Source organism: Paraburkholderia sp. Ac-20336, from assembly GCF_017105025.1.
Classification (GTDB): domain Bacteria; phylum Pseudomonadota; class Gammaproteobacteria; order Burkholderiales; family Burkholderiaceae; genus Paraburkholderia.
This window is the reverse complement of the sequence record NZ_JAAGPS010000034.1, coordinates 1-55,230: the sequence shown is the minus strand read 5'-3', so window position 1 is coordinate 55,230 and position 55,230 is coordinate 1. Positions and strand designations below refer to the sequence as shown.

The following is a 55,230-nucleotide window of genomic DNA, read 5'->3' as shown; positions in this document are numbered from 1 at the left end:
TGCGGCGCGCGGCGTTTGCCGCGACGCTCGCCTGCGCGGCGCTGACCACGCTGGTCGCCGCGCCCGCGCAGGCCGCACCGATCGACTCGCTCATCAAGGCGGTCAAGTTCGACGACATCGACGGTGTCAACAAGCTGATCGCGAAGGGCATGGACCCGAACAGCGTCGACAACCAGGGCATCCCGCTGCTCGTGATCGCCGCGCGCGAAAAGTCGGACAAGGTGGGCGCGGCGCTCGTCGCGAATCCCAAAACCAATATCGAGATCGAGGACAAGTCGGGCGAAAACGCGCTGATGATGGCCTCGCTTGTCGGCGACATCAACTTCGTGAACCTGCTGCTCGCGAAAGACGCCGAGGTCAACAAGAAGGGCTGGGCGCCGCTGCACTACGCGGCCGCGAACGGTCATGACGACATCGTCAAACTGCTGCTCGATCACTCGGCCTACGTCGACGCGGGTTCGCCGAACGGCACCACGCCGCTGATGATGGCCGCGCGCGGCGGCCACATGTCGACGCTCAAGCTGCTGCTCGACAACGGCGCGGATATCGGCGTGAAGAACCAGATCGGCATGACCGCGCTCGATTTCGCGAAGCAGTACAAGGAGCCGGACGCCGTCGAAGGGCTGACGGCGCGCATGCAGCAGGCGCAGCAGCAGAAGTAACCGGCGGCAAGCCGGCACGGGCAGTGTGCGGCGCAAACTCGCCGTGGGTGAATCAGTCGATGAGTTCGCCAGTGAATTAGCCAGTGCGCCCGGTCGGTCGCCGCCATTTGCCGGTGCGTGATGGCGGCCTGCCTGCTGCCGTCGCGTAAAACAGTGCAGAATGACGATCTCGGCGCGCCACGCGGTGTGCCGTCTGGACGCGGCGAAAGACCGCGTGATAAACAAACCTGGAAAGGAACACCATGCTGCGGGCTTTGATTTTCGCCGGCGCGCTTGCTTTGCCGCTATCGGCAGCCGCGTTTACGGGAGGCGACCTCAACAAGCTGTGCACCAAGACCGACGTGGCTTCGCGCAGCGCATGCGCGGCCTATATCGAAGGCGCGGCTGACGGCATCTTCAACACGATTGATGCGATCGGCGGCACCACCGGTCCGCGCGTCGGCCAGTATTTCTGCCTGCCGGCGGACGCACGCTCGGCGCAATTGACCGACGCGGTGCGCCGGTACATCGCCGACAATCCGAACGCCGCCGGCTACAACGCGAGCACGGCGATTTCGCTCGGACTCGGCAAGGCGTTTCCCTGCCGAAGCGGCGGCTGATCCGCCGCGCCGGGCCTTCCGCCCGGCATCCCGGTAGCCCGGCAAACGCGCGCCGGGTGCCGCGGCGGCCGTTCTCCCTCAGGCGGGAGTGGCCGCCCGGGAAGTGAGTAGTCCCGCAGGCGTGCCGCCGTCGCTCGAGCCCGGAGGAAGATGCCCGTTATGCCTACTTTCGACGACTTCAGCCGCGTGGCCGCCGCGCCGCTGCACTCATGGCTCGGCGCGCTGGTCGTCACGGCCATCGTGACGGTGGTGGCGATCGGCTTTCATCGCTTCGGCTCGCGCATCGTCATGCGCATCGCCGAGCCGCATACGCTCACGAGCGTGGTGCTGCGCTACATCGACAAGCCCACGCTGTTCGTCCTCGTGATCTTCGTCTTCGCGTGGGTCTGGTCCGAGGCGCCCGATTCCCTCCATTTCATCGAACCCGTACGCGACGTCACCTCGATCGCGCTGATCGCCGCGCTCACGTGGCTGTCGGTGCGATCGGCGGCGGCGATCGGCGAGGCAATCATTCGCGCCCATCCGCTCGATACCGCCGATAACCTGCAGGCGCGCCGCATTCATACACAGGCGCGCGTGCTCGCGCGCTCGGTAATGATCGTGATCGTTATCGTCGGCATGGGCGGCGCGCTGATGACCTTGCCGGGTGTCCGGCAGATCGGTGCGAGTCTGCTCGCATCGGCCGGGGTGGCCGGTCTCGTCGCCGGTATCGCGGCGCGGCCGGTGCTCGGCAATCTGATCGCGGGCTTGCAGATCGCGCTCTCGCAACCAATCCGCCTCGACGACGTCGTCGTGATCCAGGGCGAGTGGGGGCGTATCGAGGAAATCACCGGCACGTACGTGGCGGTGCGTCTGTGGGACCAGCGCCGTCTGATCGTGCCGCTGCAATGGTTCATCGAAAATCCGTTTGCCAACTGGACGCGCAGCAGCTCGCAGATCATCGGCACGGTGTTTCTGTTCGTCGATTACCGGATGCCGCTCGCGCCGCTGCGCGAAGAGCTGGCGCGCATCGTCGAGCACGCGCCCGAGTGGGATCGCCGCGTGCAGGTGCTGCAGGTCACCGAGGGCACCGAGCGCGCGATGCAGTTGCGCGCGCTCGTCAGCGCGTCCGATTCCGGCCTCGCGTGGGATCTGCGCTGCCGCGTGCGCGAAGGGCTGCTCGATTTCATTCAGCGGCACTATCCCGAGTACCTGCCGCGCGCGCGGGCCGAGGTGTCGGCGGAACCGGAAAGCGGCGACGGCGCCCGTCTCGACCGGCTGCCGCGCGGCAGGCAGGCGCCGGCCGGCAGCACGGCCGCGCATACCGAAGCCGATCCGGTGGCGAGCCGCGTCGGCCGGCCGGAGGGCACAGCCGATGCCGCTGCTCTCGCTGCAGCGAGGAAGGCGCAGGAGCGGGCTTAGCCACGCGCTGGTTCGTGCTATGGGTACATTTGGGTAGGGTTTCGGCTGAGGGGCGCCCGGCAATGCAAGCCGTAGCCGTAATCGTTCGCACGGACCGACCAGCGCAATTCGACCAGGCACACGGTTTGCTGTCCATGCGTGCGCCGCGTCCACAGCCGCGAACGAGCCGGACCGGCGCGCATCCCGGCAACCCAAGGAGGATACGCAAGATGGGCCGACTGATCGTCGTGTCGAATCGCGTCGCGACGCCGACGGAGACCAAAGGATCGGCGGGCGGGCTCGCCGTCGGCGTATTCGGCGCGCTGAAGGACGCGGGCGGCGTCTGGTTCGGCTGGAGCGGCGACGTAGTCAGCGAAACCGTCGCCAATGCCGGGCCGACGCTCGACCAGGACGGCGCCGTGACCTTCGCGACCGTCGGCCTCACGCGCAAGGACTACGACCAGTACTACCGCGGCTTTTCCAACGCGACGCTGTGGCCCGTGTTCCACTACCGCAACGACCTCGCGCGCTACGAGCGCGAGGAGTATGCGGGCTACCGGCGCGTGAACGCATGGCTCGCGCACAAGCTCGTCAAGCTGCTCGAACCCGACGACATCATCTGGATTCACGACTACCATCTGATCCCGTTTGCCGAGGCGCTGCGCAACGAGGGCGTCGCGAACCGCATCGGCTTCTTCCTGCATATTCCGTTTCCCGCGCCGCAGATCCTGCTCAACATTCCGCCGCACGAGGAGCTCGTGAAGTCGATGTCGTGCTACGACCTGCTCGGCTTCCAGACCGCCACCGACCAGCAGGCGTTCCACGACTACGTGGCGCGCCATGCGCGCGGCACCGTGAGCGCCGATGGCGTTGTCGAGGCGTTCGGGCGCAAGCTGCGCACCGGCGTCTACCGGATCGGCGTGTTCCCCGACGAAATCGCCGCGCAGGCGAAGCGCTACGAGAGCCGCCAGCATGTGCTCGACCTCAAGCAGAGCCTCGAAGGGCGCAAGCTCATCATGAGCGTCGACCGGCTCGATTATTCGAAGGGGCTCGTCGAGCGTTTCCGCTCGTTCGAGCTACTGCTCGAACGCTCGCCCGAATGGCGCGGCAACGTCACGCTCGTGCAGATCGCGCCGCCGACACGCTCGGACGTCGCGACCTATCAGAAGATTCGCCAGGACCTCGAATACGAAGCAGGGCGCATCAACGGCCGCTACTCGGGCCTCGACTACACGCCGATCCGCTACCTGAATCAGCAGTACGACCGCTGGAAGCTGATGTCGCTGTTCCGCGAATCGCAGATCGGCTTCGTCACGCCGCTGCACGACGGCATGAATCTCGTCGCGAAGGAGTACGTCGCCGCGCAGAATCCCGACGACCCCGGCGTGCTCGTGCTGTCGATTTTCGCGGGCGCGGCTGCGGAGCTCTCCGGTGCGCTGCTCGTCAATCCGCACGACTCCGTCGGCATGTGCGAGGCTCTGCAACGCGCCTTGCAGATGCCGCTCGACGCACGCCAGCGGCGCCACGAGATCAACATGGCGGCGCTGCGCAAGAACGACCTCGGCGTGTGGCGCGACACCTTTCTCGACGATTTGCGCCGCGTGCCGCTGCGCAAGCCGGGCGAGGGCGGCGGACATGGCTAGGCGCGGGCCGCCTAGCTCGCCCGACCTGTCGTCTTCGGCCGCCCGCTTGCGCGCCGAGTGCCGGGCGGGTTGCGGCTCCGCTTTGCCCCCTCGCTACACTTCGCCGCGCCCGTCACCGGATGTAAGCCGGGTGTAACAGCACCGAGCAAATGCAAGACCGGCGGCTTTTCAGTGGCCGCCAGGAAATAATGAGCCTTGTCCGACGATGTGCGAACGATGGACGCCTGCCTGGGCGAAGCGCGCATTGATCGCGGGTAACGGCGCTGTCATACTCGGCGTCGCCGGTGCGTACCGCCACGAGGCGCAAGCCGCCGGCTCATGGAGACAGACTATGAAGATTGCGCAGATCGCCCCGTTGACCGAATCCGTGCCGCCGAAACTCTATGGCGGCACCGAGCGCGTCGTGTCGTACATCACCGAGGCGCTGGTCGAACAGGGCCACGACGTGACGCTGTTCGCGAGCGGCGACTCCGTCACGAGCGCGAAGCTCGAAGCGGTTTGGCCGCGCGCGCTGCGTCTCGACCCCGGCATTCGCGACCGCATCGCGCCGCATATGCTGCTGATGGAACTCGTGCGCCGCCAGGCCGAAGAGTTCGACGTGCTGCACTTCCACCTCGACTATTACTCGTTCTCGGTCTTCAAGCGGCAGGACACGCCGTTCGTCACGACGATGCACGGCCGGCTCGATCTGCCCGAACAGCAGCCCGTGTTCGACACCTTCAACACCGCGCCGGTGATTTCGATCTCGAATGCGCAGCGTCATCCGCTGCCCCAGGCGCGGTGGCTCACCACCGTCTATCACGGCTTGCCGGAGCAGTTGTACACGCCGCAGCCGGTCGAGCAGAAGTACCTTGCGTTTCTCGGCCGGATTTCGCCGGAAAAGCGCGTCGATACCGCGATTCGTATCGCGGGGCGCTGCGGCATGCCGATCCGCATCGCCGCGAAAGTCGATGCGGCCGACCGCGAATACTTCGAGCGCGAGATCCGGCCGTTGCTCGATCTGCCGTATGTCGAATACATCGGCGAGATTGCCGACGGCCAGAAGGCCGAGTTTCTGTCCGGGGCGCACGCGCTGCTGTTTCCGATCGACTGGCCGGAGCCGTTCGGCCTCGTGATGATCGAGGCGATGGCGTGCGGCACGCCGGTCATTGCATTCAATCGCGGCTCGGTGCCCGAAGTGCTCGAAGACGGCGTGACGGGCTTTATCGTCGAGGACGAGATCGGCGCGGTCGCAGCGGTGGCCCGGCTGCACAAGATGCCGCGCGCGGGTGTGCGGCGCCGCTTCGAGGAGCGCTTCACTTCGCACCGGATGGCGCGGCAATACGTGGAGGCGTATCAGTCGGTGATTCGCGCGCAGAAGCGCTCGCGCTTCAAGGTGATCGATACGTCGGGAAGCTGATCTTCGCCGGCGGCGAGGCTGACTGCGGAGCGGTGAAGGGGGAAAAGAAAAAGCGGCGGTGCATCGACAGACGCACCGCCGTTTTTATGGCCGCACTAGCGCATTCGGACCCGCGCTCAGATCTTCAGGCGCGTGACCTTCGTACCTTGCAGCGACACGTCGCCCATCAGGCCCGCGTTGGTCATGACGAAGACCTCCACCGGGGCCGTGGCCGTGTTCGTGTCGATCGCGCCATTCGCACCGACCTTCACGAGCGCGACCGATGCATCGGCGCCGGCCGACCAGCCGTCCGCGTTGCGGAATTTGTCGAGCGAGTCCTGCGTCATGAACATGAAGATGAGCGCCTTCGACTGCGCGCCGGCCTGCAGGCCGAACGAGCCCGACACCGTGCTGTAGTAGCCGACCGTGGCACCGCCCACGCGCAACGCGCCTTCGCCATACTGGCCGCCGACGATGAAGCCCGCCTGCAGCACCGAAGGGAACACGAGTACGCCGCGCGCCTTCGAGACCAGCTCACGCGAGCCCGGTACGGTGGTGAACAGCTTGGACATCGTGCCGTCGACGCTGGCGTCGATCGATTGACGCTTCGAGGCGTTCGTGGCGGCGGTGGGATTGCTGTTGCCCGTCGTCGTGCAGCCAGCGAGTGCAAGGCCTCCGACAGCGAGTGCGGCGGTCGTCTTCAACATGAAGTGTCGTCTTTGCATCGTTTTTCTCCATTTTCTTCATCATGGATCCGTGGCGCAACCGCGAATGGCTTCGCCCGGTCGCTTTTAAGTTATAACACAGGCGACGCATAAAGGCGTGTGGCATGCGCATGCGAAAGCCTTATGGGATGGGGCTTTGAGGCCGATGGAGACCGACCGGCGAGTAATTTTGACTGGCTTCGAAGGGCGCCTTGGAGGGCATGGAAAAACCTCCAAAGGTGCTGCGCGAGCGGGGCGTAGACGTATTGACGGCGAGATGCGCGCTGCGTACCGCGATCCTGGCGATGCGCCGGCGAGGCATGGACGAAGCGACACGAAGGCCCGTTTTTACCGATTTTCTGTGCAAGGCACTACGCGATTGGCATCGCATTGAAATGGCCGCGCTCGTGCCGCCATTTCGCGAGGCAAGCCGCCCATGCCGCCCATGCCGCGCATGGCAAAGCGTGCCGCGCATGGCAAAGCGTGCCGCTTACCCGTGATTCGCCGGACTCTTGACCGGCGGCGGACGCCGCAGCGCGCGGCGCACCATGCCGATAATCACGCCGATCAGGAACAGGATCGCCGCCGGCACGACCCAGTAGCCGACGAACGCGTGCCACAGATAAGCCATCAGCGTCGAGCGGCGCACGCTGTATTCGTTGATCGCGTCCTGCTGGCGCGCCGCGTTGGCAGCCAGCACGTCGGCCGGGCAGCCGGCGGCTTTCGCCTCGTCGGGCTTGCCGTGGCAATGCGCGAGCGCGCCGGCCGCGCGTTGCGCGTCGGTGAAATTCCAGGTGGTCAGCGCGCGGTCGAGATCGACGGCGTTATACGACATTTCCTCGCGGATCTCGTTGACCGCAACGATCGCCACGGGCACGGCCCAGAATACGATGACCAGCAACCACCGCCTCAGCCAGCGGTTTTTATACTTCGATACCATCCTTGCCTCCGGTCGATGCTCAGCAGCACGAACGACAAGATGGCGGCCCGCTTGATCCGGTTGTGTCGGGTAGGTGAGGGTGGGCCGTCTCCGCAGCCATCATAGAAGAAAAACGGCGGGTTCGTGCGGGCGGACAGCGAAGGAAGGCAAAGCGCGAGCCGTGCCGGCAAGCGCGCGGCCGGGCCGCGATGGGCGAGGCAGGCCCGATGCGCCGGCGCCCGCGTGCTCGACACAGGCGCCGGCGGGCGCCGGCAGATGCCGACGCCGTGGGAGACGGCGATTTCGTGCGGGCGTTCTAGTTGGCAGCCGCCGGCGCCGATGACGACAGGCAGGTCTTCATAAACGCCTTGCGGTCGTCGCCTTTTTTGCCGGTGGCCTGGGCGTTGCACGCCTTCATCTTGTCCTGCTGGCTCATCGGCGCGGCGGCGGCCGGCTTCGCGGACAGGCAGGTCTTCATGAATGCCTTGCGGTCGTCGCCCTTCTTGTCGCCGGCCTGCTTGTTGCAATCGGCCATTTTGGTCTGCTGGCTGTTCTGCGCGAACGCCGGTGACACGAGTACCGCGCCGAGCACCAGCGCAGCGATAGCGGATTGAATCTTCATGGGACACTCCATCGGTGGTGAAAACGTTTTTGGTCGTTCATGCGCGCGGGCGTCGATAACGGAGAGGCCCCGGCGCATCCATTATGGCGAATGCCGTCTGCGAGAACGTAGAAAAATGCCATCCGGTTGACAAGGGGTGCCGCTCGTTTTCCCTTAGGGGCCCGGTTCACGCGGCATGGTCATGTGCTGTCCATGCACTCTGCGGTGCTGTACGGCCCCGTACCCGAGTGCAAAAAGAGCGGCATGAGAAAGCCGTGAGTCCGCTCTTCCTAGGCTGTTATCGAAGCTCGAACCCGCGCTTTGACGATCAGCAGGCTTCATCCCGCCACAGGCCCAGGAGAAAACCATCGGGCATGAATAACGGCAGTTCTTTCCCGAACTTGAGCCCATATCGGCCTCTGAAAATTTTTTTTCGGCAAATCCTTAAATCGCACTCTTTCACGGGGATTTCGTCATGTCCTCGTCACACGCCCGCGACGATAATCCCCGCGCCCGCAAGTACAAAATCACACGGGCGACCCGCAAAAAGCGGGGGATTTTGCATTTCCAGATCTCGGGGATCTTCAGATGACCATCCGTCACCGCATCACGCTTCTCGTCGTTCTGATGCTCGTCGCGCTATCCGCCATTGGCGGCTACGCCGTGCTTCAGACCCGCAGCAGTGCCGTCAATGTGCGGCAGGTTACTCAAGGTGTCGTGCCGAGCGCGCTCGCGTCGGCGGACCTCGTCTCGCAGGTCAAGGACGTGCAGCTCGCGATGATGACGCTCGTCTATGCGCCCGACGCGAATATGGTTGCGCAGGCCCAGGCGCTTCTGAAGAGCAAGGAAGCCTCGTTGCAGGCCGCACTCGACGTGCAGGCCAGGGCCGCGCAAGGTCAGGCGCAAACGGGGCTCGTGAGCCAGGCGCGCGAGAGCCTCGCGAATTATTTCAACGCGGTCAACGACACCGCGAAGATGAAGGCCGAAGGCAAGAACGAACTTGCGCAGGCCTATCTGTTCGCGAACGTCGCGGAGTATCGCGACGAACTCGAAGGTATTGTCGAGACGCTGCGCATCGAGAAGAATCGCCAGAAGGACGCCGCGATCGGGACGCTGAACGACGCGCTCGCCACCACCACGACCGCGATCGCCGCCGCGACCGGCGCGGCCATCGCCGTGCTGGTGCTGATCAGCGCGCTGCTGTATCGCCAGATCACGCGTCCGCTGAGCCGCATGCAGGTCGAGATGAGCGAGATCGCGGCGAGCCAGGACTTCACGCGGCGCGTGCCGGTCGGCCGCATGGACGAGATCGGTCATTCGATCGTCGCGTTCAACGGCATGATCGAAAAGATCCAGCAAAGCTCGCTGCAACTGAAGCAGAAGACCGCCGACATCCAGGCGATGCTGCAGAACATGCAGCAGGGCATTCTGACCGTGGTCGAAGGCGTGGTCGTGCATCCGGAGTACTCGGCCTATCTCGAAGCGATCTTCGAAACGCGCGAGATCGCGGGGCGTCCGCTGCTCGATCTCGTGTTCGGCGGCACCGGCATCGGCAGCGACAGGCTCGCGCAAATCGAGGCCGCGCTCGCAGCATGCATTGGCGAAGACAGCATGAACTTCGAGTTCAACCAGCATCTGCTCGTCAACGAAATCACCAAGCCGATGGCCGATGGTCGCGTGAAGACGCTCGATCTGAGCTGGTCGGCCATCACAGACGAAAACGATGTCGTATTGCGCCTGATGCTGTGCGTGCGCGACGTGACCGAGTTGCGCGCGCTCGCTGCCGAAGCCGGCGAACAGAAACGCCGCCTCGAAATGATCGGCGAAATTCTCGCGGTGAGTCAGGAGAAATTCCATCACTTCGTCGAAAGCGCAACGGGCTTTATCCACGAGAACGAGCGCATCATTCGTCAGCATCACGAACCGAGCCACGAGGCGGTGGCCGAACTGTTCCGCAACATGCATACGGTCAAGGGCAATGCGCGCACCTACAGCTTTGCGCATCTGACAGGCGTCGTGCATGAAACCGAGCAGCGCTATGACGCGTTGCGCCGCGAGAACAGCAGCGAAACGTGGGACCAGCAGTTGCTGATCGAAGACCTGCAACGCGTGAAGGCGGCGCTCGAAACCTATGCGACGATCAACGAGGTGAGCCTCGGCCGCAAGGGGCCGGGCCAGCGCGGCGCGATGGAGCGCTATCTGATGGTCGATCGCGAATTGATCCAGAAGCAGTTGAACGTGCTCGACATGCTCGGCAGCGCCGACCCCGCCGATCAGCGCGAACTCGCGGCGTTGCGCGAATCGTTGCAGCGCGAGTTGCGTCTGCTCGGCACCGAATCGATCTACGAGGCACTCGCGGGCGTGATCGAATCGCTGCCGTCGCTGGCAGCCGAACTCGGTAAAGAAGCGCCCACGGTGCGTATCGACAGTAACGGCTATCGTGTGCGCAGCGAGGCGAGCAACACGCTGCGCAACGTGTTTACGCATCTGCTGCGCAATTCGGTCGATCACGGGATCGAGGCCGCCGTCGAGCGTCTTGCGAACGGCAAGCCGGCGGCCGGCGTTATCGATCTGGAAGTCGGTGTCGATCATCACGCGCTGCAGATCACGATTAGCGACGACGGGCGCGGCCTCGCGCTCGCGAAGATTCGCGCGGCCGCCGTCGCACGCGGCTGGATCGAGGCCGATGCCGCGCTCAGCGACGAAGCGATTGCGGAGATGATTTTCCGTCCCGGCTTCTCGACCGCGCAAAGCGTGAGCGAGATTTCGGGGCGCGGGGTCGGCATGGATGCGGTGCGCGATTTCGTGCGGCGCGAGCAGGGCCGCATCGAATTGCGTTTTACCGACGAGCGGCGCGGCGCGGACTATCGCCGCTTCCAGACCGTCGTGTATTTCCCCGAAAACTGGGCCGTGGACAGTCTCGACAAATCCGCCGATGCAGCGCAATCGCACGAGCGTGACGCGGATGCTGCCGCGGGCCGGGTCGTGTGTTGAGCGTATGTTGAATGTAGCGAGGTGAACCGGTCGTGCTTGAACATTATCTTCTGACGGTATGCGTGGGCGGCATCGTCGCCGCATTGGTCACGGGAATTTTTTATCGCCGCAAGCTCAAGGCGGGCGAACAGGTGCAGCGCCTCGCGCGCGAGCGCGTCGCGGCGCTCGAAGCGCAACTGGAAGCCGCGCACGGCCTCGCTGAAGAGGCCAGCCGCGAGCATGCCGCGCTCGAAGCGAGGCTTGCCGATCTGCGCGCCGAGGCACAGCAGGGCGCGCACGAGCGCGATGCCTTGCAGACCTCGCTCGACGCCGCGCGTGCCCACGGTGACGAATGGTTGCAGCATGCCACGCGGATCGCGCAGGAAGCGGCCCGTCTGAAGACGCTGTGCATCACCTTCGAGCGCTGGCACGAGCAGATGATTTCGCTGATGTCGCAGAACCGCGACATGCACAAGAAGAACCAGGAGCTGTCCTCGATCGTGCAGCACGTGCTGATCGTCTCGCTCAATGCGTCGATCGAAGCGGCGCGCGCCGGCACGGCCGGCCGCGGCTTCTCGATCGTCGCGGGCGAAGTGCGGTCGCTCGCGTCGCGTTCGCAGGACCTGTCGAAAAGCTATCGCGAGAGCCTGCATCGCAACGATCTGACGACGGCCGCGACGTTTCAGGACATTCAGGCGGGCGGCAAGATGATCACGGCCTCGCTCGGCGGCGTCGAGACGCTGGCGACGCAGTTTCAATCCCGCCTCGAACAGGTCGCGGCGTGATTACCGATCAGGCGAAGCAAAGCATCGCGGACATCTTCTGCCACGCCGCGCGCGCGCGTTTGCCCGCGACGCCGGGCGATGCGTGCGAGATCGCCGCCGTGCCGAGGTGGAATCGCGATCGTCCGGCCGCGCCGTGCGCGACGGTCCTGACGATCTCGTCGATCGGCTTCCGGCTGCTGTTCGTGCTGCATTTCAGCAATGACGAAGCGACGCGCGCGTATTACGTCGGCGACGACACGACGCGCTCGCTGCCGGAAACGCTGATGGAACTCGGCAACCTCTGTTGCGGCTATATGAACCAGCAACTGGTGAACGTCTTCCCCGATCTCGGCATGTCGACGCCGTATGAACTGCATAGAGCATGCGTCGAGTATCTCGACGAATTGCGGCCCGATCAGGTGTGGACGTATGAGTTGACGATCGGCGGGGCGGTCCGGCTCGGCGTCACCTTATGTCTGTGCGCCCAGGCGCCGCTCGATTTCAGGGCCGAACTCGCCACGGCGGACGAGAGCGAAGGCGCACTCGAACTTTTCTAGCGACACTGCATTCGCACACTGAATACGATGAATCTCAGCAAGCCCGTCAGTAAGGTGCTCGTGCTCGACGACAGTCCTGCACACGCGGAAGCCCTGAAGCTCTTTTTCGATGAGCACAATCTCATTGCGCTGAAGGTGCGCGACAGCCGCCGCCTGAGCGCGGTATTGAGCACCAGCATCGACCTCGGCGGCGTGCTGCTCGCGGACGATTACGGCGGCTCGCTCGACGAGGCCGCTGCGGCTGCGGCGCGTATCAATACTTTGCGTCCCGAACTGCCGGTTATTCTGCGCTTGAGCGGCAACACGCCGCCCGAACAGTTGCCGCACGCATTGAAGAACGCGGCCTGCGCGAGCTTCGATGCCGCGAACATGAGCGCATTGTGCGCGGCTGTCGATCAATACATCTTCAGCCTTGACTTTCCGAATGCGCTCGTGCGCGGTATCGCGGAGATCACGGAAGCGCGGCTCGCGACGCTATTCGACGGCGTCACGGTGCGCCGCGACGCGCCCAGCGTCGTGCGCGATCGCATTATCTTCGGCGAGGTGTTCAGCCTGATTCCGCTCGAAGGCACATGGTGCCGCGGCTACATGCTGATGCAGGCGCAGGAGGACCCGCTGCTCGCGATGATCGAACGCGACCGCGCGGCGCGCCGGAGCGGTGCAAATGGTGCAAATGGTGTGAGCGGCCCGGGCGCGGCGGAAGCGGGCTTTCGCGATCTGAACAACCTGCTCGGCGAGTTGACCAATCTGATCTGGGGCGCCTTCAAGGACCGCTTCCTCGGTCCGCAGAGTGCGCGCGAAGCGAGTCAGGTGCAGGTGCCGCTGCTGGTCAATCACAAGCATCGCTACATCTCGTTCGGCTCGGACAATCCGCAACTGCGTTTCCAGTATCTGTTGCACGACGAGACGAGCGGCCAATCGGTCGCGATCGACCAGCGCTTCGTGTTCAACCTGAGCTGGTCACCCGAAGATTTCTCTGAAAACACGCTGGATATCGACGATCTCGTCGAATCGGGCGAGCTCGATCTGTTTTGATACAACGCGTCGGCGACGCAAGGACATTGGCATGGCAAAGATTCTGGTGGTAGACGATTCGAGCACGGTTCGCGATGAAGTCGCGGGCTTTCTGACCAAAAACGGTCTGGACGTCGCGACGGCCATCGACGGCAAGGATGGTCTCGCGAAACTCAGGACGGATTCGAATATCCGGCTGATCGTGAGCGACGTGAACATGCCGAATATGGACGGCCTGACGATGGTCGAGAAAATTCGCGGCGAACTCGCGAACAAGACCGTCAACGTCATCATGCTCACGACCGAAAGCAGCCCGGCGATGAAGGAGCGCGGCAAGGCGGCCGGTGTGAAGGGCTGGATCGTCAAGCCGTTCAAGGGCGATGCGGTGCTCGAAACGTTCAGGAAGCTGGCGGGCTGAGCGGCGGCGGACCGCCGATCGCCGGCCTGTGGGACGTCAGGGCGGTGCGCGGCGGCCGCTCACCGATGCGACATCGGAACGTCTCGTGGTGCTCGTTGCGCACGAGGTTCGCCTGCCTCATCTCTTGCGGTCATTGATCGCGCTCATTGAGTCAGTCAGGCATGACGCGAAGGCTGATCGCCTGCGATCGTCGGCAACGGCAAGGCCGACCTGAACGCGTTGTCCGGATCGAACCGGCGCTTCAGCTCGACGATACGCGCGGCATTCGCGCCGAAGCTTGCCGCCGCACGTGCCGGCTCCCCATTCGCCAGCAGATTGGCATAACACCCCGGCAACGCATGCGTGGCTAGTGCGCTCGACAGACGGGCAACCCAGTCGGCATGGCGTGCCTCATCGTCGTCACTGCCGGCGTTCCAGCCGGCGACGATCTCGATCAACAGGTGGGGCTCGCGCATCGCGAACGCGGTCGCGTCGGTGGCGATGCGCGTGGCTTCACCGCGGAACTCGTGCGTAACGATCGCGCAGCCGCTGGATGGACGTCGCGCGAACGCATCGAGCAGGATCTCGATCACGGCAGGAGACAGGGCAGGCAGCGAACGGGTGTCCATCAGCACGCGCTGGCCGTTCACGATGTGTGCGTCGAAGAGGGTATTCGATGCACCGTAAGGCTGATGCGCGATCATCGACATGAGTGGATCGCTGGCCGCGAGGAGTGGCGCGACCTGCGCCTCGGCGTCGCCGGGCTTACCACTCCACGTCGGCGCGACGAGCAGCACCGGCGAACCGTCGGGCCCACTGAGCAGACCGAACTGGACTGTCAGCGCATCCGGCCGGTCCGAGGCGATGCTCGCGTAATTCGCCAGCACGGCAGGTGCGGCTTGAATCGGGTAGAAGAGCGGACCGCCGTAGACCGTTTCGAGTCGATGCAGCCGGTGCTCCATCGAAACGACGACACCAAAATTGCCGCCCCCGCCGCGCAACGCCCAGAATAGATCCGCGTGTTGCGTGTCGCTTGTGTGGGCGATGGAACCATCGGCCAGCACAACCTCGGCAGACACCAGATTGTCGAGTGCGAGCCCGAAACGGCCAACCAGCGACCCGTAGCCGCCGCCGAGCGTCAGTCCGGCCATCCCGACGGCGCCCGACGCGCCGGTTACGACAGCCATCCCTCGCGGATCAGTCGCCGCGAACACGTCGGACGCCAGCGCACCGCCACCGATCTGGATCGTTCGACCATGGTCGTGGGGCTGCACGTTGCGCATCGAGGTCAGATCGATTACCAGCCCGTCGCACAGCGCGCGACGCGCCCAGTCGTGGCCTCCGCCTCGCACCGACACGGCAAGCCCGCAGTCGCGCGCGATACGCAATGCGGTCTGGACGTCGGCGGCCTGACGGCATACATAGACGCCGGCAGGCCGGCGGTCGCGGCCGCCCGCCCAGATATCGACGGCGTTCTCATAGGACGGATCGCCGGGTATGGCGATCGGCGCATCGGGAAAGGTTTGCCGAAACATACGACTCGGGAACGGAGAAGCAGGGGGCATGGCTTGATCTCGCAAGGACAACGAACACGGGGAATATGCGCAAGCGGCGCGGGCCGCTGGCCGCGCCGCTTTGCGTGGGATACGTCAACGGAAACGGGCCGCTGGCCGGGGCGTGCCGATCGCGACAGGACGCACGATCGAACCCGAGGCGCCGCGCAACGCGAGCGGGACGACGATGGCCGCGAAGAGCCAGACGCGATCCCGCGCGAGATCGTCGAGCTTCAGGTTCTGGATTTGCAGTACCCCGGCTTCGACGAGATTGAAGTGATGCGTACCGAACGGCGCATCGGTCCGCATGCCCGCAGGCGGCGCGCTCGCACCCTGGAGCTGCCCGTCGTTCACCGGGTCGGTGAACGGGTTGTCGAGCCCGACCACCACGGGTTCGGACGCAGCGAGGAATGCCGCGCCCGCGGCAGACAACCCCGGGCCGCTGGTGTAGTAGGCGCCGTATCGGGCGTCGCTCCAGCGTCGACCCCAGCCGGTGTGGATGAACACGACATCGCCGGGAAGAATGCCGCGTTCGAGCAGGTCCTGACGCGCCAGCATCGCGGTGAGATCCTTCTCGGTGATTTCGAAACCAGGCGGCAGTTCGTCGACGCCATGGTAGCCCGCTGCATCGAGCAGAATTCCCGTGCTCAGGAGCGGTGGCACCTCATCGATTCCCAATCTCGCGAGATGTCCGTGCGGATCGGGTTTGACGACCCGTTGCGGCAGGCCGCCGAAATAGGTTACGTCGTCGGCAGGGAGCGGGCCATGCCCGTCCCAAACGTTTTTCAACACGCCGAAATGACCGAGCGCGTCGATATGCGTGCCCTGCTGGCCGAGCGAGCCGGTGACTGTTTCGAGATTCCCCGCGTGAAGGGTTCCGGGTATCCCCTGTGTCGCGCCGAATTCGAACGACAGCGGTTGCGCGAACGGCGACGACGGTGCGGTGTCGTCGATCGGGTGCGCGAGGTCGTAGCAGCGGGCGCCGCCGGAAAGGAACGGCGCGCAACGTGTCCATGTATCGGGGCCGATGTAGCGCCAGTTGCCGCGGATATCGTCAGGATAAGAAGGGGGCATGTCATCTCCATAGAGACGACCGATATTGGATGTAACGCCAGATTCTGTATTGGACGGATGTGCTCAGGCCGCGACGGGGGCCTGCTTTTCAGTTCCCGCTTTTTCAATTCCCCCTTCTCAGTTCCCCCGGCGCCATGCCGTGGACCTGGCGCATCCATCGCGACAGATGGCTCTGATCGGTAAAGCCGGTCGCGGCGGCAACCTCGGAGAGAGGCTGCGCGCTGCCGCGCAGCAAGTCCACGGCATGCGTTACGCGCAGGCGCATCACGTAGCGATGCGGTGTCATGCCGGTCGCGTGCCGGAACAGCCGGGAAAAATGGAAGCGACTACAGCCCGCCACCGCGGCGAGTTCGGCCACTCCGATCGGTTCGCCGATATGCGCATGAACATAGTCGGACAACATGTTCAATGCCCGCCGACTCAACGCGCCGTGCACGGGGACGAGCGGCGCGGCGACGTGATGCGTGGCGACATGTCGGAAGATCTGGTCTGACACGCTGCTCCAGAACAGTGGGCCGTTCGGAAGCCCCGCTGCGGTTTCCGCGAGCAGCAGGCGCGCGAGGCGCAACAGAGGGTCGTCACGGCCGTGCAGGCGCTCGACCAGGCGCGGTTCGGCGATGTCCGCCCGCAGTGCCTCCATCGCGAAGCACTCGGACGACAGGACCAGCGATACGGCATCGATATCGTCCGGTGCTTCGACGCCACAATCCGCATTGGCGGGGCAGATGGACAGCGAACCCGCTACCGCCCGATGTTCAAGGCGGCGCCCAGCGATCGCACACCGCAGCATCGACGGTGCCGACATATGGAAGCTGATCAGATGTTCGCCGCAGTGGCCGGCAAGATGCGCGCCGCCGGAAAAACGCAGTGCCGCGACTGCCACCCCGAGGTCGCCCGGCGAGCGCCCGTCGACGAGTACCGCAGGTGCCGCGCCGTCCGCCTGGATAGCGTGCAGGCCTTGTCCGTTCAGCGTTCGTTGTGCATCCAATCACCGCCTCCTGAATGAGCGAATCCGCCCGTGTCGATACACGAGCGCCGTGCATTCACATCCAAGAGCAGATTCGCAAACGCGTCGAATGTAACCTGGAAATGAAAAACGGGCGCTGCATCATGCAGCGCCCGTCGACGTTTCAGCCATGCTTCTACCGGAACCTCGTCCCGGCAGAAACGGCATCAGCCCTGTTGCTTCACCTCGAGCCGGAACTTGTGCAGCAGCGGCTCCGTGTAGCCGCTCGGCTGCTGGCGTCCCTCGAACACGAGCGCCTGCGCGGCCTTGAACGCGATCGTGTCGTAGCCCGGCGCCATCGGCTGGTAAAGCGGGTCGCCCGCGTTCTGGCCGTCGACGACCTTCGCCATGCGCCGGAACGTCTCCTCGACGAGCTCGCGCTGGATCACGCCGTGATGCAGCCAGTTGGCGATGTGCTGGCTCGAAATACGCAGCGTCGCGCGGTCTTCCATCAGGCCGACATCGTGAATGTCCGGCACCTTCGAGCAGCCGACGCCCTGGTCGATCCAGCGCACCACGTAGCCGAGAATGCCCTGGGCATTGTTGTCGACCTCGGCGCGGATTTCCGCGTCGCTCCACTGCGCCTTTTCGACGACCGGAATCGTCAGCAGGCCGTCGAGCAGTTCGTCGCGCACGCTCGCATAGTCGGTGCGTTCGAGTTCCTGCTGAACCGCCTGCACGTCGACCTGGTGATAGTGCAGCGCATGCAGCGCGGCGGCGGTCGGCGAGGGCACCCATGCGGTGTTCGCGCCGGCCTTCGGATGCGCGATCTTCTGTTCGAGCATCGCGTGCATGAGGTCCGGCATCGCCCACATGCCCTTGCCGATCTGCGAGCGGCCGCGCAGGCCCGCGCTCAAACCGACCAGCACGTTGCTGCGCTCGTACGCGGCGATCCACTGGCTCGACTTCATGTCGCCCTTGCGCATCATCGGGCCCGCTTCCATCGCCGTGTGCATCTCGTCGCCGGTGCGATCGAGGAAGCCCGTATTGATGAACGCGACGCGCTCCGACGCTTCGGCGATACAGGCGAGCAGGTTCACGCTGGTGCGGCGCTCCTCGTCCATGATGCCCATCTTGATCGTGTTGCGCGGCAGCTTCAGCAGGTCTTCGACACGCGCGAACAGCTCGCTCGCGAACGCGACTTCGGCCGGGCCGTGCATCTTCGGCTTGACGATATAGATCGAGCCGGTGCGCGAATTGAGCTTGTTGTTACGGTCGTGCAGCGCGCACAGCGTCGTGATGACCGCGTCGAGAATGCCTTCCGGAATTTCGTGGCCGTCTTTCGTGAGCACGGCCGGGTTGGTCATCAAATGGCCGACGTTGCGAATGAACAGCAGCGAGCGGCCATGCAGCACGACCGGCGCGGCGCCGTTCGCGGCGACGTACACGCGGTCTTCGTTCAGGCGGCGCGTGAAGGTCTTGCCGTTCTTCGTGACCTCTTCGGTCAGGTCGCCGTTCATGAGGCCGAGCCAGTTGCGATAGAGCTGCACCTTGTCGTCGGCATCGACGGCCGCCACAGAGTCTTCGCAATCGATGATCGTGCTGACCGCCGCTTCGACCACGACGTCCTTCACGTGCGCGGCATCGGTCTTGCCGATCGCGTCGTTGGCGTCGATCTGGATGTCGAAGTGCAGGCCGTTGTGCTTGAGCAGCACCGACGACGGCGCGCTTGCCTCGCCCTGATAGCCGATGAACTGCCCGGGCGTCTTCAGCGCGCTCGTGCCGTTCTTCAGCGTGACGACGAGCTGGCCGCTCTCGACGCCATAACGCGTTGCATCGGCGTGCGAGCCGTTCGCGAGCGGTGCGGCTTCGTCGAGGAACTTGCGCGCATAGGCGATCACGGCCGCGCCGCGCACCGGGTTGAAGTCCTTGCGTTTTTCGGCGCCGTTCGTCTCGGGAATCGCGTCGGTGCCGTACAGCGCGTCGTAGAGGCTGCCCCAGCGCGCGTTCGCCGCGTTCAGCGCATAGCGCTGGTTCGACAGCGGCACGACGAGCTGCGGGCCGGCCTGTTCGGCGATTTCGCTATCGACGTGGTCGGTCGTCGCTTTGACCTGGGCGGGCACCGGCACGATATAGCCGATGCTTTCGAGAAACGCGCGATACGCGCGCAGATCGCGCACCGGGCCGGGATTGGCGCGATGCCAGTTGTCGAGTTCGGTTTGCAGGCGGTCGCGCTCGGCCAGCAGAGCGCGGTTTTTGGGCGCCAGCTCGTGCACGAGGGCGTCGAAACCCGACCAGAAAGCGGCGCTGTCGAGTCCGGTGCCGGGCAGGGCTTCGGTTTCGACGAACTGGTCGAGATTGGCGGCGACCTGCATTGCGCCGCGCGGGTTCATCTGGGTCATCGACTGCTCCATCAGTTTGAATGGGACCGGCGAGGGGGCACCGGTCCGGGCTTGACAAAATTGCACTACGGGATTGCTCTACGCACTCGCGTCAGACCGCGAGCGCCTGAATGCCGGCCTTCGCGATCTGCACGTCCTGCTCCGACTTGACGCCCGACACGCCGACCGAGCCGATCACCTGGCCGTCGACGATGACCGGCACGCCGCCTTCGAGCGTGCCGAGCAGCGGTGCGCTCAGAAACGCGGTGCGGCCGTTGTTGATCATGTCCTCATACACCTTGGTCTCGCGACGGCCGAGCGCCGCGGTGCGCGCTTTCTCGGTCGCGATGTAGGAGCTCGCCGGCGCGCAGCCGTCGAGACGCAGCAGCGCGAGCGGATGGCCGCCGTCGTCGGCGACCACGATGGCGACGGCCCAGCTGTTTTTCTCGGCTTCCGCGCGGGCGGCGTCGAGAATGCGGGTCGTGTCGGCCACGCTCAATACGGCTTTGCTCAGCATGATGATTGTCCTGTCTCGGTGAGGGTAGGGAAGCGTCTAACGGTTTCTTGTCCGGTGAGCGGCGCGGCGGCGTTGCCGAGGCGCGCGATGAGGGCCGGGCGTGGGCCCTCGGGGGCCTCTCGGCGGCGTCGGGTCTCGATCCGGGCGCCTTCCGGCGGCCTTCCCGCGCGCGTGATGCCCGGGGATTTTACGTCCAAGCGCGCCGGGGCGATACGGCGGCTTCCCTGGGCGCGAGGCAAGCCGCCGGCGCCGCGCCCGACAACCCCGGCCTCCCGCACACGACGCACACCGGCTTCGGCGCTACTGGAAGCCCGCATGCGCGGCGTCTTACAATCGCCTCTCGACCTTAAAAACGCGCTTTTCACGCGCCGTACCGATCATGCCGACCATCCGCGAACTGTTTGTTTATCCGATCAAATCCTGCGCGGGCATTGCGCTCGACGCGGCGCGGCTGTTCGCGACGGGCCTCGAATACGACCGCGGCTGGATGGTCACCGACCCGCACGGCGCGATGCTCACGCAGCGCGCGTATCCGCGCATGGCGCTGATTCGCGTCGAGATCGGCGCGCAGGAACTGATTATTCGCGCGCCCGGCATGAGCGAGTTGCGCACGCCGCTCGATGCCGCGCGGCTTGGCGCCGCGCCGAAGGTCGAGACCGTGGTGTGGCGCGATGCGGTCTACGGCCTCGACACCGGCGCGCAAACCGCCGCGTGGTTTACGGACTTTCTGGGGCAGCCCGCGCGGCTCCTGCGCTTCGATCCGGCGCGCGAGCGCAGCGTCGATGGCGATTACACCGCGAGCGTCGGCGGCGCCACGACCTTGTTCGCCGATGGCTTTCCGCTGCTGGTGGTCGGCCAGGCCTCGCTCGACGACCTCAATGCGCGCCTGAACGGCAAGGGCGCGCCGTCGATCGGGATCGACCGTTTTCGGCCCAACATCGTGCTCGACGGACTCGACGCCTACGAGGAGGACTATGTGGAGACGCTAAGCGCCGAGGCGCAGGCGCACGGCGAAGCGGGCGTCGAGTTGCGGCTCGTCAAGCTATGCACGCGCTGCCCGATGCCGACCATCGATCAGGCGCGCGGCGCGCCCGATCCCGACTGGCCGAACGAGCCGACCGATACGATGCTCGGCTATCGCGGCAGCACGCGCTTCGACGGCGCGGTCACGTTCGGCAACAACGCGCTCGTCGCGAGCGGCAGCGGCGCATGGCTGCGGGTCGGGCAGCGGATCGAGGCGGAGTTGGGGTTTGGCGATTGAGCGGTGCGATCAGCGTTGCCCGGTTGAACCCGTGCGGGATGGCTGGGTGTTTCTAACTGCATGTGCATGTGCATGTGCATGTGCGGTCGCTGCCGCTGCTGTTGACTGCATGAGCGTGGCGTCAATGCATGCCCCATCGAGCAGCCGGTAGGTCGCCCGCTACTTTTCCCCACTGCGTCACCGATCCGCATCACAACGAGATTGCCGGGCTGCCGAAGCCCGTGCTCGCTCCCGGAACTCGCCCTGACTCCCCCCGCATGCAGGCTCGTATCGCGCACGCGCACAGTGCTGCGTCGCACCATCGCTGTGCCTGGCCGCCTCGGAACGCATCGCCTCAGCCCATTCTTCCGGACACGCCCGATCCGGCGCAAAGTCCCACCGCACGGTGCTCAAACGCACCTTGAGCGCAGGTTTCGCGCGATTGGCACAGCCTTTGCGTTAAGCATCGCCAGCTACTCAAGGACATCGCGCTCATGAAAATCATCGTTATCGGTCACGGGATGGTCGGCCACAAGCTGGTCGAATGCCTCGCGCAGGACGGCGCGCACAGCCTCGATATCACGGTGCTCGGCGAGGAATCGCGGGCGGCCTACGATCGCGTGCATCTGTCCGAATTTTTCGCGGGCAAGACCGCCGACGATCTCTCGCTCGTCGAGCCCGGTTTCTTCGAGCGCCACGGCATCCGCCTGAAGCTCGACGCGCAAGTCGTCGCGGTCGATCGCACCGCGCGCACGGTGACGATCGCCGGCGGCGAAACGCTGCCCTACGACCGGCTCGTGTTCGCCACGGGCTCGTATCCGTTCGTGCCGCCGGTGCCGGGCCGCGAGCGCGCCGATTGCTTCGTCTACCGAACCATCGACGATCTCGAAGCGATGCGCGAATGCGGGGCGCGCGCGAAGACGGGCACCGTGGTCGGCGGCGGCCTGCTCGGTCTCGAATGCGCGAAGGCGCTGCGCGACATGGGCCTGCAAACGCACGTGGTCGAATTCGCGCCGCGTCTGATGGCGGTGCAGGTGGACGAGGGCGGCGGGCGCGTACTGCGCAGCCGGATCGAAGACCTCGGCGTGACCGTGCACACGCAGAAGAACACCACGGCGATCGTCGACGGTGAAGCGGCCACGCATCGCATGCAGTTCGCGGACGGCAGCCATCTCGACACCGACATGATCGTGTTTTCCGCGGGCATCCGTCCGCGCGACGATCTCGCGCGTGCCTGCGGGCTCGAACTCGGTGCGCGCGGCGGCATCGCGATCGACGATACCTGCCGCACGAGCGATCCGCACGTCTATGCGATCGGCGAATGCGCGCTGTGGAACGGCCAGGTGTTCGGGCTCGTCGCGCCCGGCTACGAGATGGCGCGCGTGGTCGCGAAGCAATTGCTCGGCACGGCCGCCGCTTTCGCGGGCGCCGATATGAGCACCAAACTGAAGCTGATGGGCGTCGACGTCGCGAGCATCGGCGACGCGCACGGCAATACGCCGGACAGCCGCACCTGGCAGTTCAGCGACGAACGCAAACAGATCTACAAGAAGCTCGTCGTGTCCGGTTGCGGCAAGCATCTGCTCGGCGCGGTGATGGTCGGCGACGCGAGCGAATACGGCACGCTCCTGCAGATGATGCTGAACCGTATCGAACTACCCGAAGCCCCCGAATTCCTGATCCTGCCGCAAGCGGACGGCAACGCGAAACCGGCGCTCGGTGTCGAGGCCTTGCCGGCTGCCGCGCAAATCTGCTCGTGCAACAACGTCTCGAAGGGCGCGTTGTGCGCGGCCGTTTGCGCGGGCGCGGCCGATATCGGCGCGTTGAAAAGCGCGACCGGCGCTGGCACGTCGTGCGGCGGCTGCGTGCCGCTCGTCACGCAGGTGATGAAAGCCGAGATGAAGAAGCAGGGGCTCGCGGTCAACAACCACCTCTGCGAACACTTTCCGTATTCGCGCCAGGAGCTCTATCACCTCGTGCGCGTCGAGGGTCTGCGCAGTTTCGGCGCGCTGCTTGCGAAGCACGGTCACGGGCTCGGCTGCGATATCTGCAAGCCGGTCGTCGCGAGCATTCTCGCCTCGTGCTGGAACGAATTCGTGCTGAAGAAAGAGCACGCGTCGCTACAGGACACCAACGACTACTACCTCGCCAACATCCAGCGCGACGGCACCTACTCCGTCGTGCCGCGCATGGCGGGCGGCGAAGTGACGCCCGATGGCCTGATCGCGGTCGCCCAGGTCGCGAAGAAATACGGCCTCTATACGAAGATCACCGGCGGCCAGCGCGTCGATCTGTTCGGCGCGCGCGTCGAGCAGTTGCCGTCGATCTGGGAAGAGCTGATCGCAGCCGGCTTCGAATCGGGCCATGCGTACGGCAAGTCGCTGCGCACCGTGAAGTCGTGCGTCGGTTCGACGTGGTGCCGCTATGGCGTCGGCGATTCGGTCGGCCTCGCGGTCGAACTCGAGAATCGCTACAAGGGACTGCGCGCGCCGCACAAGATCAAGTTCGGCGTCTCGGGCTGCACGCGCGAATGCGCGGAAGCGCAGGGCAAGGACGTCGGCGTGATCGCGACCGAGAAGGGCTGGAATCTCTACGTGTGCGGCAACGGCGGCATGAAACCGCGCCACGCGGAACTGCTCGCGGCGGACCTCGATCACGCGACGCTCGTGCGCTATATCGACCGCTTCCTGATGTTTTACGTGCGCACCGCCGACCGTCTGCAACGCACGAGCGTGTGGCGCGACAACCTCGAAGGCGGGCTCGACTATCTGATCGACGTGATCGTCAACGATCGCCTCGGTGTCGCCGCCGAACTCGAAGCGGAGATGCAGCACGTGATCGACACCTACGAGTGCGAATGGAAGAAGGCTGTCACCGATCCCGAGACGCGCAAGCGCTTTCGCCATTTCGTCAACAGCAGCGAAGCCGACGGCCATGTCGCGTTCGTCGAGCAACGCGGCCAGATCCGGCCGGCGACGCAAGCCGAGCGGCAGACGCGGCTCGGCGAGAGGCCGGTTATTCCGGTGGTTGCCGAGACGGTTTGACGGCGCCGCTGCTGCTGTTCCGTTGTTATTCCGCTGTTTGTCTACTGTTCGCCCGCTGTTCGCCCGTAGCTTTCCCGCTTGTTCGACGATCTTTCAACGAGGACCCGAGCCATGAAAAACGACTGCCTGCCGCGCCCCTGGACCGCGATCTGCCCACTCGACGACATCGTGCCGAACACCGGCGTCTGCGCCCTAGTGAACGGCGCCCAGGTCGCGGTTTTTCACGTGGACGACGGCGCGGACGACAGCACCGTCTACGCGATCGATAACTTCGATCCGGGTTCGCATGCGGCGGTGCTGTCGCGCGGGCTGGTCGGCAGTGTCGGCGAGCGCATCGTCGTGGCGTCGCCGATCTACAAGCACCACTTCGATCTGCGCACGGGCGAGTGCATCGAGACGCCGTTGTATTCGGTCAGCGCCTTCGCCGCGCGCGTCGAAAACGGCCAGGTGTGGGTCGCGGTTTGACGCGGAATTCGCGCATGTCCGCCACGAACGTAAAAACCGTGTGTCCGTATTGCGGCGTCGGCTGCGGCATGGTGCTGCACGTCGAGGACGGCCAGGTCGTGAAGATCTCCGGCGACCGCGAGCATCCGGCCAACTTCGGCCGGCTCTGCACGAAAGGGCAGTCGGCGCACATCGCGCTGCGTCAATCGGGCCGCCTCGAAGGCGCGTTCGTGCGCCGCGCGCGCGGCGAAGACCCGGTGCCGCTGCCGATGGCGCAGGCGCTCAGCAGCACCGCGGCGCGCTTGCGTCGCCTGCTCGACGAACACGGTCCCGATGCGTTGTCGTTTTACGTGTCGGGACAGATGTCGCTCGAAGCGCAGTACCTCGTCAACAAGCTCGCGAAGGGCTTTATCGGTACCAACAACATCGAGTCGAACTCGCGTTTGTGCATGGCGAGCGCGAGCAGCGGCTACAAGCTGTCGCTCGGCGCGGACGGGCCGCCCGGTTCGTACGACGACATCGATCACGCGGACCTGTTCTTCGTGAGCGGCGCGAATATGGCCGACTGTCACCCGATTCTGTTTCTGCGCATGATGGATCGCGTGAAGGCGGGCGCGAAGCTGATCGTCGTCGATCCGCGCCGCAACGCGACCGCCGAGAAAGCCGATCTGTTTCTGCGGATCAAGCCCGGCACCGATCTCGCGCTGCTCAACGGCCTGCTGCATCTGCTGCACGAAAACGGCGCGACCGATGCCGCGTTTATCGACGCCTTCACCGAAGGCTGGGACGCGATGCCCGCGTTTCTCGCCGACTACACGCCGGAGAACGTCGCGCGCATCACGGGCCTCGCGGCCGACGACATCCGCCGTGCGGCGCAGATGATCGGCGCGGCGCAAGAGTGGATGAGCTGCTGGACCATGGGCCTCAATCAGAGCACGCACGGCACCTGGCACACGAACGCGATCTGCAATCTGCATCTGGCGACCGGGCGCATCTGCCGGCGCGGCAGCGGACCGTTCTCGCTGACGGGGCAGCCGAATGCGATGGGCGGCCGCGAAATGGGCTACATGGGGCCCGGCTTGCCGGGGCAGCGCTCGGCGCTCGTCGCGCAGGACCGCGCGTTTGTCGAAGACCTCTGGGACATTGCGCCGGGCACGCTGAAACCCGACGCGGGCACGGGCACGATCGACCTGTTCGCGCGGATGGCGGCGGGAGAGATCAAGGCGTGCTGGATCATCTGCACGAATCCGGTGGCGAGTCTCGCGAACCGGCAGAACGCAATCGCCGGTCTGCGTGCGGCCGAACTCGTGATCGCGCAGGACGCGTTCCTCGACACCGAGACCAACCGTTACGCGGACGTGCTGCTGCCCGGCGCGCTGTGGGCCGAGGCCGAAGGCGTGATGATCAATTCCGAGCGCAATCTGACGCTGATGCAGAAGGCGCTCGAACCGCCGGGCGCGGCCTTGCCCGACTGGCAGATCATCGCGCGCGTCGCCTGCGAAATGGGCTTTGCCGATGCGTTCACCTATGCGAGCGCCGACGCAGTATTCGACGAGATCGCGCGCGCGTCGAATCCGGCAACCGGCTACGACCTGCGCGGCGCGAGCCATCGCCGCCTGAAGGACACGCCGCTGCAATGGCCGCTGGCTTCCGCAGATTCGGACTCGCGCAATCCGGTTCGTTATCTGAACGACGGTGTGAGCCAAACGTTGCGGCTCGCCGCCGATGGCTCCCGTCCACGTCTCGCGTTTCCGACCGCGAGCGGCAAGGCGAAGTTTTTCGCGCGGACCTATGCGCCCCCGGCCGAATTGCCGGACCACGCATTCCCGATCGTCCTGAACACGGGCCGCGTGCAGCATCAATGGCACACGCTGACGAAGACCGGCAAGGTGGCGATGCTCAACAAGCTGAACCCGGGTCCGTTCGTCGAGATTCATCCCGACGACGCGGCCGCGCTCGGCATTCGCGCGAAAGACCCGGTCGAGATCCGTTCGCGCCGGGGCCGCGCGGTCCTGCCGGCCGTCGTGACCGAGCGCGTCAGCGCGGGCCAGTGCTTTGCGCCGATGCACTGGAACGACGTATTCGGCGACGACCTCTGCATCAACGCGGTCACGAACGATGCGACCGACCCGATTTCTCAGCAACCCGAACTGAAATGCTGCGCGGTGGCGTTGAGTCCGGTGACGGTTCCGGTCAGCGCCGATGACGTTGCGGACGCATTCGAGCGCCGCGCCGAGGCCGTTACTAAGACTTCTGCCGATGCCTCTGCCGAAGCCTGTGCGGATGCACACACAGCAACGCCGACCGCCAGCGCCAAGGACCTACCCATGCCCCGTATCGAAGCCCTCACGAGCCTGCTGCAACTGCGGCCCGAGCCGGCGCCGTCGCTCAGCGAGGCCGAGCATGCGTATCTGGCCGGCTTCGTGAGCGGCTTGCGTTCGGCCGAAGCGCAGGGCATCGAGAGCGTGCCGGTGCTGCCGGGCAGCGCGCCGTTCGACAGCGCGAAGCGATGTTACGTCGACGGTTTGCTCGCCGGTCTTTATAGCCGCAGCATGACGAACACCGCTTCGTCCGCGGCATTGACCGGCAGCGCACTGGCGACGCGGGGCGCGGAACCGCGCGAAGCCGGCGCGCCCAATATACGGATCGTCCGCGCGCGTCCGAAGGTCACCTTGCTGTGGGCCTCGCAAACCGGCAACACCGAATCGCTGACCGAGCGCTACGCGACGCATCTGATGGAATCAGGCTTTGAAATCCGCACCGCGTGCATGGCGGACTATCCGTTCGCGACGCTCGCGAAGGCGCAATACGTGCTGCTGATGACAAGCACATTCGGCGACGGCGACGCGCCCGACAACGCCCAGGACTTCTGGACGCAGTTGCAGGCCGACACGGCTCCCAGGCTCGACGGCGTGCGCTTCGCGGTGCTCGCGCTTGGAGACCGCAACTACGACCCGTTCTGCGGCCACGGCCGCCGGCTCGACGAAAGGCTCGCCGCGCAGGGCGCGCTGCGTCTCGCCGCGCGCGTCGATTGCGATACCGACTACCAGGAGGTGGCCGATGCGTGGCTCGAACGCGTGATCGCGCGCATCAAGGAAGAAGACGCGGCGCTGCATGCGGTGCCGCCGGGCGGCATGATCAACGCGGTGGTGCCGGGCATCGTGCCGACGAAAGCGCGGCCGGCCGCCTCGCGCCTCGTCGGCAATCTGCGCCTGAACCGGCAGGGCGCCGCGAAGGACACGCGCTACGTGTCGTTGCATACCGCCGAGGCGAACCTCGAATACGAAGCCGGCGATGCGCTCGGCGTGTGGCCGAGCAACTGCCCCGAGCTCGTCGACGAACTGCTGACGCTGAGCGGCCTGCCGCGGGAAGCGCCGGTACAGGTCGCGGGGCTCGGCGAGATGCGGCTCGCCGATGCGCTCGCGAGGCACTACGAGATCGCGCGGCCGAGCCCGGAAGCGCTTGCGTTTGTCGCCGCACGCAGCCGCGACGGCGCGCTGCGCGATCTGCTCACGCCCGCGCGCAAGGCCGATCTCAAGCAATGGCTATGGGGACAGCAGCTTGCCGACGTGCTGCACGAGTTTCCGGTGAGCCTCACGGCAACCGAACTCACGAGCGTGCTCAAACGCCTGCAGCCGCGGCTCTATTCGATCGCGTCGAGTCCGAAAGCGCATCCGGGCGAAGTGCATCTGACCGTTTCGGCGGTGCGCTACAGCAATGGGCGGCGGCATCGCAAAGGCGTGTCGTCGACGTTTCTCGCGGACCGCGCCGACGAGACCGACGTGCCTGTTTTCGTGCAGACATCCGCGCATTTCCGGCCGCCTCGCGAGGCCGGCACGCCGGCGATCATGGTCGGCCCCGGCACCGGCATCGCACCGTTTCGCGGCTTTCTGCACGAGCGGCGCGCACGCGGCGACCGGGGTCGCAACTGGCTGTTTTTCGGCGAGCAGCATGCCGCAAGCGATTTCTACTATCGCGACGAACTCGAAGCGATGCGCGCGAGCGGCCTGCTGACGCAACTCGACGTCGCCTTCTCGCGCGATCAGGCCGACAAGGTCTATGTGCAGGACCGCATGCGCGAGCACGGTGCGCAACTGTGGGCATGGCTCGAAGACGGTGCGCATTTCTACGTGTGCGGCGACGCGAACCGGATGGCGCGCGACGTCGACGCGGCGCTCAAGGACGTGATCGCGACGCACGGCGGCATGAGCGAGGAGAGGGCGCTCGAATACGTGAGCCGCCTCACGCGTGAAAAGCGTTACGCCCGCGACGTGTATTGATCGCGCTGCGCCATGAAGCGTGACGCAAGCGCGCCGGCACACATGGCATGAGGCTTGCATATTCATGCGCGACGGCGGAATGAGCAGCTCGCGCATATCGACGCGCGCTGCAACGAATCCGATCGTTCGACGACAGGCAATCAGTTTGATAAGGATCTCTGATGAACAACGTGATGAACTCTCTTAAAAGCGGAGACTGGCGCGCACTCGTTGCCTGCTTTCTGTATTTCGACACCGGCTTTACCGTCTGGGTACTCTATGGACCGCTCGCACCGTTCATCAGCAAAAGCATCGCGATGACGCCCGCGCAACAGGGCCTGCTCGTCGCGGTGCCGGTGCTCTCGGCGGCGATTCTGCGCGTGACGCTCGGCAATCTCTATCAGTCCGCGCATGGCAAGCGCATTGCGCTGATGGGCGTGCTGCTCTCGGCCGTGCCGACGCTCGTGCTGCCGTCGTTGCAAACGGTGCCGTCGTACGAGATGCTGCTCGTGCTCGGCGTGTTCCTCGGCGTCGGCGGGGCCAGCTTCGCGGTGGCGTTGCCGATGGCCGGCAGCAACTATCCGCCGAAAGTGCAGGGGCTCGTCCTGGGACTCGCGGCGGCCGGCAATATCGGCGCGGTGCTCGACGGCTTCCTGTTTCCGCAACTCGCGACACGCTATGGCTGGCAGATGGCCGCCGGCGGTGCCTTGCCGCTGCTCGCGATCGCCGCGATCACGCTGTATTTCTGGGCCAACGACGCGGGCGTCAAGAGCGGCAGCGTGCTGCGCGCGTTCGGCAGCTTCGCGGCAACGCTCGTCGGCCTGATCGTGCTCGTGCTGTTCGTCGAAGCGGGGCTGTTCGGCGCCGGCAAGAGCGGCGTGCTGCTGTTGCCGGTGATCGGCGCCTTGCTCGCGATCGCGGTGCTGCCGAAGCGCTATCGCTCGGTGCTCGGCGAGCGCGATACGTGGGTCATCATGCTTGTCTACAGCATCACGTTCGGCGGCTTCGTCGGCATGTCTTCGTATGTGTCGCTGCTGCTGACGAGCCTCTATCAGCTGAGCAAGATCGACGCGGGTCTGTTCATGGCGCTGCTCGCCGCGACCGGCGCGATGGTGCGTCCGCTTGGCGGACTGATCGCCGATCGCGTGTCCGGCGTGCGCGCGCTGACCGTGCTGCTCGCGATCATCGCCGTGTGCGACTTCGTGTTCGCCGCCGCGATGCCGTCGCTCGCGGGTGGCATCGCGCTGCTGCTGTGCCTGTACGTCGCTTTCGGGCTCGGCAACGGCGCGACGTTCCAGCTCGTGCCGCATCGCTGGGCGGGCCGCACGGGCCTGATGTCGGGCATCGTCGGCGCGGCGGGCGGTATCGGCGGCTTCTATCTGCCGGTCGTGATGGGTATCGCCAAGGAAAGCACGGGCAGCTATCAGATGGGCTTCGCGACGTTCGGCGCGCTGGCCGCCTGCGCGTTCCTCGCGATCGTCGCGCTGCGCCGGCCGTGGATGGCCTGGTCGATGCACACGGGCGTCATGCACACGCACGTCGCCGAATAACGCGCCGAGAAATGTGCCGAGAAACGTGCGCCGGGAGAGGGCCTGCTCCGATGCAGGCTCTCATGGCGATGCCTCAAAAAAAGCGCAGCCAAACACTTGCATATCGCGGGTCGTGTTTCTAATATGCAGTCAGGAGGCTGCATATGAACTCATCGACCGATCGCATCGAAAAACAGATTCTGCTGAATGCGCCGCGCTCGCGCGTTTGGCGCGCGCTCTCGAACGCCGAGGAATTCGGCCAATGGTTCGGCGTGAATCTGACCGGCAAGCAGTTCGTCGCCGGACAATCCGTGCAAGGGCACATCACCTATCCGGGCTACGAGTATCTCGTCATGGACGTGTTCGTCGAACGCGTCGAGCCCGAGCATCATCTGTCGTGGCGCTGGCATCCGGCCGCGGTCGATATGGCCGTCGACTATACCCCCGAGCCGACCACGCTGGTCGAATTCGATCTGAGCGAGGTCGGCTCCGGCACGCTGCTGCGCGTCGTCGAATCGGGCTTCGATCGATTGCCGCTCGCGCGTCGCGAGGCAGCGTTCCGTCTGAACGACGGCGGTTGGACGCAGCAGATGGGCAATATCGAACGACATGTCGCCCAAGGCTAAGGCCACGCCGGCGCGATCGGGCCTCAAGGCCGCGACGCTGCGCAACTGCGCGCCGGTGTTCGCGGCGCTCGGCGACGAAACGCGTCTGCGTTTGCTCGCCGCCCTGTGCGCGGGCAGCGCGATGTCGATCGCGCAACTGACGGCCGGCACCGAGATCACACGGCAGTCGGTCACGCAGCATCTGCAGGTGCTGGCCGACGCGGGCCTCGTGCGCGACGTGAAGGTAGGGCGCGAGCGCCTGTGGGCGTTCGAGTCCGCGCATCTCGATGCGGCGCGGCGCGCGCTCGACGCGATTTCGCAGCAATGGGATCAGGCGCTGCTGAAGCTGAAGGCCGCCGTGGAACCGTGAATGGCGCGGCGGATTAAAGGGCGACGAATGTTGAATTCGCCTTTTAGATCCGGGTTCTAAAACGGGATTTTCAATCGAAATACAACAGCCCGTGAACGACGCCACATGCGCCCCGGATTTTTTAAGGGGTCAAGACGCAACGACAACCCGGACACGGCCCGCTCACGCCCCAACCACCGAGCCCCGCCGGATCGGCCGCGCCAGCGGTTTTCAAACAGTCCCACCGAACGCCACCGGCTCCGAGGCATCGAGCTAGCAGATTGGCGAGCCAAAAAAAAGAGACAAATTTGCAACGGTGAAATATTTTACGAATAATCCGTTACGCATCCTGCGATCTTGTAAGTGGATGCTATAAACCGGAAGCCAAAATATTCAACTTCAGGGACAAGAAGAATGAAACGCAACGTGTGGAGTGCGGGACTGTGGGGTGGCGCGTTCCTGGCCGGCGGCATGCCGGTCTACGCGTGGGCGGCGTGCTCGCCGCCCAACACGTCGCCGTCGAGCAATGCGACCATCGCCTGTAGCGGCGCGAGCGTGCCGTCCGTCGTGGCGATGACGGGCAGCACCAATGTCACGATCAATCTCGATAGCACCGCGAGCGGCAGCTATGTGCTCTCCAGCACGGCCACGCCGTTTTCCGTCGATACATCGAGTTCGATTACCAATAACGGCAATCTTTCGCTGTCGGGTAACGGCACGGGCGTCGCGAATCGCGGCGCGATGCTGATCGGCATGAGCAGCGGCAATACCATTACCAACGGCGCGAGCGGCGTCATTTCGACCACGGGCGCCTACAACGACGGCATCGCCGCGAACGGCGACAACAACACGCTCGTCAACAACGGCACGATTACCACGAGCGGCGCGAACTCGTACGGCATGACGGCCGCGTGGGGGCAAAGCAATACCGGCGCGTCGGGCAATACGCTCATCAATACCGGCTCGGTGACGACCTCGGGCAGCAACGCGCGCGCGGCGTCATTGCTCGGCGGCAGCGGCACCATCAACAACAGCGGCACGCTGACGGCCTCGGGCAGGGACAGCACTTCGGTCTACATGCAGGGCAACAACGATACGCTCGTCAACAGCGGCACGATTCGGACCACCGGCACGGCATCGAGCAGCGGCAACGTCGACGCGGTGGTGTCGAACACGATCGGCAGCTCGTTTACGGCCACCATCACGAACGAGGCGGGCGGCCAGATCATCAGCGACAACGGTATCGGCGTGCGCTCGACCAACGGCAATACGACGATCACCAACGCGGGCCTGATTCAGGGCGGCGGCGGCACGGCCATCAAGAACGGCAACGGCAACGACTCGCTGATCCTGCAAACGGGCTCGCAGATCATCGGCACGGCCGACGGCGGCGGCGGCGCCAATACCGTGCAGCTGCAAGGCAGCGGTACCGCGTCGAACGCGTTCGTGAACTACCAGAGCCTGACGATGGCGGGCACCGACTGGACGTGGGCCGGCACCGGCACGTTCGCGACCGCGCTCGTGCAGAGCGGCACGCTGAACCTGACCGGCACGCTCGGCACGACGACCGCCACGGTCGTCGCGACCGTCGATAGCGGCGCGACCTTGCAGGCGAATGCGGCGAACCTGCCGCTCTCGGTGACCGACAACGGGCTCGTGCGCTTCCAGCAGGACAGCGGCGGCACCTACACCGGGCTCATCTCCGGGACGGGGGCGGTCGAGAAAACCGGCGCGGGCACGCTGACGCTCGCACCCGCGGCGGCGGGCGGCAACACCTACTCGGGCGGCACGACGATCACTCAGGGCACGCTCTCCGTCGCGGCCGACAATGCACTGGGCGCAGCGACGGGCGCGCTGACGCTCAACGGCGGCACGCTGCAACTCGGCGCCAGCTTCGATCCGGCGGCCAGCCGCGTGCTGTCCATCACCGCGAACAACGGCACGATCGACACCCAGGGGTTCCAGTCCACGATCGCGCAGAACATCACGGGCGCGGGTTCGCTCACGAAGCTCGGCACCGGTACGCTCACGCTCAATGGCACCGCCAACAGCTACGCAGGCGGCACCCAGGTCGACGCGGGCACGCTGGTCGTGGGAGACGCGGGCAATGCAGCCGCGCTGCTGTCGGGCGGCGGGCCGGTCGGAGTCGCAACGGGCGCGACGCTCGGCGGCTATGGCGGCGTGAACGGCAACGTCACGAACAACGGCACGATCGCGGTGGCGAATGCAATCACCAGTCTCGCGAGCGGCCCCATCGGCAATTTCCAGATCAACGGCAATCTCACCAATGCGGGGCTCGTGCGGCTCGGCGGCAGCGGCGTGGGCAATACGCTGACCGTGGCGGGCAACTATGTCGGCCAGAACGGGGCGATCGCACTGAACACCTATCTGGCGGGCGACGGCGCGCCCTCGGACCGGCTCGTCATCAGCGGCGGCACGGCAAGCGGCGCGAGCACGCTGAACGTGACGAACGTCGGCGGCCCGGGTGGCGAGACGCTCGCCAACGGCATCGAGGTCGTGCAGGCCGCGAACGGCGCGACCACCGGCGCGAACGTGTTCTCGCTCGCGGGCGGGACCGTCAAGGCGGGGGCCTACGAGTACTACCTCGCGAGAGGCGGTGTCAGTGCCGGCACGGGCGACAACTGGTATCTGCGCAATACGATTCCGGAAGCCACCCAGCCGCCGATCACCACGGCGCCGGGCACGCCGGAGTCGATCGTCGACGAGGTCGACAAGGCCGAAGAGGGCACGCCGGTCTACCGCACCGAGGTGCCGCTTTATACGGAAGCGCCGAGCGTGGCGCGTCAATTGGGTCTCCTGCAGATCGACACCTTCCACGACCGCCAGGGCGAGCAGGGCCTGCTGACCGAAAACGGCCGCGTTCCCGCTGCATGGGCGCGCGCGTGGGGGGCGTACAGCAATATCGCGCAGGGCGGCACTGTGAAGCCCTCGTTCGACGGCTCGGTGTGGGGCATGCAGGTCGGCCAGGACCTCTACGCGGACACCCGCGCGGACGGCTCGCGCAATCACTATGGCTTCTTCCTCGGCTTCGCGCGCGCGGTGGGCAGCGTGAACGGCCTCGCGCTGGAGCAGTACGACTACGATGCCGGCTCGCTGCAGGTCAATTCGTACAACCTCGGCGCCTACTGGACGCACATCGGCGCGGGCGGCTGGTACACCGATGCGGTCGCGATGGGCAGCGCGCTCACGGTACGCACCCATTCGACCGACGGCATCGGCGGCTCGACCGACGGCAACGCGTTTACGGGTTCGCTCGAAGCGGGCTTGCCGATCGCGCTGGCGCAAGGCGTGACGCTGGAGCCGCAGGCGCAGCTGGTGTGGCAATGGCTCGGGCTGAGCCGGTTCAACGACGGCGTCTCGGACGTGAACTGGAATAACGGCAACACCTTCCTCGGCCGCCTCGGCGCGCGCCTGCAATGGGCATTCGACGCGAACGGCGTCAACTGGAAGCCGTATCTGCGCATGAACGTGCTGCGCTCGTTCGGCGCCGACGACAAGACCACCTTCGGCGGCGTGACGACGCTAGGCACGCCGGTGGGGCAGACCATGGGGCAGGTCGGCGTGGGCGTCGTCGCGCAACTGACGAAGCGCGGCAGCGTATTCGTGACCGCGAGCTATCTGACCAACCTCGGTGGCGAGCATCAGCGCGTGATCGGCGGCGACGCCGGCGTGCGCTGGGCGTGGTGAGCGTGCGTGAACATGCGTGAGCGTGCATGAAGGGGCCTCTTGAGGGAACTTCGACCCGAGGGGCTCTGATAAGCGGGGATTGAGGCCAGGGACTGGATTGCGGGGCTGAAACCGCAGGACTGAAACCCGTGACCGGGAAGAGGGAGCGGGACGCGGGACCGATGCCGGGAGCCCTGCCGGGAGGGCTCCGCTTCCAGGGGAGGCTAGTCTGCGAGCCGCTTGTCCGCGAGCGCGTTCTGGCAGTCGGCCAGCACCTGTTTGAGCAGCCGGGCTTGCGGGTCGATTTCGTCGGTATCGAGAATTTCTTCGACCGCATCGCGCGCCCAGTCGGCCTCGACGAAGCGCGCGTGGCGCCGCGCGATTTCGACCGCGGTGGCCGACAGCTTCGCGATAGAAAGCCAGTCGGCTTCGCGTGCGCGGCGATCGAGCCACTTGTGCGCGGACTGCACGTGAAACGCCGCGTCGGGCCAGTCTTCGTTCAGATAATAAGCGCCGAGGCTTCCGCACGTGAGCCAGCACAACAGCTCGAGGCGGTCACGGGGACTCAGATGTTGGCGTACATCACTCATGGCGACGCTCGCTGCGGTAAATGGCTTCCCGGTGAGGACGGCGCTGCGCCATCCCCGGCTTTCATCAAACGCTTTAATCAAACATTAGCACGCGCTCTTCCCGGGCGGCAATTCCTGACCTACCCTGGCGCGCAGCATGGCCGCGGGCCAGGGTAGGAGCGGGGAATGCGCGGCTCGCAAGGCCGATGAGCCCCGCGTTTGCCGCTCGAAATAGCCTGCCCGGAATGGCCTCGTGTGCCTTGTTTGCCGTTTTCCGAAGTCCTTTTTCCGAAACCCCGCGGCCCAACGAGGCCTGACTACCCGCGCAACTCGGTCCCCAAGGCCGTCGCCGCGCCGGCGAACGTGGAGGCCATCGCCGCGTAGTGGTGCCACTCCAGCTTGTGGCCGAGCCGGAAGACCATGAAGGCGTTGCTGAGCGCCATTCTCAGGGCTTCCATCATGAGCCGGTCGGTGGTGACCGACGGGGTGGCCTTCAGCGGAGCCTCGGGAATTTGGCCCTTCAGCTTGCTGCCCATTTCGGCGAGTGTCGTCGAGATCGTCAGCGGCACGAACTCGATGGGCAGGAACCGGGTGTTGCGTCCCCAGTCCTTGGCGAACTGGAGGACCGGGTTGTCGTTCTCGCTGTCGAGGCCGATTTTCAGAACACGCATCAAACGCCCGTCCTCGGGTTTCGCGCCGCCGAGGAACTGGCCGAGGTTGGCGAGGTTCTGCCCGATAGAGGACGTCAGGCCCGCGATCGCGGCGCGGTTGTTGACGTTCGACAGCCACTGGTTGCCGGTGGGCGGCCCGATGAAGCTCAGCAGCAGGCCGGTCGCGCCCAGGCTGGTCATGCCGCGCAGGAACGCAGTCTCGTGCGTCGTGAGGTTCTTCGACGCCTTGGTCACCGCCTCTGCCATCTTTGTCGCATCCTGGAACACCGTCTCGATCTGGGCCCGCAGTCCGTCGTTCTTGGGCAGGCTGTTGCTCACGTCAGTCGCCGCCTTCCGGATCGAATCGAGGTCCTGCTTGAATTTCTCCATCTGCGCCTCGTGATCGTGGGGCGAGACGGACTGCAACATGGCCCGGCTGGTTTCCATTGCCGCCGCCTCGGCGATGTCCTGCGCCGATCCGGCCGGGGCGGTGAGGGCCCGATGCACGCCGGACATGGAGTCGAAGGCCCGGACGATGTGCGCCTGCATGGCCGGGACCTGACTCGTCCACAAGTCATTAATCAGGGTATTCACATCGGTATTACCGCGCCCGCCTTGCGTCACGAGCCCGCGGCCGTCTTCCAGGTCGATGTCGGATGCTTCGATCGGAAGAGCCCCGGCGGGTGCCTGCTGGCTTTGGGCCGCTCTCAGCTCGTCGGTATTGACGAATTCGATGGGCTGTCCGGCCTTATCGCTGCCGCCGCGCAGATGGCCGATGGCGCCGAGGACCGGCTTGTTCAGCGCGCCCGTCTGCAGCACGCCGCCCAGCCCAACCAGCCCGAAGCCGGCGATCTGCCCGAACGAGGGGGCGGCCTGTCCGCTCGCCGCATTGGTTCCGAATTGCCCGGCGAGTGTAATGAGCTGATCGATGGCCTGGCCGAATCCCTGGATCGTTTTGATATCTCCGCCGGCTTTGGCCCAGCGCCTCGGCCCATCGGTACCGGGGATGTACTCGCCGACCCCGGCGAGGGTCAGGGATAGCAGGATGCGCTGCGTGACCAGCAAGGCGGTTTTGGCGGTGGTTTCGAACGCGCTGGCCTTGCCCGGGAGGATGGCCTCCACGCCGTACCAGGCACCGAACTTGAACCCCATCGCGATGGCAACTTCCGCGGCGGCGATCGCTTTCTGCACCGGAGTGGACTTCAGCCATTCGGTCCAGCTGCGACTCTTCGCCGTGTCGGCCTTGCCGGACCCCAGGGACTGGGTCAGGTGGTCGCGCAAGTGGTCCAGCCCCTGTTTTTGCAACTGCATCATGGATATCCAATGCTGGACCTCTTCAAGATGCCGGATCTGGGTGTCGTGCGGGACGGCACGATCCGCCTTGTTCAACGCCGCCCTCACACGGCCGTGCATCTTGCCGATGTCGCGCAGCGAATCCGTCAATGTCCTGGACAGATCGTCGAGGTTGCTCAGCATCGTTTGCGCTTCTTCATGGCCGAGGCGCGCGAGCTGACCGGTCGACATATTCTGCAGTTCGATCTCGGGCGCCGTGCCGGCGCTCGCACCGGTGGCAGCCGGCGTCGCGGCCTCCGTCGAGGAGCGTTCCCGGCCGGACAGAGGCAACGACCCGCGCGGCCTGTTGGCGGTGGCCAGGCTCGGGTTCGAACTCGGGCCCGAGTTCGTCGCGTCGCCCGAGTTCTGTGCCGTGTCCTGCGCCGGGTCTTGCGACCTCGCACTGTTCTTCCTGCTGGTGCTGCGCGCAGGCAGGTGCGAGAAACGATCGTCCTGCGATCCTCGGGGCTGGACGGACGGAGTCGTCGTTCGTCGCGCGTCCTGAACGTCGTTGTCGTGCCCGGATGAGAGCACGCTGGCGGCTGCGCTGGAATCGCTGAAACGGGAGGAGGAGGTGCGGATTTCGGGCATGATCGGATGTCGGGTTGGGGAGTGGGACAAACGGCCTGTCCATCACCACTCCGGCCTGACGATCGGAAAAGATCGCGGACCCTGCACGCAGACTCATGCAGTGCTCGATGTGAACATACGGCTCGTCGACTATCGTTGCGAAAAAGACTGGCAGCGATAGTCGGCCTCCTGACGATTTCGTTCTTCCCTGGTCGCGAAATTACGGACGATAATCCGAATCCATCGGCTCAACCTCGCTCCACCCATAACAACCCATGCTGCGAATACTCGGCAAGACCACCTCGATCAACGTGCGCAAGGTGCTGTGGACCTGCGCGGAACTCGGACTTGCGTTCGAACAGGAAGACTGGGGCTCGGGCTTTCGCTCGACCGAGGTCGACGCATTTCGCGCGCTGAATCCGAACGCGATGGTGCCGGTGCTGTGCGACGGCGACTTCGTGCTGTGGGAGTCGAATTCGATCATCCGCTACCTCGCCAACCGTTATCGCGGCGCGTGGCTTTATCCCGCCGATCCGTGCGAGCGCGCGCGTTGCGATCAATGGATCGACTGGCAGGCGAGCGAGCTCAATCGTTCGTGGAGCTACGCGTTTCTGGCGCTCGTGCGGCGCTCGCCCGAGCATCAGGACCCGCGGCAGATCGAACTGTCACGCGCGAACTGGGCGAAGCATATGGGGATCGTCGAGCAGCAGCTCGAACGCACGGGCGCGTATATCGCGGGGCAGGCGTTTTCGCTCGCGGATGTGCCGATCGCGTTGTCGGCCAATCGCTGGCTCGACACGCCGATACGGCATGACGATTTTCCGGCGCTCGCCGCGTATATGGCGCGGCTGGCCGGGCGGGACGGTTATCGCGCGTATTGCCGCAACGGCACGCCTTGATTGGCAAGCTTTTACGCTTGGGTTTTCGGCGCACGGTGTACTGCATGAGGTGTGCTGCGCGCGATGTACTGCATGAGGTGGCAGAGCGGGTCATGCAGCCACACCGCATGCAGCCACACCGCGAGCGCGGCGAAGAACCGCAGTAGGGACGAGACCAACCGGAACGCAACACCGGGAGCGGAATCGACAGCTCGACTCCGCGCCCTCGCTCCATCAAACCTGCACGAGATTCGGAATCTGCACGTCCGGGTTGACGTCCGCGTCGTAATCGACGCCCTTCATCTCGAAGCCGAACAGACGCAGAAAATCGCTCTTGTAGCCGGCGAAATCGGTCAGTTCGTAGAGGTTGTCGTTGGTCACCTGGTTCCACAGTTCCTGCACGCGGCCTTGCACCTGCGGATCGAGTTCCTTGTAGTCGGCACGCAGACGGCCTTCGTCGTCGAGATGCGGCTGGCTGCCGTAGAGGCTGTCCTTGTAGAGGCCGTAGACCTGCTCGATGCAGCCCTCGTGCGTGCCTTTTTCCTTCATGACCTTGAACAGCAGCGACAGATAGAGCGGCATCATCGGGATCGCCGAGCTGGCCTGCGTGACGACCGCCTTCAGCACCGCGACGCGTGCATCGCCGCCCTTGGCCGCGAGCTTTTCGCGAATGCCGAGCACCTTCTGGTCGAGGTCCTTCTTGGCCGCGCCGATCGAGCCGTTCCAGTAGATGTCGTGCGTGATCTTCTCGCCGAGGTAGGTGAACGCGGTGGTTTTCGCGCCGTCGGCGAGCACGCCGGCTTCGGCCAGCGCGTCCATCCACATCTGCCAGTCTTCTCCGCCCATCACCGCGACTGTGTGCGCGATTTCTTCCGGCGTGGCCGGTTCGAGCATGGTTTCCTTGATGACTTCCTTGTCGGTGTCGATGCCGCGCAGGTTCACTGCCTTGCCGATCGGCTTGAGCACCGAGCTGAATACCTCGCCCGTCTTCGGATGCTGGCGCTTCGGCGCGGCGAGGCTATAGACGACGAGATCGACCTGGCCGAGATCGCGCTCGATGGCTTCGATCGTGCGCGCCTTCACCGCGTCGGAGAACGCATCGCCGTTGATGCTGGTCGCGTACAGGCCTTCGGCCGTGGCGAACTTCTCGAACGCCGCGGTGTTGTACCAGCCGGCCGTACCCGACTTGGTTTCGCTGCCGGCGCGCTCGAAGAACACGCCGAGCGTCGCCGCGCCCGAGCCGAACGCGGCGCTGATGCGGGCGGCGAGACCATAGCCCGTCGACGCGCCGATCACGAGCACCTTCTTCGGGCCGTTGGCGATGGGGCCGCGTGCCTTCACATACTCGATCTGCTCCTTGACGTTGGCTTCGCAGCCGGTCGGATGGGTCGATACACAGATGAAGCCACGCACACGCGGTTTGATGATCATGAAGCACCTCTTGTCGGAATTGCCGACATTATAGTGGCGCCGCCGCCGTGGCCGGGCATTCGCGCGGGGGCGGGTCGGCGCCGGTGCAGCGCGTGTTGCCACTCCGCGCAGCGCCGGGCAGCCTCAACCGAACCGTCCGTACGTGCGGACGTGCGAACCATCAGGCCAAAGGCCTATGCCGTTTCGAAGCGTGATTCGCATTCCGCAACCAATCTTCGGTATCCGGATATGTCACGCATAGTCGAGCGCGACACTACAGACACCATCCTTTATGTTCGGTTTGCCGAATCCGTGCACCTTTTTCGGAGATTTCCATGCGCTCCCGCATTCCGCCGCAAATGCCGCAAATGCCGCGAGTTACCGATCATCCTCAATGGGCCCAGGATCCCGGTCACCCCGTCGTCCCACAGCAACCGGTCTGGCGAGGTCCGGCTCCAAACGAGCTCTTCCAGAACATGCCGCAGACAAGACAGCGGCGGCCGTCCCTGGCGCCGGCAGGTCCGTTTCCGGTGATGGTGCATCAGCCCGTTATACCCGTCCTGCCGCCGGCCAATATCGCTCATCCCCGTGTTCCATTCCCCGTTGCGCAGACAAGGCAGCGGCGGCCGTCCTTGCCGGCAGGCCCGTTTCCGCTGATTCCGGGGACGGCGCATCAGCCCGTTATCCCAGTCACGCTGCAGACCCATATCGCTCATCCCCATCTTCCATTCCCCGCTATGCCGGTCATACCGACTGAGGCAGAGATGGCTGGGAATAAAGGTCCGGCGAAACTCGTCAAGAGGCCGCCACTGCGTGACCGTTCGAACAGCTTCTCGGAAGCCGTCAGTACGGTGGTCAAGTCGGCGAAACAGGCGTCCGCGGCAATCGGAAGTATCTTGCCGAATAAAGGCAAAGCGCCGGTCGAAAGCACGAAAGACGGCCTTATCGTGCGAGGTGGCGCACACCTTTCTCATGTTCTGTCCTTTCTCATGAAAGAGGACGTGCCGGAGCAATCAGTTTTGATCGCCGTAAAAAAGGGCGACGAGATTAGCTTGAAGTGGGGACGGGAGTACGATAACGAGACGGATACCGACCGGGACAGGGCGAGAACGTGCCTCGAGCAGATCCTGTCGGAATCCATTCAGCCGGATGGAGGGGGAGTCAGTACACGCAGTGAAAAAGGCTGGGAAATTATCGAGAACCGTCCGGGACGCGGCAGAACGCTCAGCCAGGTAGGCGCTGATCGAAGGATCGTAAAAGAGAACCGCCCAACCCAGAATAAGCTCCTCAAGAACACACTTCGGACTCTGTCAGGGACAAGACCGCTTACGGCCAAAAAACTGCGTGGCATTTTGCCGAAAATGTCCGAAGAGATTTATAAAACGATGGCTTCAAAAATTCCGGCGGCGCAACGACGCACGGATGAAGCACCACGCCCCTTGGGCGATTGTCTGGCGGAATGGATGGACGCCCTCGACACCGCGCTTTCGAAGGCGAATAAAAGAAGTACGCCTGTCATTGAAATCATGAAGAACCAGGCTCGGGAACAATGGCTGTCACATGGGCTCGGCGATGAGCAGACTGCGAATTACTTCTACAGAATGATCGCTTACTGCAATAGAAATGGACTGGGCGAGCTTTCCGGGCTATGCGGTAAGCTGTCTACAGAATTATCTCGTGCCGTCGCCATGAAATCTACCGCTGCCGAGCGGATTCGGTGGACCGGCGCCATGGATGGCGACACGGGAATGAACGCTCGGGCATATGGCAGTCAAATGAGGAAAACATGGGAAACAGCGCTAATCCTTCATTTGACAGAAAAAGGGACACCGCCTAAAGCCATTCGAGCCGCCGATAGTTTCAGAGCTTCTCTGCGCTGGATACTGACAGATGTAGCGGCCAGGCGGCCCGCTGATTTCGATGCGATTGCAGGTTTTATTCAGCACAGCTCGATCGGATACAACCCTCAACTCCAGCTACATTCGAACCCGGCCCTCAAGAAGTTTGTCGAGCCGGGCTCGGCTAATGCGGGGAACAAGCTGCTCGCCTATCTCAATCAGAAAATCAGGACCGGCGCAGATATTGGACCCATTTATCTGATGGATGCACCTATTGTTGAAGGCCTGCGTGCGTTCCAGGATCCATTGGCCTGGATGTGGGAGCCGCAAGAAACCTTGGGAGCAGTTGAGGAGCTCACAGCGGAACGTGACCGAAACATTGCTAGTGTTGAGAAGACGAACGTGGCCGGGCGTGGAATTCAGCCGATTCATATGCCCCCGCTAAGACACGACCCGATGAAAGATTCGACCACATCGAAGCCTTCCAATCACTACAGATTGAACCTCACCAATCCGACGAGAACAAACTCCATTTCGCTCGAGCATGATTTGCCAATGGCGAGCGGGGTTTCGGGGTCGGCCCTGCTTGTCGCGAAACTGATGCTGTCAGTGAACAAGCAATTGCCGGGTCAGCTCGACCCCGAACATGTGATTCTGGGTACAGCCATGTCGCTACTCAATGACGGAGGTCATTCTCTTTCCGAGGTCATGTGGCCACTCAATCAGCTCAAGGCACGCGGGATCAACCTGGGTTTTATCGACCAGCCCGTTAATCCGGCAAACTACGTCGCTGATTATCGCCACTTCTTTAACGCTTTCAGCCATGATGGCGAAACAATGGCCGCGTTGAACGATGCGCAAGACTACGCTTATACGGAGATGATTGCCCACCGCCGAAAGATTACCAGCGATAGCCTGGCTGTCGACGACCTGTCGGCGCGCAAGTAAGAATAGATAAAACGCGCCCGTGGCCGGTTCGGATCGCCTTGATCGCGGATGGCCTCGAACATGAACCGTGCGGTGCGCCGGTCTCGCTTCGGGCGATGACGGTCCGCACGCAGCCGGCTCGCCAGTTGCGCCGCCCACTCGTCGTCGACGCTCGGGCTGGCGTGCGTCGGACACGTCGGCTCGACGACATTTCTCGAAGTCCCGATACAGCGATCCCTGACATGGAAGACGGTGAGCACGCGCGAAACGCATGGATGGAAGAATTGCCGCCGTGCGCGGCCCACATAACAGGCTATTGAAGCGGCACTGAGCATTCGAGCATCAAAAATCGGCGCCCACCCCACATCTTGGTACGATTGCGCCTTTCCCCGCGGACGACAGCAAGCGTGAAGCGCCTCATCTCCTCATTTCTGGCCGCCCTCGACCGAGGGTTGACCCTCGCGAACCCGCTGATCGCACAGGGCTGGTGGCATCTGCGCCATCCGACCCGCCGTACCGTCGCCTGGGGCTTCGCCGCGCTGCCGGTGCTGTTCGTGCTGTATGTGCTGCTGCTGATTCCGTTCACGCCGAGCATCGGCGACATCCGCAAGGCGAAGATCGAGCAGCCCGCGCAGATTCTCTCCGCGGACGGCAAGCTGCTCGCCGAATTCAAGCCGTCGAACCGCGAGTGGGTCAGCCTGAAGGACATCTCGCCGACCGTCGTGAACGCGCTGATCGCGACCGAGGACCACCGCTTCTACGAGCATTTCGGCCTCGACTGGCGGCGCACCGCGTCGGCCGCGCTGCACACGTTTTCGGGCGAGCGCCAGGGCGGCTCGACGATCACGCAGCAGCTCGCGCGCAATCTCTATCCCGACGAAATCGGCCGCGCGCCGACGCTCACGCGCAAGCTCAAGGAAGCGATCACGGCGGTCAAGATCGAGATGCTCTATACGAAGCCCGAGATTCTCGAGACCTATCTGAACACGGTGCCGTTTCTCTACAACGCGTACGGCATCGAGATGGCCGCGCGCACCTATTTCGACAAGTCGGCGGCCGATCTGAACGTGCTCGAAAGCGCGACGCTCACCGGCATGCTGAAGGGCAACAGCTACTACAACCCGGTGCTCAATCCCGAGCGCGCGCTGCAACGGCGCAACACGGTGCTCGGGCAGATGGTCAAGTACGGCAAGCTGACGCCCGCGCAGTACGACATCCTGAGCCGCAAGCCGCTGCGCCTCGATTTCGAGCGCCAGATCGAGCCGCCCGGACCCGCGCCGCATTTCACGCAGCAGTTGCGCAAGTGGCTCGTCGCATGGGCCGATCGCAACGACTACAACATCTATTCCGATGGACTCGTCGTGCGCACGACGCTCGATTCGCGTTTGCAGACGATGGCGACGCAGGCCGTCAAACTGCAAGGCAACCAGTTGCAGGGCATCGCGAACTCGGCATGGGGCACGCGCACGGGCTGCTCGGCGGACAAGGATCTGCTGCGCACGTTTCTGCGCGAAACGCCCGACTTTCGCGCCGCCAGAGACACGGGCCTGTCCGACGACGATGCCCTGAAGCATCTGCTCGCCGACCGCCCGCTCGTGCAGAACGTCTGCGAGACGAAGACGCGCGTGCAGGCCGACTTCCTCGCGATGGATCCGCGCACCGGCGAAATCAAGGCGTGGGTCGGTAGCCGCGACTTCAGCGAGGACCCGTTCGATCACGTGCAGCAGGCACGCCGTCAGCCGGGCTCGACCTTCAAGCCGTTCGTCTACGCGGCGGCGTTCGAGGCGGGTGCGAAGCCCGACGACAAGCTGCCCGACAACCCCGTCGAAATCCAGTTGGCAGGCGGCGAAGTCTGGAAGCCGAACGACGAGGACGAACCGAGCGGCCGCATGATCAGCCTGCGCGACGCGCTCGCGTATTCGCGCAACCGCATCACCGCGCAGGTGATGGAATCGGTCGGACCGCACAAGGTCGCGAGGCTTGCGCGCGCGATGGGCGTGCGCGACAGCGAGCTCGATCCGGTGCCGTCGCTCGCGCTCGGCACGAGCCCCGTCACGCTGAAGGAGATGGTCTCGGCGTACGGCACGATCGCGAACCTCGGCAATTACGTCGAGCCGCTGATGGTCACCCGCATCGAGGACCGCAACGGCAACGTGCTGGCCGAATTCGCACCGGCCGCGCCGAAACGCGAGCTGCCCGCCGATACCGCGCGTACGCTCGTCGACGTAATGCGCGACGTGGTCAGCCGCGGCACCGGCGCGAGCATCCGCACGCGCTTCGGCGTGCGCGGCGACGTCGCGGGCAAGACCGGCACGACCCAGGGCAACGCGGACGGCTGGTTCATCCTGATCCAGCCGCAACTGGTGGCGGGCGCGTGGGTCGGCTTCAACGACAGCCGCGTGACGCTGCGCAGCGATTACTGGGGGCAAGGGGCGCATAGCGCGCTGCCGATCGTCGGCGATTTCTTCCAGCGCGCGCAGCGCTCGCGGCTCGTCGATCCGCGCGTGAAGTTCGATACCGAGCAGCCGCCCGGCTGGTTCGCCGAGCGCGCGGAGCGGTTGCGCGACTGGATCGAGCATCTGTTCGCGCGCACGCCACAGAAGCAGGTGGTTGTGCATGCGCCGGCGCGCAGGGCGCCGGTGGCGTCGGCGGGGACGTCCGGGGAGGCGTCCGTTAGTTCGCCTACTCCGCTTACTCAGGTTATTCCGGTTGTTCCGGCTCAACCGGGGTCTGCGGCGGCCGGCGCTTCGGCGGCGCTGGCCGAACCGCGCGAATTGCCGCCGTTGTTGCCGACGCCGGGAACCGCTCCCGCGCCGGCCACCGGCAATGCCGTCGACGGCGAAACGCATGGCGGCGGCGCAGCGGCCATCGCGCCGACGCCCACGCCCGACGACGTCGTGCCGCCCGATGCGGCAGGTCAGGGCGGACAAGGACAAGGGGCCGCCAACTTCTGAGTGGCACGGCACCTGCATTGTTAAAAGACACGCAACAGTGTTTTCGGCGCGAGCGGCTGATCTCGCGCGATCGATTGCCGATAATCGAGGCTTGCTAAATCAGGCCGGGCAATCGGTCAAAAAATGCAGGTGCTGCACAATGTGTGATCTGAATTCGAACGGTATTCCCGGCTCGTGCGCGCGAAAGCCTGAGCCGGCAGAGAAGAGGGCGCCGCTCGCGGCCCGCATGCGTGGTTTCGCCGCGGCGGTGCTCGCATGCGCGAGTCTCGCTGGATGTGCATCGAGTACCGACGTCGTCGCGACCGATAAACCCGGCACTTACACGGTCGCGGCAAGCGCAACCGGTGGACGCATGGCATGGGCCCGCGCGCATGAACTCGCGATGAACGAAGCGCGCGACTATTGCGAGCGCCGCGGTATGCAAAGCAGCGTAATGGCGGAAACCGTGAGCGGCGTGAGCGTGATGACCGAGCATGGATCGTCGGTCAATTTCGAGTGCCATCCGAAGTTCTGACGACAATGCCTGCGCTGAGGCGCAAGCGCACGCCGGTGCAGGTGTATCGACGAGGCTGGCGATATAGTCAGCGCCCCTACAGGTTCGATTCCCGTGTCGTTTGAATCCCCCGACGAAAATCGCGAGCCGTTTTGCGGATGCGCTCGCATTCTCTTTAATCATATGAGTCATGTGAGGCGCGCCGGGATTTCAGGTCCACGATTCGCCTTGCTGCCACTGTGCTCACTTCCTGGTACTCGTTCCCCGTTTGACGAATGACGCGCCTGCAAAGTCTGTCGTCGTTCGCCCCTGCGAGGCGTTTTTTTCACGCGAACGACGGGTAGGGTGTGTGGACGTTTTCGGCGTCCGCGCTGCGTCCAGCTTCCGCGACATCGTCTCGATGCGCTGCCGCAAGAGATCGGCCGTGGCAGCGCGTTCGGCCAGCAGTGCGTCCTTTTCCGCGAGTTGCGCGCCGCTCAGCGCATGCCGTGCGTTCGATGTGGCCAGCTCGGCCTTCGTCGCCGCGAGTTCGTCACGTAAGCCGTCACGCTGCGCGCGCGATTCGGCCTCTAACGTCGCCGCCCGCTCATGGCTGGCCTGAAGCTCCTTGCGCAGCCGCTGCGCCACGGCCCGTTCGCTCTCGATTTCGAGCAACGCGCGCTTTTCGGCGGCCGCGAGCCGTTGTTCGTTCTGTTCGTGTGCGCGGCGCAGCTTGGCCAGTTCGTCGGCGAAATCGCGGCGGGCGTCGGCCAGCGCGGCGATACCTGCCGCAGTTTCCTGCTTCGACGCGGCAAGTTGCGCCGTCAGCATCGCGTTGGCGGTTTGCAGCTCGACGATGCGCGCTTCGAGCCCGCCGATCTGCGCACGCAGCGCGGCGGCGTCGTGCGCCGCCTGTTCCGCCTGCTGGCGCGCGTCGAGCCGCTGCGTTTCCCGTTCCCGTGCCTCGTCGCGTGCCGCCGCGATTTCGCTCTGCGCGTCCTGTCTGAACACGTCCAGCGCTGCGCTTGCGACGTCGTTGGATAGCCGCCAAAGCTGGGCCGCCAGATCGCCGGCCGCCGCCGCGACCTCGGGCGGCAGGTCCGGGCGTCCAACGTCGACGCGAGTCTTGTCGCGAACCTCGCCCCAGAAATCGCGCAAGGCCTTGGCCGGCGCGCTCATGCTGCCTTTGCGCACCAGTTGATAAAGCCGGTTCGCGGTCGGCGTTTCGCCGTAGCGGAAAAACAGCAGCGCGCAGACCTCGCGGTATAGCATCTGAGTGTCGGATGCGCGTTCGCGGGCGGCTTCGATGTCGGATTCGAGCGTCATGGCGTGTTTGAGGCTACGGAATGAACGATAAATTGATAATACAACGTTATACGATAAAAATACTACACTTTCACCTCTTAAACACGACATTATTCCTATAATGTCGTGTTTAAATTTATGGGAAAGCATCGACGGCGGTTCGCTCATCCCTGGGCGCGGCGACGTACAGAACGGGATTGCGATCCGTGTGACGTGGTAGCCGCCAACAGTAAAACGACCGCACCGGACTTTCCTGCTTCGCCGCATTGCACGGATATTCGTCTTTGGAGCACCAAAAGATATTCAACGCGAGAAACTGTCCAGTCGGTCATCCGAGATGTATTCGCATCTAAAGAAAGAGTCATGAGCCCAACAATCGACGGACTCCGCAACCGGTCCGTATCGGCGTCACACCTTGCTGACGAGGCGTCTTCCGAGACGGCCAAGCCTGAGTCAAGTGCGATAGGAAGCTCGGCAAGTCCCCGGAGTCATCCCGCACTCAATGGCTTGAGCCCCCGGCCAAAGAAACTGCTGACATCCGCCGAGGCGCCTTTGGCCGCCTATGCGGCAGCCAGAACCCTTGTCGGCGAGGCGCTCGATCCCGAGTCAACTACCCAGCTTCGCAAGGCGAATGACGCGATGGACAAGGCGCGTCGCGCATTGTCAGCCGGAGCGGGCAATATCGCGCGAACCGGGAGCCCTGGCAACATGGATGCGCTACGGCGTACGAACGCGACGCGTGCGTTAGCAAAGGCGTTGAGTCACTCGCTGTGCAATCCAGGCGAAGAAACGGCGGCGCTCGTCCGTTGCTGGCCGCGCCAGATGCTCAGCGAAGTCTTGCGGGACATGAGCGCAGAGGAAAGGAGCGACTTGCTGAATCATGTGGTGGCGGCAGCAACGGCGTTGTATGGAAAAAGTGGCAACTGCGACGAGTTTGCCGCAGTGACGGCCAGCTACAGCGAAGTACAAACGGCAAAGCGCACGCATGTCATCACGGCGGACGTGCCATTCGACCATGTCTGGGCGGAAAGCCGTCACGACGATGGCATTGCCCGCCCCCATGATCCCATTCTGGATAGCTGGCTGGACGGGCCACCCGTCTTGCGGGAGAACGCCCGCTTCGCAAACGCGGCCGAAGCCGATCAGCAGCATACCGCCGCAAATGATCCGCGCGTGTCTGCCGCAATCGATGAGATGGCGCATCGCCTTGGCAAAAGTCCAGAGGCGAAGGAGCTTTTCGATAAAGCCATGGATATGTCGGCTGAGGACATCGAACGTGAGAGTACCGGCAATTTTGAGCCGATGTCGTCCATGAACGATCGATTCATTTCCAATGCTCGAAGGAACCTTGGAAAGCAACAGCAGGCAGCGAGGCCTGAGTTGCTGGGTGACATTCAGGCGGTCGGGGTCGGACGGCAGTTCGATCTGCCGATCGCGTCCGCGACCAACAAGGGCAATGTCGCTCTGATTCGCGACCAGTTAGAGACTTTGACTCGTGCGGGCGCGTCGTTCGCGTCATTATCGCAAGCAGACGGCTCGCGGTTGGCCTCGCGTCCGATTGGGCTGCCGACAGGTCCCCGGATGGGCTTGCCGTCGGGTCCTCGGCCGGGATTGCCTTCGGGTCCGCGAATGGGCCTGCCGTCAGGTCCCCGGCCGGGGTTACCGTCGGGTCCGCGGATGGGCCTGCCGTCAAGTCCCCGGCCGGGGTTACCTTTGGGCCAACGGCCGGGGCTACCGTCTTCAAGGACCGTCGGTGCAGTTGCTGGCCCACGGTCTGATGGGTCGTCGCTTTCCGCACTTACAGAAACCGCAGCGAGGGACGCATCAAATATTTAACGATCTTTGTTCGCGGACAACCAGCGCTATCCTGAGCGCAACCCGTCTGGTCCCGTCCTGTGGCGCGGCCACCGGCGTATCATCACGGACTATCTGCTGGCTCGCCGCGAAACCGTGCTGCACATCATGGACGCGCATCACACGAGCGCCGCCACGATGACGCCGGGCGCGCAACCGCAAGCCGACGGCACGTTGATCTATCCGGCTTAGTCACCGGGCTGAGCCGTTCCAGGGCACCCCGGCCCATCCGTCACCTTGCCCCACAGAATGGCTGTCAAGAAACCCACAACGCTCGAAATCCTGCTCCGCGACATCCGCTCCTGCACCCTGTGCGCGCCGACGCTGCCGCATGCACCGCGACCGGTGCTGGCTGCCTCCGAGCAGGCGCGCATTCTGATCGTCGGCCAGGCGCCGGGCGCGCGTGTGCATGCGTCCGGCGTTCCGTGGAGCGATGCGAGCGGCAAGCGCCTGCGCACGTGGCTCGGCGTCGACGACAGCACCTTTTACGACGCGTCGAAATTCGCCATCGTGCCGATGAGTTTCTGTTTTCCGGGGCGTGGCCCGAGCGGCGATCTGCCGCCGCTGCCCGCGTGCGCCGAGCGCTGGCATCGCGAGCTGCTCGGCCACCTGAGCGCCGTGCGGCTCACGCTGCTGATCGGACAGTACGCCCAGCGCTTCGGTCTCGGCGCCGCCTATGGACCCAGCATGACCGATACGCTCGTCCGCTGGACCGAATTCGGACCGGCGATCATACCGCTGCCGCATCCCTCGCCGCGCAACATCGCCTGGTTCAAGCGCAATCCGTGGTTTGACGCCGATGTTTTGCCGACATTGCGCGAGCGGGTATCCGCGGCCCTGGCGGCTCATTAAAATAAGCGCAATTACGCAACCGGCGTTCGTCCCCAGGAACTCTCCGAATCGTGTCCAAAGCCTTGCCGACAGCCGCATCCAGCGCCGACCTCGTCACCGTTCAGCCCGTCGAATCGCTCGTCGTGCCGGAACTGCTCGATGGCCGCGACGGCACCAATCGCGGCGCGAGCGAAAACTCGCAACTGTCGGCGCGCAACGATCTCGACGCCGTGCGCGCGTGGCTCTCCAATTACGCAGACACCAAGACCACCTTCGACAACTACCGCAAGGAAGCCGAACGTCTGCTGCTGTGGGCCGTCGTGCAGCTCGGCAAGCCGCTGTCGTCGCTGACGCACGAAGATCTGCTGCTATTCAAGGCGTTCATCGCCGATCCGCAGCCCGCCGCGCGCTGGGTGTCGGCGAGCGGCGGCAAGTTCGCCCGCAGCGACGAACGCTGGCGGCCGTTCAACGGCCCGCTGTCGCCGGCCAGCCAGCGCCAGGCGCTGATCATCCTCAACGCGATGTTCACGTGGCTCGTCAACGCCGGCTATCTGCGCGGCAATCCGATGGCGCTGCTGCGGCAACGCGCGAAGCGCTCGGCGCCGCGCGTCACGCGCTATCTGTCGACGTCGCTATGGGACGAGGTGAAGCTGTTCGTCGAGCAACTGCCGCAGGACACCGACGCGCAACGCGCCTACTACGCGCGCTGCCGCTGGTTGACCACGCTGTTCTATCTGCAAGGCATGCGGATTTCGGAAGTCGCGGGCGGCCAGATGGGCCAGTTCTTCAGACGGCTTGGCGCCGACGGTCAGGATCAGTGGTGGCTCGAAACGCTCGGCAAGGGCGACAAGGAGCGGATCGTGCCGGTGTCGGCGGAACTGATCCAGGAGCTGCGCAATTACCGCACGCTCAACGGCCTCGCCGCCTTGCCCACGCGCGCCGAGCAAACGCCGCTCGTGCTGCCGTTCAAGGGCCGAAGCCGCTGCCTGTCGCGCTCGGCGGTGCACGATGCGATCAAGGGCATCTTTGCCGGCGCGGCGACGTGGCTGCGCGCGCGCGGCCCGGAATTCGCCGATCGCGCCGATGAGCTCGAACGCGCGTCGGCGCACTGGCTGCGCCACACAGCCGGTTCGCATCAGGCCGATGGCGGCGTCGATCTGCGCACGATCCGCGACAATCTCGGCCATGTCTCGCTGAATACGACCAGCCTTTATCTGCATACCGAGGACGATGCACGGCATACGGAAACCGTCAAACGTCATCGCATGAACTGGGATGCGGCGAAATCGAAAGACGGCAATTGATCAACCCGCTGCTTGAGCAGCCCTCCCGCTTTCCCCGCATTTGCCCGTTCTTCCTCCGGCTTGGCGCCAATCCCGCCCCATTGCCCGCTAGAATTGCCGGCTTTGCCCGCGTCGGGCGCGCCGCAAGGCAAAATACGGGTTTTGCGCGCGCCGTATGCGCCGCGTCGGCGTATTGCGAATTGCCCCGCGGGGTGCCGCGAACTGCCTTGCGGCGCTGGCCTGCCCGGCGGCCGGACGGCGTTTTTCCTGCGGCGCGCGAATCCGCATCATCACGGCCCTGCCCGGCCCGTCAAGGCTTCGCGGCCTCTGACGCCCGTGGCGCGGCGAGGACGGCTCGTCCTTTGACAGAGCCCATCAGGAGCATTTATGAGCAATTCGAACCCATCCTTCCTCGGCCGGATTTCACTGGCCGTCGGCACGTTTTTCAGCATCCTCGGCAATGGCGGCTTCGCGGCCGACGTGCTGCGCCTGCGCAACGGCGAACCGGTCGGTGCGGCGTCTGCGCCCACGCCGGCCCCTGCTGCAACGCCGACACCGACGCCGGCGCCTGCTCCGCAGCCGAAGCCGCAACCGGCCCCGGTGCTGAAAGAAGCGACGCCCGACGCCGCCCTGCAACTGCTCGGTCTGCTGCAACGCGATGCGCGTTTCATCGACTTCGTCGAGGAAGACATCAAGGGCTATAGCGACGCCGACATTGGCGCGGCCGCGCGCCTCGTCCACGAAGGCTGCCGCGCGACGCTGCGCGAGCACTTCACGATCCGCCCGGTGCGCGACGAAGCCGAGGGCAGCCGCGTCACGCTGCCCGCGGGCTTCGATGCGAGTTCGGTGCGGCTGACCGGCAACGTCGTCGGCAGCGCGCCGTTTAACGGCAGCATCAGCCATCGCGGCTGGCGCGTCGACGAGGTGCGTCTGCCGAAGCTCGCGGACGGCCATAACGCGAAGGTCATCGCCCCGGCCGAGGTGGAGCTATGAGCGACGCCCGCTATTCGATCGGCATCGACCTCGGCACCACGCACTGCGCGCTGTCCTACGTGGACACACACGCGAGCGACGGCGAGAAAACCACCCAGGACGTACTGCCGATCGCGCAGCTCACGGGCCCCGGCGCGATCGACAATCTGCCGCTGCTGCCCTCGTTCCTTTATCTGCCGCACCCCGACGAACTGGCTTCGGGCGACCTCTACCTGCCGTGGACCGGCCAGCGCGAATTCGCGGTCGGCGAGTTCGCGCGCAGCCGCGGCGCCGGCACGCCGATCCGGCTCGTGTCGAGCGCGAAAAGCTGGCTGTGCCATCCAGGCGTCGACCGGCGTGCGGGGATTCTGCCGAACGATGCGCCGCCCGAAGTCGCGCGCGTCTCGCCGCTGGAAAGCTCGGTGCGCTATCTGACGCACCTGCGCGAGGCGTGGGACCACACGCACCCGGACGCGCCGTTCGCCGACCAGGACGTCACGGTAACGATTCCCGCCTCGTTCGACCCGGCCGCGCGCGAGCTGACCGCCGAAGCGGCCCAGGCCGCCGGCTTCACGCGCATGACGCTGCTCGAGGAACCGCAGGCGGCGCTCTATAGCTGGATCGAGAAAAGCGGCGGCCAGTGGCGCAAGCAGGTGCGGGTCGGCGACATCATCCTCGTCGTCGACGTCGGCGGCGGCACGACCGACCTCTCGCTGATCGCGGTGATCGAGCGCGACGGCAATCTCGAACTGCATCGCGTCGCAGTCGGCGATCACATCCTGCTCGGCGGCGACAACATGGACCTCGCGCTCGCGCACGTGGTCGCACGCAAGCTCGCCGCGCAGGGCACCCAGGCCGACGCGTGGCAGTTGCGCGCCCTCACCTACGCGTGCCGTTCGGCGAAGGAAACGCTGCTCAGCGACCCCGCCACCGACACCGTGCCGCTCGTCGTGCCGAGCCGCGGCTCGAAGCTGATCGGCGGCTCGATCCGCACCGAACTGACGCGCACCGAACTGACGCAGACGATCCTCGAAGGCTTCTTCCCGCAAGTCGATAGCGCGGCGCGTCCGGTGAACCGCGCGCGCGTCGGTCTGACGCAGCTTGGTTTGCCGTATGCGCAGGACGCCGGCATCACGCGGCATCTGGCGGCGTTCCTCGGCAGGCAGGTCGGTGCGCTGGCCGAACTCGCAGGGTTCGGCGGTGTGGCCGCCAATGACGCGGCCAACGCGGCCGCGCAAAATGCGAGCTTCCTGCATCCGACCGCGGTGCTGTTCAACGGCGGCGTGTTCAAGTCGGCGCTGCTGGTCGAGCGCCTGATGGGCACGCTGAACGGCTGGCTCGCGGCCGAAGGCGCGGCAAGCGCGCGTCTGCTCGAAGGCGCGGACCTCGACCTCGCGGTCGCGCGCGGCGCGGCCTACTACGGCTACGTGCGGCGCGGCCGCGGCGTGCGGATTCGCGGCGGCACCGCGCGCGCCTACTACATCGCGATCGAATCGGCGATGCCGGCCGTTCCCGGCCTCGAACCGCCGGTGCAGGCGCTGTGCGTCGCGCCGTTCGGCATGGAAGAAGGCACCGAGGCGGAACTGCTCGCGCAGGAGTTCGGCCTCGTGGTCGGCGAACCCGTGCATTTCCGCTTCTTCGGTTCGTCGGTGCGTCGTCAGGATCAGGTCGGCACCTTGCTCGAATACTGGGGCCCCGAGGAGTTGCAGGAACTCGATGAAATCCAGGCGACCCTGCCGGCAGCCGGCCGCGCGACGGGCGAGGTCGTGCCGGTGAAGCTGCACGCGCGCGTGACCGAGGCCGGCACGCTCGAACTCGAAGCGATCCCGCGCGGCTCCGAGGAGCGCTGGAAGGTCGAGTTCGACGTGCGCGGCGGCGCGCAGGCGTGAGCGAGCGGGTAAGAAGGCTGCGCAGATGAAGCGATACAGCGTCGGCATCGATCTCGGCACCAGCAACACGGTGCTCGCCTACGCGGAAACCGGATCGCACGAGATTCGCGTGTTCGGGATCGAGCAGCTCGTGAGTCCCGGCGAAGTTGCGGCGCGTCCGCTGCTGCCGTCGGTGCGCTATCACGCGGCCGAAGGCGAGCTGAGCGCGGCCGATCTGCCACTGCCGTGGTCCGCTGCGAGCGCCGCCGCAAGCCACGGCAAGGACGCCGCGCAGCCA

Annotated in this window: 40 protein-coding genes and 1 pseudogene; 29 read left to right on the top strand and 12 right to left on the bottom strand. The window is 65.0% G+C overall.

Going from position 1 to position 55,230, the window contains the following annotated elements:
* From GXB81_RS13145 to GXB81_RS13125, 5 genes are all read left to right on the top strand, one after another.
* On the top strand, positions 1-662 hold a 662-nt coding region (locus GXB81_RS13145; protein WP_205989347.1), incomplete at its 5' end, for an ankyrin repeat domain-containing protein.
* Positions 663-904: 242 nt separating this feature from the next.
* Positions 905-1,261: a Rap1a/Tai family immunity protein gene (locus GXB81_RS13140; protein ID WP_167038213.1), complete on the top strand. Its 357-nt coding sequence runs from the start codon at positions 905-907 to the stop codon at positions 1,259-1,261.
* A 159-nt stretch (positions 1,262-1,420) separates the two neighbouring features.
* Complete coding sequence (locus GXB81_RS13135; protein WP_205989346.1) at positions 1,421-2,662, top strand: mechanosensitive ion channel domain-containing protein; 1,242 nt, start codon at positions 1,421-1,423, stop codon at positions 2,660-2,662.
* A 209-nt stretch (positions 2,663-2,871) separates the two neighbouring features.
* On the top strand, positions 2,872-4,284 hold the full coding sequence (gene otsA, locus GXB81_RS13130; protein WP_167038211.1) for an alpha,alpha-trehalose-phosphate synthase (UDP-forming): 1,413 nt from the start codon (positions 2,872-2,874) through the stop codon (positions 4,282-4,284).
* Positions 4,285-4,615: 331 nt separating this feature from the next.
* Entirely contained in the window at positions 4,616-5,683 is a 1,068-nt protein-coding gene (locus tag GXB81_RS13125; RefSeq protein ID WP_167038209.1) for a glycosyltransferase family 4 protein, read from the top strand.
* A gap of 116 nt (positions 5,684-5,799) precedes the next feature.
* Here GXB81_RS13125 and GXB81_RS13120 read toward each other — a convergent pair whose 3' ends face one another.
* The 3 genes from GXB81_RS13120 to GXB81_RS13110 all read right to left on the bottom strand — a co-directional run bounded on the left by GXB81_RS13120 (position 5,800) and on the right by GXB81_RS13110 (position 7,907).
* Positions 5,800-6,387: a YSC84-related protein gene (locus GXB81_RS13120; protein WP_167038207.1), complete on the bottom strand. Its 588-nt coding sequence runs from the start codon at positions 6,385-6,387 to the stop codon at positions 5,800-5,802.
* Positions 6,388-6,856: 469 nt separating this feature from the next.
* Positions 6,857-7,306: a hypothetical protein gene (locus tag GXB81_RS13115; RefSeq protein WP_205989345.1), complete on the bottom strand. Its 450-nt coding sequence runs from the start codon at positions 7,304-7,306 to the stop codon at positions 6,857-6,859.
* Positions 7,307-7,601: 295 nt separating this feature from the next.
* Positions 7,602-7,907: a PsiF family protein gene (locus GXB81_RS13110; protein ID WP_167038203.1), complete on the bottom strand. Its 306-nt coding sequence runs from the start codon at positions 7,905-7,907 to the stop codon at positions 7,602-7,604.
* A gap of 567 nt (positions 7,908-8,474) precedes the next feature.
* Here GXB81_RS13110 and GXB81_RS13105 point away from each other — a divergent pair.
* The 5 genes from GXB81_RS13105 to GXB81_RS13085 are packed head-to-tail and all read left to right on the top strand — an operon-like array spanning position 8,475 to position 13,612.
* Positions 8,475-10,880 carry an ATP-binding protein gene (locus GXB81_RS13105; protein WP_205989344.1) on the top strand — a complete coding sequence of 802 codons (2,406 nt, stop codon included), beginning with the start codon at positions 8,475-8,477 and terminating at the stop codon, positions 10,878-10,880.
* A 32-nt stretch (positions 10,881-10,912) separates the two neighbouring features.
* Complete coding sequence (locus tag GXB81_RS13100; protein WP_205989343.1) at positions 10,913-11,644, top strand: methyl-accepting chemotaxis protein; 732 nt, start codon at positions 10,913-10,915, stop codon at positions 11,642-11,644.
* Positions 11,641-12,180 carry a hypothetical protein gene (locus tag GXB81_RS13095; RefSeq protein ID WP_205989342.1) on the top strand — a complete coding sequence of 180 codons (540 nt, stop codon included), beginning with the start codon at positions 11,641-11,643 and terminating at the stop codon, positions 12,178-12,180. Before GXB81_RS13100 ends, GXB81_RS13095 begins: the two co-directional genes overlap by 4 nt.
* A gap of 27 nt (positions 12,181-12,207) precedes the next feature.
* Positions 12,208-13,215: a chemotaxis protein CheX gene (locus tag GXB81_RS13090; RefSeq protein ID WP_205989341.1), complete on the top strand. Its 1,008-nt coding sequence runs from the start codon at positions 12,208-12,210 to the stop codon at positions 13,213-13,215.
* A gap of 31 nt (positions 13,216-13,246) precedes the next feature.
* The gene (locus tag GXB81_RS13085; protein ID WP_167038193.1) at positions 13,247-13,612 is read left to right on the top strand and encodes a response regulator; all 366 of its coding nucleotides are present in this window, start codon (positions 13,247-13,249) and stop codon (positions 13,610-13,612) included.
* A gap of 155 nt (positions 13,613-13,767) precedes the next feature.
* Here GXB81_RS13085 and GXB81_RS13080 read toward each other — a convergent pair whose 3' ends face one another.
* The 5 genes from GXB81_RS13080 to GXB81_RS13060 form a co-directional block, all read right to left on the bottom strand.
* Positions 13,768-15,126: an FAD-dependent oxidoreductase gene (locus GXB81_RS13080; protein ID WP_205989340.1), complete on the bottom strand. Its 1,359-nt coding sequence runs from the start codon at positions 15,124-15,126 to the stop codon at positions 13,768-13,770.
* A gap of 114 nt (positions 15,127-15,240) precedes the next feature.
* The gene (locus GXB81_RS13075; protein ID WP_205989339.1) at positions 15,241-16,218 is read right to left on the bottom strand and encodes a cyclase family protein; all 978 of its coding nucleotides are present in this window, start codon (positions 16,216-16,218) and stop codon (positions 15,241-15,243) included.
* A gap of 103 nt (positions 16,219-16,321) precedes the next feature.
* Positions 16,322-17,206, bottom strand: a complete 885-nt coding sequence (locus GXB81_RS13070) for an AraC family transcriptional regulator (RefSeq protein ID WP_205989338.1) — start codon at positions 17,204-17,206, stop codon at positions 16,322-16,324.
* A 185-nt stretch (positions 17,207-17,391) separates the two neighbouring features.
* A complete protein-coding gene (locus GXB81_RS13065; RefSeq protein ID WP_205989337.1) occupies positions 17,392-19,566 on the bottom strand; it encodes a malate synthase G in 2,175 nt (724 codons plus the stop codon).
* Between the two features lie 91 nt (positions 19,567-19,657).
* On the bottom strand, positions 19,658-20,062 hold the full coding sequence (locus GXB81_RS13060; protein ID WP_167282838.1) for a heme-binding protein: 405 nt from the start codon (positions 20,060-20,062) through the stop codon (positions 19,658-19,660).
* 379 nt (positions 20,063-20,441) lie between these two features.
* Here GXB81_RS13060 and GXB81_RS13055 point away from each other — a divergent pair, with 379 nt between their 5' ends.
* The 8 genes from GXB81_RS13055 (at position 20,442) to GXB81_RS13020 (ending at position 35,240) form a co-directional block, all read left to right on the top strand.
* Complete coding sequence (locus tag GXB81_RS13055; RefSeq protein ID WP_205989336.1) at positions 20,442-21,323, top strand: MOSC N-terminal beta barrel domain-containing protein; 882 nt, start codon at positions 20,442-20,444, stop codon at positions 21,321-21,323.
* 473 nt (positions 21,324-21,796) lie between these two features.
* Positions 21,797-24,346 (top strand): nitrite reductase large subunit NirB, encoded by a 2,550-nt coding sequence (nirB, locus tag GXB81_RS13050; RefSeq protein ID WP_205989335.1) that lies wholly within the window; start codon positions 21,797-21,799, stop codon positions 24,344-24,346.
* A gap of 111 nt (positions 24,347-24,457) precedes the next feature.
* Complete coding sequence (nirD, locus tag GXB81_RS13045) at positions 24,458-24,811, top strand: nitrite reductase small subunit NirD (protein WP_205989334.1); 354 nt, start codon at positions 24,458-24,460, stop codon at positions 24,809-24,811.
* 14 nt (positions 24,812-24,825) lie between these two features.
* Positions 24,826-29,070, top strand: a complete 4,245-nt coding sequence (locus GXB81_RS13040; protein ID WP_205989333.1) for a bifunctional nitrate reductase/sulfite reductase flavoprotein subunit alpha — start codon at positions 24,826-24,828, stop codon at positions 29,068-29,070.
* A 161-nt stretch (positions 29,071-29,231) separates the two neighbouring features.
* A complete protein-coding gene (locus GXB81_RS13035; RefSeq protein WP_205989332.1) occupies positions 29,232-30,599 on the top strand; it encodes an MFS transporter in 1,368 nt (455 codons plus the stop codon).
* 143 nt (positions 30,600-30,742) lie between these two features.
* Entirely contained in the window at positions 30,743-31,204 is a 462-nt protein-coding gene (locus GXB81_RS13030; RefSeq protein ID WP_167038172.1) for an SRPBCC family protein, read from the top strand.
* Positions 31,188-31,553 carry a metalloregulator ArsR/SmtB family transcription factor gene (locus tag GXB81_RS13025; RefSeq protein WP_167038170.1) on the top strand — a complete coding sequence of 122 codons (366 nt, stop codon included), beginning with the start codon at positions 31,188-31,190 and terminating at the stop codon, positions 31,551-31,553. Before GXB81_RS13030 ends, GXB81_RS13025 begins: the two co-directional genes overlap by 17 nt.
* Positions 31,554-31,946: 393 nt before the next feature.
* Positions 31,947-35,240 (top strand): autotransporter outer membrane beta-barrel domain-containing protein, encoded by a 3,294-nt coding sequence (locus GXB81_RS13020; protein ID WP_205989331.1) that lies wholly within the window; start codon positions 31,947-31,949, stop codon positions 35,238-35,240.
* A gap of 203 nt (positions 35,241-35,443) precedes the next feature.
* On the opposite strand, the gene GXB81_RS13015 is transcribed toward GXB81_RS13020, so the two are convergent.
* Together GXB81_RS13015 and GXB81_RS13010 are read right to left on the bottom strand one after the other, a co-directional pair.
* On the bottom strand, positions 35,444-35,809 hold the full coding sequence (locus GXB81_RS13015; RefSeq protein ID WP_167038166.1) for a hypothetical protein: 366 nt from the start codon (positions 35,807-35,809) through the stop codon (positions 35,444-35,446).
* A gap of 296 nt (positions 35,810-36,105) precedes the next feature.
* The gene (locus tag GXB81_RS13010; RefSeq protein WP_205989330.1) at positions 36,106-38,361 is read right to left on the bottom strand and encodes a hypothetical protein; all 2,256 of its coding nucleotides are present in this window, start codon (positions 38,359-38,361) and stop codon (positions 36,106-36,108) included.
* A 254-nt stretch (positions 38,362-38,615) separates the two neighbouring features.
* On the opposite strand from GXB81_RS13010, the gene GXB81_RS13005 reads away from it, so the two are divergent.
* On the top strand, positions 38,616-39,239 hold the full coding sequence (locus tag GXB81_RS13005) for a glutathione S-transferase (protein ID WP_205989329.1): 624 nt from the start codon (positions 38,616-38,618) through the stop codon (positions 39,237-39,239).
* Positions 39,240-39,452: 213 nt separating this feature from the next.
* On the opposite strand, the gene fabV is transcribed toward GXB81_RS13005, so the two are convergent.
* Positions 39,453-40,649 carry an enoyl-ACP reductase FabV gene (fabV, locus tag GXB81_RS13000; RefSeq protein WP_205989328.1) on the bottom strand — a complete coding sequence of 399 codons (1,197 nt, stop codon included), beginning with the start codon at positions 40,647-40,649 and terminating at the stop codon, positions 39,453-39,455.
* 455 nt (positions 40,650-41,104) lie between these two features.
* Here fabV and GXB81_RS12995 point away from each other — a divergent pair, with 455 nt between their 5' ends.
* The 3 genes from GXB81_RS12995 to GXB81_RS12985 all read left to right on the top strand — a co-directional run bounded on the left by GXB81_RS12995 (position 41,105) and on the right by GXB81_RS12985 (position 46,861).
* The gene (locus GXB81_RS12995; protein WP_205989327.1) at positions 41,105-43,414 is read left to right on the top strand and encodes a hypothetical protein; all 2,310 of its coding nucleotides are present in this window, start codon (positions 41,105-41,107) and stop codon (positions 43,412-43,414) included.
* Between the two features lie 386 nt (positions 43,415-43,800).
* Positions 43,801-46,347 carry a transglycosylase domain-containing protein gene (locus tag GXB81_RS12990; protein ID WP_205989326.1) on the top strand — a complete coding sequence of 849 codons (2,547 nt, stop codon included), beginning with the start codon at positions 43,801-43,803 and terminating at the stop codon, positions 46,345-46,347.
* A 226-nt stretch (positions 46,348-46,573) separates the two neighbouring features.
* Positions 46,574-46,861 (top strand): hypothetical protein, encoded by a 288-nt coding sequence (locus GXB81_RS12985; protein WP_205989325.1) that lies wholly within the window; start codon positions 46,574-46,576, stop codon positions 46,859-46,861.
* Between the two features lie 222 nt (positions 46,862-47,083).
* Here GXB81_RS12985 and GXB81_RS12980 read toward each other — a convergent pair whose 3' ends face one another.
* Entirely contained in the window at positions 47,084-48,292 is a 1,209-nt protein-coding gene (locus GXB81_RS12980; RefSeq protein WP_241016345.1) for a DNA-binding protein, read from the bottom strand.
* 384 nt (positions 48,293-48,676) lie between these two features.
* Between GXB81_RS12980 and GXB81_RS12975 the strand changes: the two genes are divergently transcribed.
* The 7 genes and pseudogenes from GXB81_RS12975 to GXB81_RS12945 form a co-directional block, all read left to right on the top strand.
* A complete protein-coding gene (locus GXB81_RS12975; RefSeq protein WP_205989324.1) occupies positions 48,677-49,960 on the top strand; it encodes a hypothetical protein in 1,284 nt (427 codons plus the stop codon).
* Between the two features lie 60 nt (positions 49,961-50,020).
* Positions 50,021-50,170, top strand: a pseudogene (locus GXB81_RS12970) (DUF488 domain-containing protein); the annotation flags it as partial.
* A gap of 57 nt (positions 50,171-50,227) precedes the next feature.
* On the top strand, positions 50,228-50,830 hold the full coding sequence (locus tag GXB81_RS12965; protein ID WP_205989323.1) for a uracil-DNA glycosylase family protein: 603 nt from the start codon (positions 50,228-50,230) through the stop codon (positions 50,828-50,830).
* Positions 50,831-50,880: 50 nt separating this feature from the next.
* The gene (locus GXB81_RS12960; protein ID WP_205989322.1) at positions 50,881-52,113 is read left to right on the top strand and encodes a tyrosine-type recombinase/integrase; all 1,233 of its coding nucleotides are present in this window, start codon (positions 50,881-50,883) and stop codon (positions 52,111-52,113) included.
* 366 nt (positions 52,114-52,479) lie between these two features.
* Positions 52,480-53,085 (top strand): DUF2760 domain-containing protein, encoded by a 606-nt coding sequence (locus GXB81_RS12955; RefSeq protein ID WP_205989321.1) that lies wholly within the window; start codon positions 52,480-52,482, stop codon positions 53,083-53,085.
* Entirely contained in the window at positions 53,082-54,953 is a 1,872-nt protein-coding gene (locus GXB81_RS12950; RefSeq protein ID WP_205989320.1) for an Hsp70 family protein, read from the top strand. The genes GXB81_RS12955 and GXB81_RS12950 overlap by 4 nt, the downstream gene beginning before the upstream one ends.
* A gap of 25 nt (positions 54,954-54,978) precedes the next feature.
* A partial coding sequence (locus GXB81_RS12945) for a hypothetical protein (RefSeq protein ID WP_205989319.1) occupies positions 54,979-55,230 on the top strand: 252 nt, incomplete at its 3' end.

Bases quoted from the DNA above. Each gene is read 5' to 3' on its own strand.
- GXB81_RS13140 (WP_167038213.1), top strand. From the start codon at position 905: ATGCTGCGGGCTTTGATTTTCGCCGGCGCGCTTGCTTTGCCGCTATCG.
- GXB81_RS13135 (WP_205989346.1), top strand. From the start codon at position 1,421: ATGCCTACTTTCGACGACTTCAGCCGCGTGGCCGCCGCGCCGCTGCAC.
- otsA (WP_167038211.1), top strand. From the start codon at position 2,872: ATGGGCCGACTGATCGTCGTGTCGAATCGCGTCGCGACGCCGACGGAG.
- GXB81_RS13125 (WP_167038209.1), top strand. From the start codon at position 4,616: ATGAAGATTGCGCAGATCGCCCCGTTGACCGAATCCGTGCCGCCGAAA.
- GXB81_RS13120 (WP_167038207.1), bottom strand. From the start codon at position 6,387: ATGCAAAGACGACACTTCATGTTGAAGACGACCGCCGCACTCGCTGTC.
- GXB81_RS13115 (WP_205989345.1), bottom strand. From the start codon at position 7,306: ATGGTATCGAAGTATAAAAACCGCTGGCTGAGGCGGTGGTTGCTGGTC.
- GXB81_RS13110 (WP_167038203.1), bottom strand. From the start codon at position 7,907: ATGAAGATTCAATCCGCTATCGCTGCGCTGGTGCTCGGCGCGGTACTC.
- GXB81_RS13105 (WP_205989344.1), top strand. From the start codon at position 8,475: ATGACCATCCGTCACCGCATCACGCTTCTCGTCGTTCTGATGCTCGTC.
- GXB81_RS13090 (WP_205989341.1), top strand. From the start codon at position 12,208: ATGAATCTCAGCAAGCCCGTCAGTAAGGTGCTCGTGCTCGACGACAGT.
- GXB81_RS13085 (WP_167038193.1), top strand. From the start codon at position 13,247: ATGGCAAAGATTCTGGTGGTAGACGATTCGAGCACGGTTCGCGATGAA.
- GXB81_RS13080 (WP_205989340.1), bottom strand. From the start codon at position 15,126: ATGTTTCGGCAAACCTTTCCCGATGCGCCGATCGCCATACCCGGCGAT.
- GXB81_RS13075 (WP_205989339.1), bottom strand. From the start codon at position 16,218: ATGCCCCCTTCTTATCCTGACGATATCCGCGGCAACTGGCGCTACATC.
- GXB81_RS13065 (WP_205989337.1), bottom strand. From the start codon at position 19,566: ATGACCCAGATGAACCCGCGCGGCGCAATGCAGGTCGCCGCCAATCTC.
- GXB81_RS13060 (WP_167282838.1), bottom strand. From the start codon at position 20,062: ATGCTGAGCAAAGCCGTATTGAGCGTGGCCGACACGACCCGCATTCTC.
- GXB81_RS13055 (WP_205989336.1), top strand. From the start codon at position 20,442: ATGCCGACCATCCGCGAACTGTTTGTTTATCCGATCAAATCCTGCGCG.
- nirB (WP_205989335.1), top strand. From the start codon at position 21,797: ATGAAAATCATCGTTATCGGTCACGGGATGGTCGGCCACAAGCTGGTC.
- nirD (WP_205989334.1), top strand. From the start codon at position 24,458: ATGAAAAACGACTGCCTGCCGCGCCCCTGGACCGCGATCTGCCCACTC.
- GXB81_RS13040 (WP_205989333.1), top strand. From the start codon at position 24,826: ATGTCCGCCACGAACGTAAAAACCGTGTGTCCGTATTGCGGCGTCGGC.
- GXB81_RS13035 (WP_205989332.1), top strand. From the start codon at position 29,232: ATGAACAACGTGATGAACTCTCTTAAAAGCGGAGACTGGCGCGCACTC.
- GXB81_RS13030 (WP_167038172.1), top strand. From the start codon at position 30,743: ATGAACTCATCGACCGATCGCATCGAAAAACAGATTCTGCTGAATGCG.
- GXB81_RS13025 (WP_167038170.1), top strand. From the start codon at position 31,188: ATGTCGCCCAAGGCTAAGGCCACGCCGGCGCGATCGGGCCTCAAGGCC.
- GXB81_RS13020 (WP_205989331.1), top strand. From the start codon at position 31,947: ATGAAACGCAACGTGTGGAGTGCGGGACTGTGGGGTGGCGCGTTCCTG.
- GXB81_RS13015 (WP_167038166.1), bottom strand. From the start codon at position 35,809: ATGAGTGATGTACGCCAACATCTGAGTCCCCGTGACCGCCTCGAGCTG.
- GXB81_RS13010 (WP_205989330.1), bottom strand. From the start codon at position 38,361: ATGCCCGAAATCCGCACCTCCTCCTCCCGTTTCAGCGATTCCAGCGCA.
- GXB81_RS13005 (WP_205989329.1), top strand. From the start codon at position 38,616: ATGCTGCGAATACTCGGCAAGACCACCTCGATCAACGTGCGCAAGGTG.
- fabV (WP_205989328.1), bottom strand. From the start codon at position 40,649: ATGATCATCAAACCGCGTGTGCGTGGCTTCATCTGTGTATCGACCCAT.
- GXB81_RS12995 (WP_205989327.1), top strand. From the start codon at position 41,105: ATGCCGCAGACAAGACAGCGGCGGCCGTCCCTGGCGCCGGCAGGTCCG.
- GXB81_RS12985 (WP_205989325.1), top strand. From the start codon at position 46,574: ATGCGTGGTTTCGCCGCGGCGGTGCTCGCATGCGCGAGTCTCGCTGGA.
- GXB81_RS12980 (WP_241016345.1), bottom strand. From the start codon at position 48,292: ATGAGCGAACCGCCGTCGATGCTTTCCCATAAATTTAAACACGACATT.
- GXB81_RS12965 (WP_205989323.1), top strand. From the start codon at position 50,228: ATGGCTGTCAAGAAACCCACAACGCTCGAAATCCTGCTCCGCGACATC.
- GXB81_RS12955 (WP_205989321.1), top strand. From the start codon at position 52,480: ATGAGCAATTCGAACCCATCCTTCCTCGGCCGGATTTCACTGGCCGTC.
- GXB81_RS12950 (WP_205989320.1), top strand. From the start codon at position 53,082: ATGAGCGACGCCCGCTATTCGATCGGCATCGACCTCGGCACCACGCAC.